This is a genomic window from Kitasatospora sp. NPDC057223, assembly GCF_042669755.1.
In the GTDB taxonomy this organism is placed as follows: Bacteria; Actinomycetota; Actinomycetes; order Streptomycetales; family Streptomycetaceae; genus Kitasatospora.
Genome location: NZ_JBHUWW010000037.1, coordinates 1 through 57518, shown reverse-complemented (window position 1 = coordinate 57518; position 57518 = coordinate 1). Strand labels below are relative to the sequence as shown.

The following is a 57518-nucleotide window of genomic DNA, read 5'->3' as shown; positions in this document are numbered from 1 at the left end:
AGGACCGGCACACCGCCGTCGAGCTTCTCCAGCACCGCCGCGCGCGGGGTGCCGTAACGGTTGCCGGCGAAGACGGCCCACTCCAGCAGTTCGCCGTTGGCGATCAGCTTGTCGAACTCGTCGTTGTCGACGAAGTAGTAGTGGATCCCGTTCTGCTCGCCGGGCCGCGGGTGCCGGGTGGTGACCGACACCGAGAGCCAGGCCTCGGGGTGCTTCTTCCTCATATGAGCGACGACCGTGCTCTTGCCGACCCCCGAGGGGCCGGAGAGCACGGTCAGCCGCGGACGCTCACTCATGCACCGATTATCCCGGATCGCGGAGGATCCGGAGACCACGGGGCACGGACGGTACGGACCGCCCCTCGGGGTTCAGGAGACGGCGCCGCCGAACTCCCGCTCCAGCGAGGCGATCTGGTTCGTGCCGAGGCCGCGAACGCGGCGGCTCTCGCTGATGCCGAGACGCTCCATGATCTGCTTTGCGCGAACCTTGCCGACACCCGGCAGGCTCTCCAGCAGTGCGGAGACCTTCATCTTGCCGATGACCTCGTTGTCGGCCTTGCCGGCCTTGATCACCTCGTGCAGCGAAGCACCGGAGTGCTTGAGCCGGTTCTTCACCTCGGCGCGCTCCCGCCGAGCCTCGGCGGCCTTGGCGAGCGCGGCGGTGCGCTGTTCAGGGGTAAGGGGCGGAAGAGCCACGCCGTTCACCTCAGGGTGTGGAAGGAAGGGATGAGCCATGACGGTGGTACGTTCCGGTCACCTGCCACAGGCGAACCCAAGGGCTCTGACCTGCGAGAGCGACGGTAATCGCCGCTCTGTGGTGACCTATCGCGGGACACTACCCGGATTGCGGCGCCACGTCAGGAAAAGAACACGAAAAGTCCTGGTCAGCAAAGGCCGACCAGGACTTTTCCGGGCAAAACCGCCGCGATTCCGGCCCCTGCCCACGCCAGTGTGACGGCGCTCACTTCTACGTGACGCGCCCACTCCCCGGTTCACACCGCTCCGCAGGCCGCCGATCAGCGCGTTCGAGGGCACCGGTCACCGGGCCGCCGGGCGCCCCGCCGCGGGCCGGCAGGCCGCTCTCACTTCACGGCGGCGGCGAACTCCTCGACGAAGCGGGCCGCCGCCTCCCGCAGTGCGGGGACGGACGGACCGTGCTTGAGGACGTCCCGGCTGACGCTCGGCACCACGTTGCGCACGGCCCCGCCGAAGACCCGCGGCAGGTCCGCCATGGTCGCGCCCTGGGCCCCGATGCCGGGGGCCAGCAGCGGCCCGTTGATCGCCAGGTCCACGCCCGCGTCGGCCAGCGTGGCACCGACCACCGCGCCGAAGGAGCCGAGCGGTTCGGCGCCCTGGTTCTCGGCCGTCAGGTGGCGCAGCACCGTGGCCGCGACCGTCTCGCCGCCGGCGCCGGTCGCGCGCTGCACCTCGGCGCCCTCCGGGTTGGAGGTCAGCGCGAGCGCGAACACCCCGGCGCCGTTCGCCCGCGCCAGGTCCAGCGCGGGGCGCAGCGAGCCGAAGCCCAGGTAGGGGCTGACCGTCACCGCGTCCGAGAACAGCGGGCTGGACGGCGACAGGAAGGCGTCGGCGTACGCGGCCATGGTGGAGCCGATGTCGCCGCGCTTGGCGTCCATCAGCACCAGCGCGCCGGCCGCGCGGGCGTCCGCGACGGACTGCTCCAGGACGGCGACGCCCCGGCTGCCGAAGCGCTCGAAGAAGGCGGCCTGCGGCTTGAGGACGGCGACCCGGTCGGCCAGGGCCTCGACCACCGTGCGGCTGAAGGTCTCCAGGCCCGCGATGTCGTCGCTCAGGCCCCAGGAGGCGAGCAGGGAGGCGTGCGGGTCGATGCCGACGCACAGCTGGCCGCGGGTGTCGAGCGCGTGGCGCAGGCGGGCTCCGAAGGGGGCGAGGGTCATGACGGCCTTTCAGCGGGAGGGGCGGGAGTGGGGATGGAGGTGGGGGTGGGGGTGGGGGCAGGATCGGAGGTGGGGCGGTGGGCGTGGCCCACCGCGTCGGTGAACCTGGCGAAGCCGCGGGCGGCCAGTTCGGCCCGCAGTTCGCCGAGGATCCGCAGCGGGGCGGCGGGGTCGTTGAACAGGGCGGTGCCGACGGCGAGGCCGCTCGCGCCCGCCAGGGTGAACTCCAGGGCGTCCCGGCCGGTGCGGATGCCTCCCATGCCGAGGATCGGCACCGGCGGGATCCGCCCGGCGGCCATCGCGGCGTGCACCTGGTAGACGCAGCGCACGGCGACCGGGCGGATCGCCGGGCCGGACAGCCCGCCGGTGGTACCGGAGAGGGCGGGGCGCATGGTGTCCAGGTCGATGGCCATCCCGAGGGTGGTGTTGATCATCGAGAGGCCGTCGGCGCCGGCCTGCACGCAGGCGGCGGCGATCTCGGTGATCGAGGTGACGTCGGGGGTGAGCTTGGCGTAGACGGGCAGCGCCGGGTCGGCGACCTCGCGGACGGCCCGCACCACGTCGTACGAGGTGGCCGGGTTGGCGGCGAAGAGCATGCCGCGGCCGGCCGCGTTGGGGCAGGACATGTTGAGTTCGATGCCGGTCACGCCCGGCCGGCCGGTCAGCCGGGCCGCGAGGTCCGCGAAGTCCTCCAGCCGCTCCCCCGCGACGGACACCAGGACGCGGGCGCCGCGCTCGGCGAGCCAGGGCAGCTCCTGTTCGACGAAGGCGTCGATGCCGGCGCCCTGCAGCCCGATGCCGTTGAGCATCCCGGAGGGCGTCTCGGCCATCCGGGGGGTGGCCCGGCCGGCCCGGGCGGTGGGCATGATCGTCTTGGTGGTGACGGTGCCCAGCGCGTCCAGCGGGACGAACCTGGCCAGCTCCCGCCCGTACCCGGCGCAGCCGGAGGCGGTGGTGAGCGGGTTCGGCAGGGTGAGGCCGCCGAGCGGGGCGCTGAGGTCGACGTCCGCGGGCTCCATCAGTGCTCTCCTGTCGCCGGGGCGCCGTGCAGGTCGGCGGGGACACTGCCGATGTCCTTCCAGCGGACCTTCGCGCCGTCGAACACCGGGCCGTCCGTGCAGGTGCGGACGAAACGGCTGACGCCGTCCTCGCCGACCACCGGCAGGACGCAGGTCATGCAGATCCCGGTGCCGCAGGCCATCGCCTCCTCGACCGCCGTCCAGCAGCGGACGCCGAGGCCCTGGGCGATGCCGGTGACGGCCCGGAGCATCGGCATCGGGCCGCAGGCGTGGACGACGCTCGCGTCGATCGCCCGGATCGCCTGCGCCAGCGGCCCGGTGACGGTGCCGGTGAGGCCGGCCGAGCCGTCCTCGGTGACCACCAGGACGTCCGGGGTGAGCGCCCTGGCCTGCTCGACGCCGAACAGCCGCCCGGCGGTGGCCGCGCCGAGGATGAAGCCGATCTGGCCGCCGCGCCGCTTGATCTCCTCGCCGAGCGCGATCAGCGGCGCGCCGCCGTAGCCGCCGCCCACCAGCAGGGCGCTGACCGGGCCCTCGGGCAGCGGGAAGGGCGTGCCGAGCGGCGCGATCAGGTCCAGGACGTCGCCGGGCCGGCTGCGGGCGAGCTCCCGGCTGCCCGCGCCGCGCTCGGCGATCACCAGCTCGACGGTCTCGGCGGCGGGGTCCGCCCGGTGGACGGCGAAGGCCCGGCGCAGCAGCAGCGCCGACTCCGGGCCGCCGACGGCCAGGGTCGCGAAGTGGCCCGGCCGGACCCGGGAGGCGACGCCGGGGGCGCGCAGCACCAGGCGGTGGTACGCACCCTCGGCGGTGCGGGAGAGCACCTCGGCGCGGGTCTTGAGCGGGTGGGCCATGCGGGACCTTTCGGCCACCCCGGGCAAAGGCCGGGGTGGCACGGTGTGGGCGGTGGGCCGGCGTCTGAACTCTCCCAAAAGCGGGCGGCCTCTGTCATTTCGTCCGCACACGGGTTCCCGCCGGCCGGCGGTCGGTCAGTTCGCCTTCGCGCTGCCGACGGCCTCGGCGAGGGACTCGAAGCCGCCGGCCCGCAGGCGGGCGGAGAGGCCCTTGTGCATGCGGCGCATCCAGAACGGGCCCTCGTAGATGAAGGCGCTGTAGCCCTGCACCAGGTCGGCCCCGTGCACGATGCGCTGCCAGGCGTCCTCGGCGGTCTCGATGCCGCCGACCGAGACGATGGTCAGCCGGCCCTCGGTACGGGCCCGCAGGCGCTGCAGGACCTCCAGCGAGCGGGCCTTCAGCGGAGCGCCGGAGAGGCCGCCAGGACCGATCGCCTCGACCTGCGCGGCGGGCGTGACCAGGCCGTCCCGGCCGATCGTGGTGTTGGTGGCGATGATGCCGTCGAGGCCGAGGTGCAGGGCCATGTCGGCGATCTCGTCGATGTCCTCGTCGGCCAGGTCGGGGGCGATCTTGACCAGCAGCGGCACATGGTGCGCGGTGGCCGCGTCGGCGGCCTTGCGGACGTCCCAGAGCAGCGGGCCGAGGTGCTGGACGGCCTGCAGGTTGCGCAGCCCGGGGGTGTTCGGCGAGCTGACGTTCACCACCAGGTAGTCGGCGTGCTTGGCCAGGCGCTCGGCGCTCTTGACGTAGTCGGCGGTCGCGTCGGCCTCCTCGACGACCTTGGTCTTGCCGATGTTGATGCCGATCACCGGCGTCGAGCTGGTGTGCGGGCGGGCCGCAAGGCGGGCCGCGACCCGGGCCGAGCCGTGGTTGTTGAAGCCCATCCGGTTGATCAGCGCACGGTCGTCGACCAGCCGGAACAGCCGCGGCGCCGGGTTGCCGGGCTGCGCCTCACCGGTGACGGTGCCGATCTCGACGTAGTCGAAGCCGAGCATCGACAGGCCGTCGATGCCGAGGCCGTCCTTGTCGAAGCCGGCCGCGAGGCCGAACGGGCCCGGCAGGTCGAGACCCAGCGCGGTGGTGCGCAGCGCGCGGTCGCGCGGGGCGAGCACCAGGCGCACCAGCTGCCGCAGGCCCGGGACGGAGGCCGCCAGCCGGATCCAGAAGAAGGCCAGGTGGTGGGCCTTCTCCGGGTCCATCTTCCGGAAGACGAGGTTGAACAGGGTCTTGTACAAGGTGCGTGCTCCTCCTGGCATGGAAGTGGGGGGCACCCGGCCTGCGGTGCCCCCCACTGCGGTGGTGCTACTTGCGGCCGGCGTTGATCAGCTCGGCGTGCTCCTGGAGCGACATGACCCCGACCTCGTCGCGCGTCAGCGCGTCGATGCCCTGGACGGCCGCGCCCATCGCCTGGACGGTGGTCAGGCACGGCACGCCGCGCGAGACGGCGGCGGTGCGGATCTCGTAGCCGTCGAGGCGGCCGCCGGTGCCGTACGGCGTGTTGATGATGAGGTCGACCTCACCGTCGTGGATCAGCTGGACGATGGTCCGCTCGCCGTTCGGGCCCTCGCCGTCGCTGTGCTTGCGCACCACGGTGGCGGGGATGCCGCCGCGCTGGAGCACCTCGGCGGTGCCGGAGGTGGCGAGCACCTCGAAGCCGAGCTCGACCAGCGCGCGGGCCGGGAAGACCAGGTTGCGCTTGTCGCGGTTGGCGACCGAGACGAAGACCTTGCCCTTGGTCGGCAGCGCGCCGTACGCGCCGGCCTGCGACTTGGCGTACGCCGTGCCGAAGACCTTGTCGATGCCCATGACCTCGCCGGTGGAGCGCATCTCCGGGCCGAGCACGGTGTCGACGCCGCGACCGTGCACGTCGCGGAAGCGGCTCCACGGCATCACGGCCTCCTTGACGGAGATCGGCGCGTCGGCGGGCAGCGTGCCGCCGTCGCCGTGGGCCGGGAGCATGCCCTCCGCGCGCAGCTCGGCGATGGTGGCGCCGAGCGAGATCCGGGCGGCGGCCTTGGCCAGCGGGACGGCCGTCGCCTTGGAGGTGAACGGCACCGTCCGGGAGGCGCGCGGGTTGGCCTCCAGGACGTACAGGATGTCGCCGGAGAGCGCGAACTGGATGTTGATCAGGCCGCGGACGCCGACGCCCTTGGCGATGCCCTCGGTGGAGGTCCGCAGGCGCTTGATGTCGTAGCCGCCGAGGGTGATCGGGGGCAGCGCGCAGGCGGAGTCGCCGGAGTGGATGCCGGCCTCCTCGATGTGCTCCATGACGCCGCCGAGGTACAGCTCGGTGCCGTCGTAGAGCGCGTCGACGTCGATCTCCACCGCGTCGTCGAGGAAGCGGTCGATGAGCACGGGGTGCTCGGAGATCAGGCCGGCGTGGCGCTCCAGGTAGGAGGCCAGCGAGGGCTCGTCGTAGACGATCTCCATGCCGCGGCCGCCGAGCACGTAGGACGGGCGGGCCAGCACGGGGTAGCCGATCTCGTCCGCGATGGCCTTGGCCTCCTCGAAGGAGAACGCGGTGCCGTGCTTGGGGGCCGGCAGGCCGGCCTCCTTGAGGACGCGGCCGAAGGCGCCGCGCTCCTCGGCGAGGTCGATCGCCTCGGGCTGGGTGCCGACGATCGGCACGCCGTTGTCCTTGAGCGCCTGGGCCAGGCCCAGCGGGGTCTGGCCGCCGAGCTGGACGATGACGCCGGCCAGCGGCCCGGCCTGCTGCTCGGCGTGGACGATCTCCAGCACGTCCTCCAGGGTGAGCGGCTCGAAGTAGAGCCGGTCGGAGGTGTCGTAGTCGGTGGAGACGGTCTCCGGGTTGCAGTTGACCATGACGGTCTCGTACCCGGCCTCGGAGAGCGCGAAGGAGGCGTGCACGCAGGAGTAGTCGAACTCGATGCCCTGGCCGATGCGGTTGGGGCCCGAGCCGAGGATGATCACGGCGGGCTTGGTGCGCGGCGCGACCTCGTTCTCCTCGTCGTACGTCGAGTAGAAGTACGGGGTCTTCGCGGCGAACTCGGCGGCGCAGGTGTCGACCGTCTTGTAGACCGGCCGGATGCCCAGCGCGTGCCGCACCTCGCGCACGACGTCCGCGCGCAGGCCGCGGATCTCGCCGACCTGGAGGTCGGAGAAGCCGTGCCGCTTGGCGTGGCGCAGCAGCTCGGGGGTGAGCTCGGGGGCCTCGGCCAGCTCGGCGGCGATCTCGTCCAGCAGGAAGAGCTGGTCGACGAACCACGGGTCGATCCTGGTGGCCTCGAACACCTCCTCCTGGGTGGCGCCGGCCCGGATGGCCTCCATGACGGTGTTGATCCGGCCGTCGGTCGGGACCTGGGCCTTCGTCAGCAGCTCCGCCTTGTCACCGGTCTCGCCCGCCCAGGAGAACTGCGAGCCCTTCTTCTCCAGCGAGCGCAGCGCCTTGTTCAGCGCCTCGGCGAAGTTGCGGCCCATGGCCATCGCCTCGCCGACGGACTTCATGGTGGTGGTCAGGGTGGCGTCGGCCGACGGGAACTTCTCGAAGGCGAAGCGCGGGACCTTCACCACGACGTAGTCGAGGGCCGGCTCGAAGGAGGCCGGGGTCTGCTCGGTGATGTCGTTGGGGATCTCGTCGAGCGTGTAGCCGACAGCCAGCTTGGCGGCGATCTTGGCGATCGGGAAGCCGGTGGCCTTCGACGCCAGGGCCGAGGAGCGGGAGACGCGCGGGTTCATCTCGATCACGATGATCCGGCCGTCGTCCGGGTTGATCGCGAACTGGATGTTGCAGCCGCCGGTGTCGACGCCGACCTCGCGGATGATCGCGATGCCGATGTCACGCAGCGTCTGGTACTCGCGGTCGGTGAGCGTCATGGAGGGCGCCACCGTGATGGAGTCGCCGGTGTGCACGCCCATCGGGTCGAAGTTCTCGATGGAGCAGACGACCACGACGTTGTCGTTGCGGTCGCGCATCAGCTCCAGCTCGTACTCCTTCCAGCCGAGGATGGACTCCTCCAGGAGCACCTCGGTGGTCGGGGAGAGCGCGAGGCCCTGGCCGGCGATCCGGCGCAGGTCCTCCTCGTCGTGGGCGAAGCCGGAGCCGGCGCCGCCCATGGTGAAGGAGGGGCGCACGACGACGGGGTAGCCGCCGAGGGTGTCGACGCCGGCGATGATCTCGTCCATCGTGTGGCAGATCACCGAGCGGGCGGACTCGCCGTGCCCGATCTTGGCGTGCACGGCCTCGACGACGCCCTTGAAGAGCTGGCGGTCCTCGCCCTTGTGGATCGCCTCGACGTTGGCGCCGATCAGCTCGACGCCGTACTTGGCGAGCGTGCCGTTCTCGTGCAGCGAGATCGCGGTGTTCAGCGCGGTCTGGCCGCCGAGGGTCGGCAGCAGGACGTCGGGGCGCTCCTTGGCGATGATCTTCTCGACGAACTCCGGGGTGATCGGCTCGACGTAGGTGGCGTCGGCGATCTCCGGGTCGGTCATGATCGTGGCCGGGTTGGAGTTGACCAGGATGACCCGCAGGCCCTCGGCCCGCAGCACGCGGCAGGCCTGGGTGCCGGAGTAGTCGAACTCGGCGGCCTGGCCGATGACGATCGGGCCGGAGCCGATCACCAGGACGGACTTGATGTCAGTGCGCTTCGGCACGGGTCAGCTCCCTGCGGTGGTACGGGCCGGGGCGCCGGCCATCAAGTCGACAAAGCGATCGAACAGGTACGCGGCGTCGTGCGGACCTGCGGCTGCCTCCGGGTGGTACTGCACCGAGAAAGCGGGGGTGTCCAGGCACTGCAGGCCCTCGACCACGTCGTCGTTGAGGCAGACGTGGGAGACCTCGGCGCGCCCGTACGGGGTGTCGCTGACCTTGTCCAGCGGCGCGTTCACGGCGAAGCCGTGGTTGTGCGCGGTGACCTCCACCTTGCCGGTGGTGCGGTCCTGGACGGGCTGGTTGATGCCGCGGTGGCCGTACTTCAGCTTGTAGGTGCCGAAGCCCAGCGCGCGGCCGAGGATCTGGTTGCCGAAGCAGATGCCGAACAGCGGGGTCTTCCGCTCCAGCACCCCCTGCATGACCGCGACCTGGTGGTCGGCGGTGGCGGGGTCGCCGGGGCCGTTGGAGAAGAACACGCCGTCCGGGTTCACCGCGTAGACGTCCTCGACGGTCGAGTTCGCGGGCAGCACGTGCACCTCGATGCCGCGCTCCGCCATCCGCTGCGGGGTCATCCCCTTGATGCCGAGGTCCACGGCGGCGACGGTGAAGCGCTTCTCACCGACGGCCGGGACGACGTACGGCTCGGTGGTGGCGACCTCGGCGCAGAGGTCGGCGCCCTTCATCTCGGGCGCCTGGACGACCCGGGCCAGCAGCGTGGCCTCGTCGGCGAGCGCCGGGCCGGAGAAGATGCCGACCCGCATCGCGCCGCGCTCGCGCAGGTGGCGGGTGAGGGCGCGGGTGTCGATCCCGCTGATGCCGACCACGCCCTGGCTGACCAGCTCGTCGTCCAGCGAGCGCCGCGAGCGCCAGTTGGACGGGACGCGGGCGGGGTCGCGCACGACGAACCCGGCGACCCAGATCTGCTTCGACTCCGGGTCCTCGTCGTTCACGCCGGTGTTGCCGACGTGCGGGAAGGTCATCACGACCACCTGGCGGTGGTACGAGGGGTCGGTCAGGGTCTCCTGGTAGCCGGACATGCCGGTGTTGAAGACCGCTTCGCCGAAGGTCTCGCCGACGGCGCCGTAGGCCTGGCCTCGGAACGTCCGGCCGTCCTCCAGGACGAGGACGGCGGGCACTCGCTCCCGCCTCAAGCGCAGCGTGGTGGGGGCAGGTGCGGTCATGGGGCGGCCTCTTCCGTCTTCTTCGTCTTCGTCGTACGTGTGGCGAGTTCGTTGACCGCCTCGACCCAGGCGGCGTGCTCGTCGGGGTGGTCGGCCCGGAAGCCGGAGTCCAGCGCGGTGCCCTCGTTCGTCCAGGTGACGACGAGCAGCCCGGCCGGTACCACCTTGCCGGCGATGCCGGAGTCCTTGCGGGCCCCGGTGAGGTTCCGCGCCGGGATCCACAGGTCGACGTCACCCGGGCGCAGCACCAGCAGGCCGTGCTCACCGAGGGTCAGGTCGGCGCGGCTGCGGGTGCCGAGGCCGTGCGCGACAACCCGGTCCAGCCAGTTCCCGGCGGTGGTGGTGCCGTGGTAGCGGCCGCTGGTCTCCAGGATGACCGGGCCCGCGGAGGCCGGCACGGCGGGCAGCGCCGCGAGGTCGGACTGCAGGGTCCGGCGCCAGTTCCAGCCCTGGCGCATCAGCCAGTAGACGAGCCCGATCAGGACCAGCAGGCCGACCGTCCAGCCGAGGTAGCCGGGCCAGTTGGTGACCTTGGCCTTCTCCTGGGCGAGCAGCGTGCCCTGGGCCAGGGTTGCGAGGTGCGAGGTGGCCGGGCCGCTCACGCGAGCCCGCCGCCCTCGACCAGCTCGCCCGCGAGGACGGTGGCGACACCGCGCAGGAAGGTGGCGTGCACCCGCCCCGGCAGGTCCAGGCCTCGGTAGGGGCTGTTGCGGCTGCGGGTGGCGAAGTCGTCCGGGTTCACGGTCCCACGGTACGCGGGATCGAAGAGCACCAGGTTGGCCGGCTCACCGACCGAGACGGGGCGGCCGTGGCCGCTCAGCCGGCCGATCCGCGCGGGGCGGTGCGACATCCGGTCGGCGACGCCCTCCCACTTCAGCAGGCCGGTGTCGACCATGGTCTGCTGGACGACCGACAGCGCGGTCTCCAGGCCGACCATGCCCATCGCGGCGACCGCCCACTCGCAGTCCTTGTCCTCGGCCGGGTGCGGCGCGTGGTCGGTGGCGACGGCGTCGATGGTGCCGTCGGCGAGCGCCTTGCGCAGCGCGAGCACGTCCGCCTCGGTGCGCAGCGGCGGGTTGACCTTGTACACCGGGTCGTAGCTGCGGACCAGCTCGTCGGTGAGCAGCAGGTGGTGCGGGGTGACCTCGGCGGTGACGTCCCAGCCCTTGGCCTTGGCCCAGCGGATGATCTCCACCGAGCCCGCCGTGGAGACGTGGCAGACGTGCAGGCGCGAGCCGACGTGCGCGGCGAGCAGCACGTCGCGGGCGATGATCGCCTCCTCGGCGACGGCCGGCCAGCCGCCGAGGCCGAGCTCGCCGGAGACCTGGCCCTCGTTCATCTGGGCGCCCTCGGTGAGCCTGGGCTCCTGGGCGTGCTGGGCGACGACGCCGTCGAAGGCCTTCACGTACTCCAGGGCGCGGCGCATGATGACAGCGTCGTCCACGCACTTGCCGTCGTCGGAGAAGACCCGGACGCTCGCCGCGGAGTCGTGCATCGCACCGAGCTCGGCGAGCTGCTTGCCCTCCAGGCCGACGGTGACGGCGCCGACCGGCTGCACGTCGCAGTAGCCGGAGGCCTGCCCGAGCCGCCAGACCTGCTCGACCACGCCGGCGGTGTCCGCGACGGGGAAGGTGTTGGCCATCGCGTGGACGGCGGTGAAGCCGCCCTTCGCCGCCGCCTGGGTGCCCGTCAGCACGGTCTCGGCGTCCTCGCGGCCGGGCTCGCGCAGGTGGGTGTGCAGGTCGACGAGGCCGGGCAGGACGACCAGGCCGTGGGCGTCGATGTCGATGTCGGTCTCGACGTCGAGGCCGGCGCCGATCGCCTTGATGACGCCGTCGGCGACGTGGATGTCCTGCGGGACGCTGCCGTCGAGGATCTGGGCGTTGCGGATCAGGTAGCTGACCATGGTGTCGGTTCCCTCGCTGGGCGCGCTCACAGGGCGGCCTCACTGGAGTCGGTGCGGACGGCCTCGGTGCGGGCCGCGTCGGTGCGGGCGGTGTCGGTGGCCCCGTCGGCGAAGACGGCACCGCCGAGCAGGAGGTAGAGGACGGCCATCCGGACGGAGACGCCGTTGGCGACCTGCTCGACCACGGTGCAGCGCGGGGAGTCGGCGACCTCGGCGGTGATCTCCATGCCGCGGACCATCGGGCCGGGGTGCATCACGATGGCGTGCTCGGGCAGCCGGGCGAGGCGGGCGCCGTCCAGGCCGTAGCGGCGGGAGTACTCGCGCTCGGTCGGGAAGAACGCGGCGTTCATCCGCTCGCGCTGGACCCGCAGCATCATCAGCGCGTCCGTCTTCGGCAGCACGCTCTCCAGGTCGTACGAGACGTCGCACGGCCAGTTCTCGATGCCGATCGGCACCAGCGTCGGCGGGGCGACGAAGGTGACGTGGGCCCCGAGGGTGGTCAGCAGGTGGACGTTGGAGCGGGCCACCCGGCTGTGCAGGATGTCGCCGACGATGGTGATCCGGCGGCCGGCCAGGTCGCGGCCGGAGCCGGCGTTGAGGTGGCGGCGCATGGTGAAGGCGTCGAGCAGGGCCTGGGTCGGGTGCTCGTGGGTGCCGTCACCGGCGTTGATGACGCTGCCGTGCAGCCAGTCGGACTGCGCGAGCCGAGCGGGCGCGCCGGAGGCGTGGTGGCGGATGACCACCGCGTCGGCGCCCATCGCCTGCAGCGTCAGCGCGGTGTCCTTGAGGCTCTCGCCCTTGGAGACGGACGAGCCCTTCGCGGAGAAGTTGATGACGTCGGCGGAGAGCCGCTTCTCGGCGACCTCGAAGGAGGTCTTGGTGCGGGTGGAGTCCTCGAAGAAGAGGTTGACGACGGTGCGGCCGCGCAGGGTGGGCAGCTTCTTGACGGCGCGTCCGGAGAGCTGGGCCATCTCCTCGGCGGTGTCGAGGATCAGCAGCGCGTCCTCACGGGAGAGGTCGGCGGCGGAGACGAGGTGGCGCTTCACGCGATTACTCCGGGAGGTGCTGGTCGGCGGACGTCTGGTCGGCGGACGTCTGGGCTGCGAGGGCCTGCGAGGAGCGGGCCGCGTAGTCGCGGTCCCCCACCAGCACGGCGTCCAGCCCGTCGGTGTCGGCGAGCCGCACCTGGACGGCCTCGCGCAGCGAGGTGGGCAGGTTCTTGCCCACGTAGTCGGCGCGGATCGGCAGCTCGCGGTGGCCCCGGTCGACCAGGACGGCCAGCTGGACGGCGCGGGGGCGGCCGATGTCGCCGAGCGCGTCGAGCGCGGCGCGGATGGTGCGGCCGGAGAAGAGCACGTCGTCGACCAGGATGACGAGCTTGCCGTCGATGCCGCCGGGCGGGATCTCGGTGTGCTCCAGGGCGCGGGCGGGCTTCAGCCGCAGGTCGTCCCGGTACATCGTGATGTCCAGGGTGCCGAGCGGGATCTCGCGCCCGGTGATCTGGGTGAGCTTCGCGTGCAGCCGGCGGGCGAGGTGGACACCGCGGGTGTGGATGCCGAGCAGGACGACGTCCTCGGCACCCTTGGCACGCTCCACGATCTCGTGGGCGATGCGGGTGACGACCCGGGCGATGTCGGTGCCGTCGAGCACCTGGTGCGGCGGGCGCGGAGCGGATGATGCGTCTTTTGCAGTGGTCATGCCGAAGCCGACCTCCTTCCCCGCCTCACAGGACGGGCCTTAAAGGATGTCTGGTAGCGGCTCCCCCGGCGCGGCGGAAGCCTCGGTCATCCTATCAGCGTGCAGTTCGGTCACTGACGGGGAGACTATCCGGGGGTGGTTCGTTCCGCTTTGTGACATCGCAGGTCAACCAGCCCGCACCGGCGCGGTTCATGCCGCCGACGCGGGCCATTCGCACGACTGCCCCATTCGGCTTGACGCAGCTACCTCACTCTACGTAACCTCACAGTGAGTTACGGGACGCACGTCGAACCCACCGGTAGGGCGTGTCGCACAGCCGTCGGCCTTACGGCCGTCAGCCGGTCGTGGCTCACCACTCAACGCGAGCAGTCTCGCGCGAAGCAATCTCGTCCGGGGAGATCAATGTCCAGCGACTACGCGAAGCAACTCGGGGGCAAGCTCCGAGCGATCCGCACCCAGCAGGGGCTCTCCCTGCACGGTGTCGAGGAGAAGTCCCAGGGGCGCTGGAAGGCAGTCGTCGTCGGCTCGTACGAGCGTGGCGACCGTGCGGTCACCGTGCAGCGGCTGGCCGAGCTGGCGGAGTTCTACGGTGTCCCGGTGCAGGAGCTGCTGCCCGGCGGTACGCCCGGCGGCGCGGCCGAGCCGCCGCCGCGCCTGGTGCTCGACCTGGAGCGGCTGACCCAGGTGCCGTCCGAGAAGGCCGGACCGCTGCAGCGCTACGCGGCGACCATCCAGAGCCAGCGCGGGGACTACAACGGCAAGGTGCTGTCGATCCGCCAGGACGACCTGCGCACGCTGGCCGTGATCTACGACCAGTCGCCGTCGATCCTCACCGAGCAGCTGATCTCCTGGGGCGTGCTGAACCCCGACGCGCGCCGTGCGGTGCGCGAGGAGGACGCGAGCTGACCGCTCCCCACCTGCAGAATCGTCACGGCGCGGCACCCTTGGTCTCCCAGGGTCCCGCGCCGTCGGCATGCCGGGCCGCCCTCGGAACCCCGGGGCTCAGCACACCGTGCCGAGGCTGAAGCCCGGCTGCGCGTCGATCCCCGACAGCAGCGCCCCGCCCGGCGCGGGCGTCCAGTCCTGTCCGCCGCTCCGCCAGGCCCAGGCCGCCTCCCGGTACTCCCCGCAGGCCGCCGCCGAACCCTGCGAGCCGTACAACAGCGCCGCCCCCGGCAGCTCCCGGGCGAGGCCCGCGCAGAGCACGGCGCAGACCAGGTCGAGATCCTCGTCGTTGATCCGCACCACCCCGTCCTCCCAGTGCAGGATGCGGGCCGCGGCCTCCAGCCGGCCGCCCGGCGCGTCGACCGTGCAGCGGAACTCGTACACCCCGAAGCCCGCACCGACCAGCATCCGGCGGAAGACCTCGGCGCCCCGCTGGTAGGCCTCGCGGACCGGTCCCGGACTCTCGCCGGCGCCCTGGCCGCCGCCGTGTCCGCCGGCCGGCCCGTCGTCGAGCAGCAGCTCGATGTGGCGCAGCGTCAGGCCGTTCTCCCGGGCGCGCACCAGGCGGGGGACGAAGTCGGCGGCGAGCTCCTCGCCCTGGTAGGGCAGCAGCTGGGCCTGGAGCGGCGGGTTGACCAGGTAGCGGTCCCGGGCGGCGGGCTCGGCCGGGTCGAGCCGGTGCAGCAGGCAGAAGTCCTCGAAGTCGGCGGGGTGGAACATCCGGGCCCGGACGACCTCGAAGGTGCGGTGGGCCTCGGCCAGCAGCGCGGCGGTGTCCGCGAGGTAGCCGTCGTAGTCGGCCGCGTCCGCGAGGCCCCAGGGGCGGGCGCGTTCGAAGTCCTCACGGCTGGTCAGGATGCCCGTGATGAAGGCCTGCTCACTGTGCCGGGCCTGCTCCCGCACGGCCTGCGGGCGGCGCCCCCAGCCCGGGGCCTGGCAGGAGGGGAGTGCGGGGCGGCGGGGGCGGCCGTTGCGGGGCATCGGGAGCTCCAGGGGGTGGGAGGCGGGTGCGGCGGGGGCGCCGTTGCTCCTGTTCCTCCCCACCCCCGGGAGTCACACACGCACGATGTGTCACAGCCCTGTAACCGCGCGTGAGGTGCGCGCCGCGCAGAGTGGCTAGGCCGGCCGCGGGGCGCGGGCGAGCTGGCGGGACTGCGCGACCAGGCGGCCGGACTCGTCCCACACCTCGGCGTCCTCCTCGAAGTAGCCGCCGGCCAGGTTGCGGGTGGCGTGGCTGACCCGCAGCCAGCCGGGGACGGGCCTGGCCCGCAGGTGGACGGTCAGTTCGATGGTCGGCGCCCAGCCGGGCAGGCCGAGGTCGAAGGTGACCGGCGGCAGCGCGTCGGCGACCAGCAGGAGCAGCAGCGGGTCGGGGTCACGGCCGTCGGCGAGCCGGAACCAGCCCTGGATGCGGCCGTTCCTCGACGGCTGCCCGAGGGCCCAGCCGACGGTGGACGGGTCGAGCCGCAGGTCGAAGCGCTCCAGCAGGGCGGCCTGCTCGATCAGTTCCTTGGGGGCGTGCTCCATGCCGATGCACTGCTCGGGCGGCGGCAGCTGCGGCGGCCGGGCACTGGTGTGCACCTCGCCCTCGGCGGCGGCCAGGTCGCCGTAACTGGCGAGGACGCGCAGCCGCTCGACGGGCCTGCCGTCCTCGCCGGTCTGGGTGAGGGAGGCGGTGCCGGTGGAGAGGCTGCGGCCGCGGCGGATCACCTCGGTGCTGACGGTGGCGGGGCCCGGGCGCGAGGCGGAGAGGTAGTAGCCGCTGATCGACATCGGGTCGGGGTGCCCGGGGTGCTCCAGCGAGAGCGCGTGGCCGGCCACCGCGAGCAGCAGCCCGCCGTTGACGCCGCCGCCGATCTGCCAGCCCGCCCCGAGTTCGCCGTCGTAGCGGCCGAGCCCGTCCGGGTGCGGGGTCAGGGCGATGCCCTGGTCGAACTCGCTGCGAATCGCCGTGGTCATGGGTGGTACGCCCTCCGCTGCCGGGTCGGTCGACATCCGTGTTACTTGCCAGTAGCAAGACCCTACTGCACCGGCGTGAACACGCGAAGGCCGCCGGACCCGTGTGGTCCGGCGGCCTTCGGAGGATGCTTCGCATCCGGCTGCGTCAGTCGCGGCGGATCGTGGGCTTGAGCTCCATGAACCGCGCCAGCAGGCCGTTGACGAAGGACGGGGAGTCGTCCGTGGAGAACTCCTTGGCGATCTCGACTGCCTCGTCCAGGACGACCGCGTCCGGGACGCCGTCCTCCCAGATCAGCTCGTAGGCGCCGAGCCGCAGGACGTTGCGGTCCACGATCGGCATCCGGTCGAGCGTCCAGCCCACCGCGTACGTGGCGATCAGCTCGTCGATGCGACGGGCGTGCTGGGCGTACCCCTCGATCAGCTGCATGGTGTACTCGCCGATCTGCGGGGTGCCCTCGTCCGGCTTGGGCTCCCGTGCACGGGCCACCCAGTCGGCGAGGACGCGCTGCGGGTCGACGTCCCGGTGGTCCGCCTCGAAGAGGATCTGGAAGGCTCGCGTACGGGCCTTACTGCGTGCGGCCGACACGGTTACTTGACCCGCCCGAGGTAGCTGCCGTCGCGGGTGTCGACCTTGATCTTCTCACCGGTGGTGAGGAAGAGCGGGACGGCGATCTCGGCGCCGGTCTCCAGCGTGGCCGGCTTGGAGCCACCGGTGGAGCGGTCGCCCTGGACGCCCGGCTCGGTGTGCGAGATGAGCAGCTCGACCGAGGCCGGCAGCTCGATGTACAGAGGAGCGCCCTCGTACATGGCGACGACGGCGTCGAAGCCCTCCAGCAGGTACTTGGAGGCGTCACCGACGACGGCGGGCTCGATGGTCACCTGGTCGTAGGTGTCCGTGTCCATGAACACGAAGTTCGAGCCGTCCTTGTACGAGAACTGCATGCCGCGCTTGTCGACGTTGGCGGTCTCGACCTTGGTGCCGGCGTTGAAGGTCTTGTCGACGACCTTGCCGCTCAGGACCTCCTTGAGCTTGGTGCGCACGAAGGCCGGGCCCTTGCCGGGCTTGACGTGCTGGAACTCTACGACGGACCAGAGCTTGCCACCGTCGAGCTTGAGGACCATGCCGTTCTTGAGATCGTTCGTGGAAGCCACGGGCGCACTTACTCCTGGATATAGCTGTCAAGGAACCAAGGGGACGCGACCCGGCCCCGGCCGCCGCAGGACAAGTGCGGCATCGGGACTACAGGGCGAGGAGCTCCTTGGTGGTGATGGTGAGCAGCTCGGGCCCGCCCTCTTCGAGGGGGCGCACCACGAGCGTGTCCTCGATCCGGACCCCGCCCCTGCCCGGGAGATGCACTCCTGGGCCGACGGTGACCGGCACGCGATTGTCCAGTTTACCCATGTCTGCGGGACCGAGACGCGGCGCCTCCCGGATCTCCAGGCCGATGCCGTGGCCGAGCGGGTGCGGAGAGGCCTCGGTGTGACCCGCGGCCTGCAGGATCTCGCGGGCCGCCGCGTCCGGCGCGCAGCTCTCGACACCCGGCCCGAGCGCCTCGCGGCCGGCCCGCTGGGCGCGGAACACCAGCCGGTGGAGCTCCACCTGCCAGGGCGCGGGGGACGCGCCGATCACGAACGTGCGGGCGGTGGAGACCCCGTAGCCGCGGTACTGGGCGCCGAGGACGACGGTCAGGAAGTCGCCCTCCTCGACCCGCCGGTCGGTGGGCTGGTGGCTCGCCTGCCCGGAGTGGCTGCCGGTGCCGACGGAGACCGGGAAGGCCGCCCGGTCGGCGCCGTGGTCGATCATGCGGCGCTCCAGCTCCATCGCCAGGTGCCGCTCGGTGCGCCCGACCAGGATCGATTCGAGCAGCTCGCTGAGCGCCTGGTCGGCGATCTCGGCCGCGATCCGCAGGTCGGCGATCTCGTGCTCGTCCTTGATCACCCGCATCCGCTCGACCACCCGGCGCGCGTCCGCCAGCCGCACGCCCTCGGCGACGGCCGCGACCGCGCGGTGGCGGCTGACGGTGAGGTCGTGCTCCTCCACCGCGAGGTCGCCGACCCGCAGCCGGGCGGCCGCCTCGGCGGCGGCGAGCGCGGTGTCCGCGCCGGCCGTCACCTGGAGCTGGGTGAGGTCCTCGCCGAGCAGGTGCTCGCCGGTGTCGTCCGGCGGCAGGTCGTCCGGCAGCGCGAGCAGGGCGCGCTCCCTGGTGAGCAGCAGCGTCGCCCCGCAGGGGGCGCAGCCGGTCAGGTAGCGGACGTTCGCCGGCCGGGTGATCAGAGCCGCGTCCGTCCCCGACGCGCTGCAGTGTTCCCTCAGACGCTCCCGCCGGCCCGCGTACGCATCAGACATGGGTCGAGCGTACGGAGCCCGGCGCCGGTTCGCCCGCCGAGCAGGCCGGACGGGCGGACGCGTCGGCTGTCCGGCCGGGCTTCGCGGGCCCGCTCAGCGGGGCGGCGGCCTGAGCGCGGGCGTCCGGTCAGGACGGCGACCAGCGCTGTTCGATCCTGCCGAGGCGCCAGTACGCGATCGCCGCCGCCCAGACGACCACGAAGAGTCCGACGATCACATAGCCCACGTTGTCGAGCGACAGGCCGGCGACGAAGCCGGACACCGGGTCGGTCAGGTCCAGCTTCTCGTGCAGGACGCTGACCAGCTCGATCGTGCCGATGATGAACGCCACCGCGATCGACAGGCCGGTGATGGTCAGGTTGTAGTACACCTTGCGCACCGGGTTGGAGAACGCCCACTGGTACGCGAAGTTCATGAACGTCCCGTCCAGCGTGTCGAACAGGCTCATCCCGGCCGCGAACAGCAGCGGCAGGCAGACGATCGCGTACCAGGGCAGCCCCGCGGCGGCGCCGCTGCCGGCCATCACCATCAGCGTCACCTCGGTCGCGGTGTCGAAGCCCAGGCCCAGCACCATCCCGACCGGGAACATCTGGCCGGGGCGGGTGATCGAACGGGTGGCCCGGTTCAGCACCCGGTTGAACAGGCCGCGCGCGTTGAGGTGCTCCTCCAGCTCCGCCTCGTCGTAGCGGCCCGCCCGCATCGCCCGGAAGACCCGCAGGATGCCGAACAGCGCGGCCAGGTTCAGCGCGCCGATCAGGTACAGGAACGCACCGGAGGCGCTCGTGCCGAGGACGCCCAGCCACTGGTGGGTCGGCGAGTCCTCGTCCATCAGCGTGTTCGCCAGCTGGGCGCCGCCCGCCACCAGCGCCGCCATCAGGACCACCATCGAGGAGTGCCCGAGGGCGAACCAGAAGCCCACCGACACCGGGCGCTTGCCGTCCGCCATCAGCTTGCGGGTGGTGTTGTCGATCACCGCGATGTGGTCGGCGTCGAAGGCGTGCCGCATGCCGAGCGTGTAGGCGGTGATGCCGAGGCCGACCCCGAACACCTGGGTGCCGACGGCGTACTCGTGCGGGGCAACCAGGAAGAACAGCGTCCCGAAGGCCGCCACGTGCATCGCCAGGATCACCGCCATCAGCCCGGCCGTACGGACGGTGTCCTCGCGTCGCCAGCGGAACGCCGGCAGCGCGGGCGCGGCCGCCACCGGGGCAGCTTCGATTTCGGGCAGGGTCATCTGCGGATCACGCTCCAGCACCTCGTGGATCACTTCGTGAGATGCCGTGGCCGGTCTCCTGGCTGACAGGGTCCGAACTCCTCCGCACGGGCCTTCCCAGGCGCCCGACGGCGCCCAGTGACCACCCGGCCCCGACGGGGCCGGGAGGGTGCGGAGACTCCCTGATCACAGTGGCGAGGGCCGCGCCGGTCTGGGACCTCTGAAGGTCCGTCACCGGCTTCCCGAACACCACGGCGGGCAACACCGTACGGGGCGTCAGGTGACGCTTGCAAGGCTGCGCACCTGCGCAGGTGTCCAGGATCACATGCCCTGGGCTGCGACAATGGCACGCATGCATCTCGTACCGGCCGAGCGCGCGGGCCACCGGACCATCGACGGACACCGGGTCTGCGAAGCCATCGCGGCGATCGGCGACACCGCTCACGTCCGCACCTGGGCCGACCGCTTCTCCCTGCTCGCCGACCCCGGGCGGCTGGCCCTGCTGCTCGCCCTGCACCGGGCCGGGCCGCTCGCCGTCAGCGACCTCGCCGTGGCCACCGGCATGCGCGACCCCGCCGTCTCGCAGGCCCTGCGGCTGCTGCGGACGGCCGGCGCGGTCGCCGGGGACAAGGACGGCCGGGTGGTGCGCTACCGGCTCGTCGACGAACAGCTCGGCGCGCTGCTGGCGCCCTGCACGGCGGCCGAGCACACCGAACCCGGCTCGGCCACCGGCTGAGCGCCCCCGCCGGGAGCGCCGCCCCCGTCAGGCCTGCTGGCAGCGCGGGCACCAGAACAGGTTGCGGGCCGCGTGCTGCTCGGTGCGGACGGCGGTGCCGCAGACCAGGCAGGGCATCGCGGCCCGCCGGTAGACGTACACCTCGCCGCCGTGGTCGTCCACCCGCGGCGGGCGGCCCATCGCCTCGGGGGTGTGCTCGGGGCGGACGGTGTCGATCCGGCCCGCGTCGACGCCCTCGTGCATCAGGGCGACCAGGTCGGCCCAGATCGCGTCCCACTCGGCGCGGGTGAGGTCGCGCCCCGCCCGGTGCGGGCTGATGCCGAGCCGGAAGAGCACCTCGGCGCGGTAGACGTTGCCGACGCCGGCCAGCACCTTCTGGTCCATCAGCAGCGCCGCGACGGTCGTGCGGCTGGCCGAGATCCGCCGCCAGGCGAGGCCCGCGTCGGCGTCCGCGCGCAGCGGGTCGGGGCCGAGACGGGCGTGCACGGCGGCCTTCCCCGCGGCGGTGAGCAGCTCGCAGGTGGTGGGGCCGCGCAGGTCGGCGTACGAGTCGTCGTTCTCCAGCCGCAGCCGGACGAGGCCCACGGGCGCGGGGGCCGGGCCCTCGGCGAACGTGAAGCCGCCGTACAGGCCGAGGTGGATGTGCAGCCAGGCGCCCTCCTCGAAGCCGAGGAACAGGTGCTTGCCGGTCGCCTCGGCCTCGGTCAGCAGCTGTCCGTCGATCAGCTCGGCGTCGGCGGCGAACCGCCCCTGCGGGCTGGAGACCCGGACGGGGCGTTTGCCGAAAGCGGTGAAGTTCTCGGCGGCCAGGCGGTGGATGATGTGGCCTTCGGGCACGGGCGCAGCTCCCCCGGTGGATCAGCAGGACGGGTCCAGTGTCCCAGCCGGCACTGACAGGGCGGGCGGTCCGGATCTAGTGCACGGGGTGGCCGAGCAGGCGGGCGAGGATGACCCGGTCCAGTGCGGCGGCGGTGGCGCCGACGTCCAGCTGGGAGTTGTCGATGATCGGCAGGCCCGAGTTGTACCAGCCGGCCATCCGCCCGTGGATCCGGGCCACCTCCTCGTCGCTGAGGCGCCGGTTGCCGCTGCGGCGGGCGTTGCGGGCGAGGACGGAGTCCAGGCCGGGGAGCAGGACGACGGGGATCATGCCGGGGCCGATGTGGCGCTTCCAGCCGCCGAGGCCGATGGCCGGCCGGTCGGGGAACACGGCGTCGTCGATGATGCAGGAGATGCCGTTGGCGAGGTAGTTGCGACACGCGAAGCCGCAGGTGCGCCGGGCCAGCCGGTACTGGGCCTCGGAGGCGTTGTTCCAGCCGGACTGCGGGTTGGCGAAGCCGGACTGCACCCACTCCCGCACGTCGTCCAGGCTGATGTGCGCGGTCGGGCTCGGGCGCCGCTCGGCCCAGTGCCGGGCGACGGTGGTCTTGCCGGCGCCGGCCGGGCCGATCAGCAGCACCGCGATCGGGCCGCCGGGGGCGTGCGGCTGCGGCGGGTGCGCCGGGAGCTGGACGGGCGAACCGGAGGGCAGCAGGAAGTGCCCGGTCGCGGCGGGCGGCGACGCGGCGGGCGCCGTCACGGCACCCGGCCGGTGCAGCGAGGGGCTGCCGTGCGGGTACGGGGGCGGCGACGCGGCGGGGCCGGGCGCGGCCACGGCGGGCGGCGCCGCGACGACGGCCGGGGCGGCCGGCGGGGCGGCGGCCGGTACCGGGGCGGGCACGACGACCGGGATGGCCACGGTCGCGGTCGGCACCGGTGCGGGCACGACGACCGGGATCGGCACGGTGGCGGGCGGTTCGGCGACCTGCGGCGCGGGTGCCGCGGCTGCGGACGGCCCGGGCGGGTCCACCGGGCGGGGTGGCAGCTGTGCTCCCCCTGCGTACTGCGTCACGGTCACCTCCCGACACCGTCTCCGACACCGGACACTACACGTCGGCCCGGCAGCGGGCACAGTCCGCCGCCGGGCCGTTGATCTTGCGTCAGCGTGTGGTGAGCTGCTCCGCGAGCGCGCGCAGGGCCAGCTCGTAGGAGCCGAGGCCGAAGCCCGCGATGGTGCCGGAGGCCACCGCCGCGATGACCGAGGTGTGCCGGAACTCCTCCCGCGCGTACGGGTTGGAGATGTGCACCTCGATGAGCGGCGCCGTCCGCTGGGCGGCGGCGTCGCGCATCGCGTACGAGTAGTGCGTGAAGGCACCGGGGTTGATCACCACCGGGGTCCGCTCGTCGGCCGCCCAGTGCAGCCACTCGATCATCTGCTGCTCGGAGTTGGTCTCCTTGACCTCGACCTCGAAGCCGAGCTCCTTGCCGAGCACGGTGCAGCGCTCGACCAGCCCGGCGTACGAGGTCGCCCCGTAGACGTCGGGCTCGCGGCTGCCGAGGCGGCCGAGGTTCGGGCCGTTCAGCACCAGCACCCGGGTCACGCCGAGACCTCCGCGTACGCGGCGGCCAGCAGCGACGGGTCGGGGCCCTCCAGGACGGAGGTCCTGGCGAGGCCGTCGAGGACGATGAAGCGCAGCAGGTCGCCGCGCGACTTCTTGTCGATCTTCATCGCGTCCAGCAGCTTCGGCCAGGCGTCGCCGCGGTAGGTCAGCGGCAGGCCGACCGAGGCGAGCACCGTGCGGTGCCGGTCGGCGGTCTCGTCGTCGAGCCGGCCGGCCAGCCGGCCGAGTTCGGCGGCGAAGACCATGCCGACGGAGACGGCCGCGCCGTGCCGCCACTTGTAGCGCTCGTTGCGCTCGATGGCGTGCGCGAGGGTGTGGCCGTAGTTGAGGATCTCGCGGCGGCCGGCCTCCTTGAGGTCGCCGGAGACCACATCGGCCTTGACCTGGATGGCCCGCCGGATGAGCTCCAGGGTGTGCGGCCCGGCCGGGGACTTGGCGCCCTCGGGGTCGGCCTCGACCAGGTCGAGGATCGCCGGGTCGGCGATGAAGCCGGCCTTGATGACCTCGGCCAGCCCGGAGACGTAGTCGTGCCTGGGCACGGTCTCCAGGGTGTCCAGGTCGGCGAGGACACCGGCCGGCGGGTGGAACGCCCCGACCATGTTCTTGCCCTCGGCGATGTTGATGCCGGTCTTGCCGCCGACGGCCGCGTCCACCATGCCGAGCAGCGTGGTGGGCATCGAGACCCAGCGCACCCCGCGCAGCCAGGTGGCGGCGACGAAGCCGGCCAGGTCGGTGGTGGCGCCGCCGCCGAGGCCGACGATCACGTCGCTGCGGGTGAAGCCGGTCTGCCCGAGCACCGACCAGCAGTACGCGGCGACCTCGGCGCTCTTGGCCTCCTCGGCGTTGGGCACCTGGAGCGCGATCGCCTCGTAGCCCTCGCCGGCGAGGTCCTCGCGGATCGCCTCGCCGGTGGCCTCCAGCGCCTCCGGGTGGATGATCGCGACGCGCCGCGCCCGGGTGCCGATCAGCTTGCTCAGCTCGCCGAGCAGCTGGTGCCCGATCAGCACGTCGTACGGGTCGTGGCCGGCGCTGCCACCGACGTGGATGGTCACGGTGTCAGTCATGCGCCCCTGCTCGTTCATTTCGGCTCTAGCTCCAGTGCTTCGAGTACGGCGTCGGCGACCTGCTCCGGGGAGCGCCCCTCGGTGCTGACGACGGCGGTCGCCACCTCCAGGTAGAGCGGCCGCCTGGCCTCCATCAGCTCCCGCCAGCGGGCCCGCGGGTTGACCGCGAGGAGGGGGCGGGGCGCGTCCAGGCCGACGCGCTTCACGGCGTCTCCGAGGGGGACCTCCAGGAACACCACCGGGAGGTCGGCCAGGACGGCGCGGGTGGCGTCGGCCAGCACCGCGCCGCCGCCGAGCGCGAGCACGCCGGGGTGCCCCTCGGCGGCCTCGCGGACGGCCCGGACCTCCAGCTCGCGGAAGTGCGGCTCGCCCTCGTCGATGAAGATCTCCGAGATCGGCTTGCCGGCCCGCTGCTCGACGTCGGCGTCCGTGTCCCGGAAGCCGACGCCGAGCCGCTCGGCCAGCTCGCGCCCGACCGTGGTCTTGCCGGATCCGGGCGGGCCGACCAGCACCACGACGGGTGCGGTCATCGGACGATCAGGTTGTCGAGGTAGCCCTGCACGTTGCGGCGGGTCTCGGAGACGTTGTCCCCGCCGAACTTCTCGCTCACCGCGTCCGCGAGGACGAGCGCCACCATGGCCTCGGCGACGATGCCCGCCGCCGGCACGGCACACACGTCGGAGCGCTGGTGGTGCGCCTTGGCGGGCTCGCCGGTCCGCACGTCCAGCGTCTGGAGCGCCCGCGGCACGGTCGCGATCGGCTTCATCGCGGCACGCACCCGCAGCAGCTCGCCCGTCGACAGGCCGCCCTCGGTGCCGCCGGAGCGGCCGGTGACGCGCTTCACGCCCTCCGGCGTCGGGATGATCTCGTCGTGCGCCTGCGAGCCGGGGATCCGCGCCAGGTCGAAGCCGTCGCCGACCTCGACGCCCTTGATGGCCTGGATGCCCATCAGCGCCGCGGCGAGCCGCGCGTCCAGGCGACGGTCCCAGTGCACGTGCGAGCCGAGGCCCGGCGGCAGGCCGTAGGCCAGCACCTCGACGACGCCGCCGAGCGTGTCGCCGTCCTTGTGCGCCTGGTCGATCTCGGCGACCATCCGCTTCGAGGCGTCGGCGTCCAGGCAGCGCACCGGGTCCTCGTCGAGGCGGGCCTCGTCGGAGGGCAGCGGCAGCACGCCGGCCGGGGCCTTGGCCGCGGCCAGCTCGACCACGTGCGAGACCAGCTCGATGCCGCAGGTCTCCTTCAGGTAGGAGCGGGCGACCGCGCCGAGCGCGACGCGGGCCGCCGTCTCCCGGGCGCTCGCGCGCTCCAGGATCGGCCGGGCCTCGTCGATCGAGTACTTCTGCATGCCCGCCAGGTCGGCGTGGCCGGGCCGGGGGCGGGTCAGCGCCTCGTTGCGGCCCAGGCCCGCGAGGATCTCGGGGTCGACCGGGTCGGCCGACATGACCTGCTCCCACTTGGGCCACTCGGTGTTGCCGACCATGACGGCCACCGGGCTGCCCATGGTCAGGCCGTGCCGGACGCCACCGAGGAACGTCACCTCGTCCTGCTCGAACTTCATCCGGGCGCCGCGGCCGTAGCCGAGCCGGCGGCGGGCCAGCGCGTCGGCCACCATCGCCGTGGTCACCGGCACGCCGGCGGGCAGGCCCTCCAGCGTCGCCACGAGTGCGGGGCCGTGCGACTCCCCCGCCGTCAGCCAGCGCAACGTACCCAACGGAGCTCCTTCGTCAGCGGACCGGCCGCAGCGTTCACCGCGCGGACCGACCGGGCGTTCGTACCGCAGGCACCTGGTCGGACCGGTCCCGCGCTCTCCCCCGGATCCTTTCATGCCGAGGCCGCCGTCAGGCGCACGGTCCGGGTGACGGACAGCCGTCATCGCCAATGTCGATGGGACGGGGCGGCGGTCAGCCCGCCGCGAGGGCCGCCTCGCCCGCCGCGCGCATCGCGGCGAGCGGGCCGACGGGGGCACCGGTGAACCGCTCGCACTGCAGGACGGCCTGGTGGACGAGCAGGTCGAGCCCGCCCAGTACGGTGGCGCCGCGCTCGGCGCAGGCCGCGACCAGTTCGGTCGGCCACGGGTGGTAGAGCACGTCGAACAGCGCGCCCGGCTCGGCGGCCAGCCCGGCGGCGAACGCGTCGGTGGCGCCCGCCGGGGTGGTGGAGATGGTGAGCGGGCGCTCCAGCGCCTCGGCGCCGCGCTCCCAGTCGGCGGTCCGCAGGTCCAGGCCCAGCCGCTCGCCGAGCGCCGCCATCTCGCGGGCCCGCTCCGGGCTGCGGACGTAGACCGTCACCTCGCCCTCGCAGATCTGGGCGAGGGCCGCCAGCGCGGACGAGGCGGTCGCACCGGCGCCGAGCACGGCGGCGGCCGGGACGCTGTCGATGCCGCGCTCGCGCAGGGCGTTCACCAGGCCGGGGACGTCCGTGTTGTCACCGGTGCGACGCCCGTCCGCCGTGAACACCACGGTGTTGACGGCGTCCACCGCCAGCGCGGTCTCGCTCACCTCGTCGAGCAGCGGCATGATCGCCCGCTTCAGCGGCATGGTGAGCGAGAGCCCCGCCCACTCGGCCTCGTCCAGTCCGGCGACGAAGCCGGGCAGCCCGGCCTCGTCCACCTCGAAGCGGCCGTAGCTCCATTGCTCCAGTCCGAGCGCCGCGAAGGCGGCCCGGTGCAGTGCGGGTGAGAGCGAGTGCGCGATCGGCGAGCCGAGTACGGCGGCCCTGTGCTTGTTCGTCACGTTCCTTCGTCCTGCTCGTGGCGGCCGGCCCTACTTGGTGGTGCAGTGCCCGCGTGCCTTGTCGAAGCCCTGGCCGGCGTCGGTGCAGTACTTCTCCACGTTGACCAGGTGCTCGGCGTAGGTGTCCGCGAAGCGGGTCTCGGTGGGCGACATGGCGATGAAGAACAGCCACTTGCCCTCCGCCGGGTTGAGCACGGCCTTGATCGCGTCCTCGCCGGGGTTGGCGATCGGCGTCGGCGGCAGGCCCGCGTTCAGGTAGGTGTTGTACTTGTTGGACGCGTCGTCCATTTCCTTCTTGGTCAGTTCCTTGCGCCCGAGCGAGTACTGCAGCGTGGTGTCCATCCCGAGCCGGTGCTGGGTCTGGGCCTGGTCGGCCAGCCGGTTCTGGATGGTGCGGGCCATCTTGGCGAAGTCCGCCGAGTTGTTGCCCTCCTTCTGCAGGATGCTCGCCTCGATGACGACCTCGTACGCGTTCTTGAGGCCGATCTTCTGCGCCGCCGCGTCCAGGTTCAGGCTCTGGTACTCCTCGCCGGCCTTCGCGACCATCTGCTTGAGCAGGTCGACCGGCTTCATGCCCTCGCCGACCGCGTAGCGGGCCGGCCAGAGGAAGCCCTCGGGGTTGCCGTTGGCGTACGCGGGCAGGCCGAGGTCGGCGATCTGGGCCTTGGCGACGCCGGCCGTGGTGCCCTTCGGCTGCTTCAGCTTGTCGTCGATCTTGGCGTAGATCTCGGCGGCGCTGAGACCCTCCTGAAGGATCAGCGTGTCACCGCCGGCCGAGTCGACCAGGATCTTCATCGCCGCCTCGGCGGACATCTCCCGGTGCAGCGTGTAGAAGCCGGGCTGGATGCCCTTCGCCTTGACCGGGTCCTTGTCGGTCGCGGCGGTGAAGGCGTCGACGCTCTTCACCACGCCCGCCGTCTTCAGGGCCAGGCCCATCTGGCCGAGCGAGCCGGGCTTGATCTCCACGTTGACCGTGCCGGTGCCCTCGCCCTTGTAGTCCGGCGGCGGCCCGAAGTGGCTCTGGTAGAAGCCGTAGCCCCAGTAGCCGCCCCCGGCGACGCCGCCGAGCATCACCAGTGCCACCAGCAGGCAGGCACCGCCGTTGCGCCGGCCGGACTTCTTGCCCTTCTCCTTGCGCTTGCGCTGGCCCTCGCGGGAGTCGTCCTCCTCGCCGAGGAATCCGGCCTCGCCGTCCTCCTCGTGGCCCTGCGCGTAGCCCTCGTCCTCGTAGCCGTCCCAGTCGTCCTGGGCGGGCTCGGGCTCGGCCTCGGCGGGTGCGGCGGCGGCGGCCTCCAGCGCGGCGGCCTCGGCCTCCCAGTCGATGCCGTCCGGACCGGGGCCGGCCGGCGCGGGCACCTGGGGCTCCTGCGGCCGGGCCTGCGGGACGGGCCGCTGCGCCTGGGCCTGCGGCTGGGCCTGGGGCTGGGCGTACTGCTGCGGGTTCGGCTGCGGCTGCCCGTACTGCTGCGGCTGCTGCTGGCCCTGGACGTACCCGCCCTGCTGCTGCCCCTGCTGCGGGTAGCCCTGCTGGCCGTACTGCGCCTGCTGGGGCTGCTGCGGCTGGGGCTGCTGGCCCTGGACGTACCCGCCCTGGCCGTACTGCGCCTGCTGGGGCTGCTGCGGCGGGGTGTTGTACTGCGGGTAGCCCTGCTGGCCGTACTGCTGCGGCTGCTGCTGGCCCTGGACGTACCCGCCCTGCTGCTGCCCCTGCTGCGGGTAGCCCTGCTGGCCGTACTGCGCCTGCTGCTGGCCCTGGCCGTACGGGTCGGGCTGCTGAAGCGGGTCGGGCTGCTGCCAGCCGCCGTCCTGCTGACCGGGGACCGGCTGCTGCTGCTGACCGCCGTACGCCGGGTCACCGGGGCGCCACGGTTCAGAGCCCTGGGAGCCGTAGCCCCGCCCCAGATCAGTCATCGATCCCCTTATGCCGACGGAGACGACCGACGGATCCGACCGGCCGTCCGGGACGGCGTCCCGGCAAATACTCGAACCGGCGTGCTAGCCGCAACGCCTGAAGGGAGACGTTACCGTACCGCAGGCGACCGATCGGCGGGGTGGCGGCCTGCTCAGCGCTTCCCGGTGCTCGGCGGGGCGGTCGGCGAGGCACTGCCCTGCGCGGCCCGGATCGCATTGAACTCCGCGACGTTGCGGCCGTGTTGCTCCAGACTGTCGGTGAAGCGGGTGTCGCCCGGCTTGACCGTGACGAAGTAGAGCCAGTCCCCCTGGGCCGGCTCCATGGCCGCCCGGAGCGCCTGCCGGCCGGGGTTGGAGATCGGCGTCGGCGGCAGGCCCGGGTGCAGGTAGGTGTTGTAGGGGGAGTCGAGCCGGGTGTCCGTGACCGTGGTGTCGAGCGTGCTGCGGCCGAGTGCGTAGTTGATGGTCGAGTCGAGCTGGAGCGGCATCTTCTGGGCCAGCCGGTTGTAGATCACCCTGGCGACCCGGGCCATGTCCTCGGAGTTGTCGGCCTCGCCCTGGACGAGGCTGGCGACGGTCAGCACCCCGTACGGCGTCTGGCCCAGGTTGGTGGCGACGGTCTCGATGTCGTCGCTCGCGAAGTCCTTGCCGGCCTGCTCGACCATCTCCTTGAGCAGGTCGGTCGCGGTGGTCTCACCGGTGACGCTGTAGGTGGCGGGGAAGAGGTACCCCTCGGGGCTGCCCTTGGCGAACTCCGGCAGGCCCAGCTCGCCGGCCTGGTCCTGCGCGGTCTGCTGGGCGGTGCCCTTCGGCAGCTTCAGCTTGTCGTCGATCGCCGCGTACACCTGGCTGCCGCGCCAGCCCTCCGGAATGGTCAGGCCGTTCGCGTTCGCCGGGTCGACCAGGACGGCCAGCGCCGAGGCGGCCGACATCTTCAGGTGCAGGGTGTACGTGCCGGGCTGGATCCGCCCGGCCGCCGTGTTGCCGGCGGCGGCGCCGGTGAACGCCCGGGAGCTGGCCACCACCCCCTTGCGCACCAGCGAGTTGGCGATCTGGCTCAGACCGGCCCCCTGCGGGACGGAGATCTCGACCAGGTCGGTGCCGCTGCCCGCGTAGTCGGCGGCGGGCGGCGTGCTCTGGCCCTGCCACCAGGAGTAGCCGGCCAGCGCGGCGCCGCCGAACACGGCGACCAGCGCCAGCGCCGTCAGCCCGCAGGCGAGCCCGGTCCGGATCCTGTCCGGGTCCGGGGGCTCGTGGGCGGGGCCCTGGCCGGGCGGACGGCCCTCGGGTTCGGTCGGCGGTGCGCCCAGGTGCCCGGGGGTCAGCCCGGGGGTGAACTCCTGGTCGGTCATGGCGGCTGCCCCTCGGCTGTCCCGGCGGTGCCCGCCCAGGCCCGGACGGGCCCGGACGCGCGGGGAAAGGATCGAGGGGCCCGTGCGGACGCGTCCGCACGGGCCCCTCGTCAGGGACGCTAGACCAAACCGATCAGATGACCGGTTCGACGCTCTCACCGGGCGGCCTGCCGCTCACCCGTTCGGCCTCAAGGGCGCTCTGCAGGATCACCACGGCGGCCGCCTGGTCGACGACCGAGCGGCCCTTCTTCGCCTTCACGCCGGAGGCGCGCAGCCCGTGGGTCGCGGTGACCGTGGACATCCGCTCGTCGACCAGCCGGACGGGCACCGGCGCGAGCTTCACCGCCAACTGCCCGGCGTACAGCCGGACCTTGGCCGCCGCCGGGCCCTCCTTGCCGCTGAGCGAGCGGGGCAGGCCGACGATCACCTCCACCGCGTCGTACTCCTCCACGATGGCGGCGATCCGCCCCTGCGAGCGGCCCCCGGCCGGAACGGTCTCCACCGGTGTGGCGATCATCCCGTCGGGGTCGCAGGACGCGACCCCGATCCGGGCGTCGCCGACGTCGACGGCGATCCGCCGGCCCCGGCGCCAGGCCGGCCGCTCGTCCAGAGGCTGCTCGGTCATCAGGAGGCGCGCTCCGCGACCAGGCCGCGCACCGCGGCGATGGCCTCGTCCACGGCGGCCGGGTTGGTGCCGCCGCCCTGGGCGACGTCGTCCTTGCCGCCACCGCCGCCGCCGAGGGTCTTGGCGGCGACCCGGACGAGCTCACCGGCCTTGACGCCGCGGGCGCGGGCGTCCTCGTTGGTGGCGATCACCGTCAGCGGGCGGTCGTTCGCCACCGTGAAGGCGGCGACCACGGCCGGGCGCGAGCCGAGCCGGGCCCGGACGTCCAGGACGAGCTTGCGCAGGTCGTCGGCGCCGGTGCCGTCGGCGACCCGGGCGGCCACCACCGAGACGCCGTTCACGTCCTGGGCGGCCGAGGCCAGGCCCGCGGCCGCGGCGAGGACCTTCTCGGCGCGGAAGCGCTCGATCTCCTTCTCCGCGTCCTTGAGCTTGGCGAGCATCCCGGAGATCTTCTCCGGCAGCTCCTCCGGGCGGCCCTTGACCAGCTCGGTGAGCTGCGAGACCACGGTGTGCTCCCGGGCCAGGAACTTGTACGCGTCGACGCCGACCAGCGCCTCGACGCGGCGCACGCCGGCGCCGATCGAGGACTCGCCGAGCAGCTTCACCAGGCCGAGCTGGGCGGTGTTGCCGACGTGCGTACCGCCGCACAGCTCCTTGGAGAAGTCGCCGATGGTGACGACGCGCACGGCGTCGCCGTACTTCTCGCCGAACATCGCGATGGCACCGGACTTGCGGGCCTGGTCCATCGTCATGACCTCGGCCGTGACGTCCAGCTCGCGGACCAGCACCTCGTTGATCTTCTGCTCGACGTCCACCAGCACGCTGCCGGGCACGGCCGCGGGCGAGCCGAAGTCGAAGCGGAAGCGGCCCGGGGCGTTCTCCGAACCGGCCTGGGCGGCCGTCGGGCCGAGCGCGTCGCGCAGCGCCTGGTGGGTCAGGTGGGTCGCGGAGTGGGCGCGGGCGATGGCCCGGCGGCGCTCCAGGTCGATCTGGGTGAAGGCGGACGCGCCGACCAGCACCTCGCCGACCACGACCCGGCCCTTGTGCACCGTCACGCCGGGCACCGGCGCCTGGACGTCGCGGATCTCGACGACCGCGCCGGAGTCCAGCCGGATCCGCCCGTGGTCGGCGAGCTGGCCGCCGCCCTCGGCGTAGAACGGCGTACGGTCCAGGACGAGCTCGATGTCGTCGCCCTCGTGCGCGGCCGGGGCCGGCACCCCGTCGACCAGCAGGCCGACCACGGTGGCCTCGCCGTGCGACTCGGTGTAACCCGTGAAGACGGTGGCACCCGCCTTGTCGGCGACCGCACGGTAGCCGGAGACGTCCGCGTGACCGTGCTTCTTCGCGCGGGCGTCCGCCTTGGCGCGGTCCCGCTGCTCCTTCATCAGGCTGCGGAACCCCTCCTCGTCCACCGAGAGGCCCTGCTCGGCGGCCATCTCCAGGGTGAGGTCGATCGGGAAGCCGTAGGTGTCGTGCAGCTGGAACGCCTTGTCACCGGCGATCACGGTCGAGCCGGTCGACTTGGTGTCGGCGACGGCCGTGTCCAGGATCGTGGTGCCGCTGCGCAGCGTCTGGAGGAAGGAGGCCTCCTCCGCGACGATGACGGCCTCGACCCGCTTGCGCTCCTCGAACAGCTCCGGGTACTGCGGGCCCATCGCGTCGATCGTCACGTCGGTGAGCGACTTGGCGACCGGCTCGGTGGCGCCCAGCAGGCGCATGTTGCGGATCGCCCGGCGCAGGATGCGGCGCAGCACGTAGCCGCGGCCCTCGTTGCCCGGGGTCACGCCGTCGGCGACCAGCATCACCGAGGTGCGGATGTGGTCGGCGACCACGCGCAGCGAGACGTCGGTCTTCTCGCCGGCGCCGTAGCGGTGGCCGGTCAGCTCGGCGGCGCGGCCGAGGATCATGCGGGTGGTGTCGATCTCGAAGAGGTTGTCGACACCCTGCAGGATGGTCGCCAGCCGCTCCAGGCCGAGGCCGGTGTCGATGTTCTGGTTCGGCAGGTCGCCCAGGATCGGGAAGTCGTCCTTGCCGGTGCCGGCGCCGCGCTCGAACTGCATGAAGACCAGGTTCCAGATCTCCATGTAGCGCTCGCCGTTGACGGCCGGGCCGCCCTCCTCGCCGTAGGCGGGGCCGCGGTCGTAGTTGATCTCCGAGCACGGGCCGCAGGGGCCGGGGACGCCCATCGACCAGAAGTTGTCGGCCTTGCCCAGGCGCTGGATGCGCTCGGACGGCACGCCGATCTTGTCGCGCCAGATCTTCTCGGCCTCGTCGTCGTCCTGGTAGACGGTGATCCAGAGCTTCTCGGGCTCCAGGCCGTACCCGCCCTCGGCGACGGAGGTGGTCAGCAGGTCCCACGCGTAGCTGATCGCCCCCTCCTTGAAGTAGTCGCCGAAGGAGAAGTTGCCGCACATCTGGAAGAACGTGCCGTGGCGGGTGGTCTTGCCGACCTCTTCGATGTCCGGCGTCCGGACGCACTTCTGCACGCTGGTCGCGCGGGTGAAGGTGGGCTTGACCTCGCCCAGGAAGTACGGCTTGAAGGGCACCATGCCGGCGTTGACCAGCAGCAGGGTGGGGTCGTCGGCGACCAGGGACGCCGACGGAACGACGGTGTGTCCGCGCTCCTCGAAGAAGCGCAGCCAGCGGCGGCGGATCTCAGCCGACTCCATTATTGGTCCTTCCGGTTCGGGGTGCCGCCCCGCCGCGAAAGCGGCGCGCGGGGCGTTGGTTCGATGGCTCGGGGGGTGGTGCGGGCACTGCTGGGCGAAGGCAGGGCGGCGGCCGGGCTGCCGGGCGCCGCCGAGATAGCTCGGTACTGCGGCTCGGCGCGTGGCGCCCGCCGGCGCGGCTCCAGCACGGCGGTGCCGTCCAGCCCGAGATCCCCGCGCAGCTGCTCCTCGCGCTCGGCCATGCCCGCGCGGACGTCCCCGGCGAAGCGCTTCGCCGCGTCACCCAGGTGCAGCGCGCCGCGGGCGGCGGTGCCGGAGAGACTGTCGGGGGTGAGCCCGCGCACGGCCTCGTTGGCCTTGTTCATGGCCCAGACGGTGGCGCCGGCGCCGACCGCCATCCAGAAGATGCGTCGCACCATGCCGTCAGCCCCTCACCGCGCGCCGGACCTTGGCCAGCAGGCCGCCGCGGGGGGCGGTGGCCGCCCGCACCTCGGCCCGCACCAGCCGGGCCAGCGCCTCGCGCTCGCTCTGCTGCGGGAGGGCGGCCGTGCCGTTCTGCTTGCTGACGGCCTTGCGGACGCCGTAGCTGAACGCGGCGACCTTGACCAGCGGGCCGCCGAGCGTGGCGGCGACGGTGGAGGACAGCGCGTTGGCGTTCGCGGCGGCGTCCTGCACGTTGGCCGTGATCTCGTCGACCCGCTCCAGCTGCTGGTTGGCGCTGCGGACGGCGGTGCCGGCGTCGACCAGCAGCGGCACGGCCTGCTCGGTGACGGCGGAGACCAGCACGGTGGCCTCCTTCAGCACGCGGGAGAGCCGGACCAGGACGACCGCGAGCAGCGTGACCAGGACGGCCCAGAACACGGCGACCAGCAGGCCGGCCAGCTCTCCCACGGACACCTTGCGCGCTCCCTCGCCCTACTGCTTCCCCACGGCATAGCCCTCAGAGGGGAACCCTATCGCGATCGTCGGCGGTTTCCGGACCGGGTTACCGGGCGGGGCGCGTCCCGGCGGGCCCCGGAGCGGGCCCTCCCGGCAGCGGGGCGCCGGGGGCCGGCATCCCGGCCGGGGCGTCCGCGCCGGGCCGCCCCGGCACGACCGCTCGGATGTGCGAGCGGGGCGCGTAACCCACCCGCCGGTCACCTCGTTGGGCCATCGGTCCGGCCGGAACGGCGGACCGGCGCGGACGCCCGACCGGAGGGCGTGCGGCTCACAGACGCGGGGAGCAGCGGATTGTCCAGGGAGTCAGCGCCCACGGGGCGGCAGGACACGGCGCCAGGCCGCCTCCCGGCCGAGGTCACCAGCTTCGTCGGCCGCCGGGAGGAGCTCGCCGCGCTGGCGGTGCTGCTGGCCGGGGCCCGGCTGGTGACGGTCACCGGGCCGGGCGGGGTCGGCAAGAGCCGGCTGGCCGTCCAGGCGGCGGCCCGGGCCGCCGGGGAGTTCCCGGACGGGGTCTGGCTGGTGGAGGTCGCCGCGGTCCAGGACGCGCTGCTGCTCGGCCACGCCGTCCTGGAGGCACTGCGGCTGACCGACTCGACGGCCCGTCCGCCGCTCGACGTGCTGGTCGAGCAGTTGGCCGACCGGCACCTGCTGCTGGTGCTGGACGGCTGCGAACACCTGGTGGCCGCGTGCGCGGAGCTGACCGACACGCTGCTGCGGGCGGTGCCGGGGCTGCGGGTGCTGGCGACCAGCCGGGAGTCGCTGCAGTCGGCCGGCGAACACCTGCTGCCGGTCGCGCCGCTGCCGGTGGAGCCCGCCGCCGGCCTGCGCCCCGACTCGGTGGTGCTGTTCGCGGACCGGGCCCGGGCGGTGCTGCCGGGATTCGTCCTCGGCGGGTCGAACGAGGCCGAGATCACCCAGCTCTGCCGTCGGCTGGACGGCATCCCGCTGGCGGTGGAGCTGGCGGCCGGGCGGCTGCGGGCGCTGTCGGTGGAGCAGATCACCGCCCGGCTGGACGACCGCTTCCGGCTGCTGACCGGCGGGGCGCGCAACGCGCCGGCGCGCCATCAGACCCTGCGGACGACCATCGGCTGGAGTCACGAGCTCTGCACGGTGCAGGAACGTTTACTCTGGGCCCGCCTCTCGGTCTTCGCCGGCAGCTTCGAGCTGGAGGCGGCCGAGTACGTCTGCGCCGGTGACGGCATCGAGGCCGACGACATCCTGGACGTCGTCGCCGACCTCGTCGCCAAGTCCGTGGTCCTCCGGGAGGACGGCCCGTTCGGCGTCCGCTACCGGATGCTCGACACCCTGCGCGAGTACGGCGCCCAGTGGCTGCGCGCCACCGGCGACGAGCAGCGGCTGCTGCGCCGGCACCGCGACTGGTACCTGGGGGTGGCGTCCTGGGGCGAGGTGGAGTGGTTCGGCCCCCGGCAGGCGGAGACCGCCGAGCGCACCCGGCTCGCCCACTCCAACCTCCGGGCGGCGCTGGAGTTCTGCCTGGCCGAGCCCGGGGAGGAGCAGCTCGCCCTACTGCTGGCCGGCACGCTCTGGTTCTACTGGGTCGGCTCCGGCCACCTCGGCGAGGGGCGGCACTGGCTGGACCGCGCGCTCGCCCTGGCGCCGGAGCCCACCGAGGCCCGCGCGAAGGCGCTCTGGGTGACCGGCTACATGGCCACCCTCCAGGGCGACCTGCACCGGGCCCGGCCCGCGCTGGAGGAGTGCCGCCGCCAGGCCGTGGAGACCGGCGACGACCGCGCCCTCGCGTACGCCGTGCACCGGCAGGGCTGCGCCGCGCTGATCGGCGACGAGCCCGGCCGCGCGGCCGAGCTGTTCGAGGAGGCGCTCTGGCTCTACAACACGCTCGGGGAGCTGAACAGCAACGTCCTGATGGCGATGTTCGAGCTCGGTATCGCCCATCTCTTCCAGGGCGACACCGAGACCGGCGAGCTGTGGATCGGCCGGGTCCGCGAGCTGTGCGAGGAGCACGGCGAGCAGTGGGCGTACGCGTACGGGCTCTACGCGATGGCGTACTCGCAGTGGCTGGCCGGCGACGTCCGGCTCGCCCGGGCGTACGCGCGCGAGTGCGTGCGGCTGAACTTCCTGTTCCGCGACCTGCTCGGGATCGTGCTGGGGATGGAGGTGATCGCGCTGCTGGAGACGGAGCCGGAGGGGCCCGGCGAGGACTGCGACCTGCTGGAGGCCCGGGTGCTGCAGGGCGCGGCGCACCGGATCTGGCAGGGCGTGGGCAAGCCGTTCTTCGGCTCGCACACGTTCAACGGGGCGCACGCGGAGTGCGAGGCGCGGGCCCGCGCGGGGCTGACCGAGCAGGAGTTCGCGGAGGCCTTCGAGCGCGGTGCGGGCCTCGACCTGGCGGCGGCGGTCTGCCGGGCGATCGGCGGGGACGAGCACCCCGACGGGTCCGGGCAGCCGCCCGGCCACCGGCCGAGCCCGTGCGCGCCGGCCGCCGCGCCGGCCTGCAACCCGTAGTGCCCGGAGCCGGTGGCAGCCGCTCCCGCCACGGCTGTCCGGGCGGGAACGGGACGAGCCCCCGTCGCCTCGAAAGGCGGCGGGGGCTCGCTCCGGCCGGCTGCACGGGGCAGCCGGCTCTCGCGGGTCAGCGCGAGTAGTACTCGACGACCAGCTGCTCGTCGCAGATCACGGGGACCTCACGACGCTGCGGGGCACGGTCCAGGCGGAACGCCAGGGCCTTCAGGTTGACCTCGAGGTACTTCGGGGTCTGGCCCTCGCCCGCGTAGCCACCCTCACGGGCGACCTGGAACGGGACCTTCTCCTTGCTACGGTCGCGAACAGTCACGACGTAGCCCGGCTTCAGCTGGTACGACGGCTTGTTGACCTTGCCGCCGTTGACCTCGATGTGGCCGTGGACGACCATCTGACGGGCCTGGTAGATGGTGCGGGCGATACCCGAACGCATCACCAGCGAGTCGAGGCGCACCTCCAGGTCGGCGACGAGCGCCTCACCGGTCTTGCCCTCGGCCTTCTTCGCGCGGTCGAACGCGCGGGCCATCTGCTTCTCGCTCAGGTCGTACTGGGCGCGCAGACGCTGCTTCTCGAGCAGACGGACCTTGTAGTCCGAGTTCTGCTTGCGGCCACGGCCGTGCTGGCCGGGCGGGTACGGGCGGGCCTCGAAGTACTTGACGGACTTCGGGGTCAGCGGAATGCCCAGGGCACGGGCAATCTTGATCTTGGGGCGCTTCTGGTTCGCCATGAACCAAACCTTCCTTGCTTTCGACTACGGCTTCACCAGGTGTTGACGGAGGTCGCTCCTCGCGACCCGGAGAAAAACCACCCCGGGGGATGATCAGCCGCTCTCCGGAGCCGGGCACGGAAGTGCTTGCACACGAGTGGCCCACCGACCGCTGAGGTGGTGGGCTGCCCGCGACACCGAAACGGTGCGCGACGCTCCTGGAGGCTCCCTGAGGAGCCTCGGGCCGGTGCCCCGCTGGTGTGGCCGGTCAGATCAGGGAGACCCTGCTGCCGTCCCGGGGACATGGCACTCCGAGCGAGTATACCCGTGGATCACCCGCCCTTGTGCCCACCGCCCTGCCCGCCACCCTCCGGGGCGCCCCGCAGGCGGCCCCTGGTCCACTCGACGACGTCCGCGTAGCGGGCCTCGCCGCCGTGCCGGGTCGGCCGGTAGTAGTCCCGGCCGTGCACGGTGTCCGGCGCGTACTGCTGGGCGGCGATCGCGCCCGGCAGGTCGTGCGGGTACTGGTACCCCTGGCCGTGGCCGAGCTTGCCGGCGCCGCCGTAGTGCGCGTCCCGCAGGTGCGGCGGCACGGCGCCGGCCAGGCCCTGGCGGACGTCGGCCAGGGCCGCGTCGATGGCCAGGTACGCCGCGTTGGACTTCGGCGCCAGGGCGAGCGCGATGGCGGCCTGGGACAGGATGATCCGCGCCTCCGGGAAGCCGATCAGCGCCACCGCCTGGGCGGCCGCCACGGCCGTCTGCAGGGCCGTCGGGTCGGCGAGGCCGATGTCCTCGCTGGCGGAGATCATCAGCCGCCGGGCGATGAAGCGCGGGTCCTCCCCCGCCTCGATCATCCGGGCCAGGTAGTGCAGGGTCGCGTCGACGTCACTGCCCCGGATCGACTTGATCAGCGCGCTCGCGACGTCGTAGTGCTGGTCGCCGTCCTTGTCGTAGCGGACGGCGGCCTGGTTCACCGCCGTCTCGGTGGTCGCCAGGGTGATCTCGCCCTCGCCCTTCTCCAGCGCCGCCCCGGCCGCCGCCTCCAGCGTGGTCAGCGCCCGCCGGGCGTCGCCGCCGGCCAGCCGGACGAGGTGGTCCTCGGCCTCCGCGGTCAGCGCGACCGCGCCGCCGAGCCCCCGCTCGTCGGCCACCGCGCGGTGCAGCAGGGCGCGGACGTCCTCGTCGGTGAGCGACTCCAGGGTGAGCAGCAGCGAGCGGGAGAGCAGCGGGGAGATCACCGAGAAGTACGGGTTCTCGGTGGTGGCGGCGATCAGGGTGACCCAGCGGTTCTCGACGGCCGGGAGCAGCGAGTCCTGCTGGGCCTTGGAGAAGCGGTGGATCTCGTCCAGGAAGAGCACCGTCTCCCGGCCGCTCATGCCGACCGCCCGGCGGGCGCCCTCGATGACGGCGCGGACCTCCTTGACGCCCGCGGTGATCGCGGACAGCTCCACGAAGCGGCCCTCGACGGCCTGGCTGATCACGTGCGCCAGGGTGGTCTTGCCGGTGCCGGGCGGCCCCCAGAGGATCACCGAGCTGGTCGCGGCCGGCCCGTGCGAGCCGGTGACCAGGCGGCGCAGCGGTGAGCCGTCCTTGAGCAACTGGCGCTGGCCGGCCACCTCGTCCAGGGTGCGCGGACGCATCCGTACGGCGAGCGGGGCCCGCCCCGGCTCCTTGGCCTGGCGTTCCTCGGCGGCTGCGGTGAAGAGGTCCGGTTCGTCCACACCGGCAGCCTATGCGAGGCGGCGGACACTCCTACGCCCGCTTGCCGCCGGGGCCGCCCTCCAGCGCCGCCGCGTGGTCGGGCACGTACTTCTGCAGGTCGCGCGGGGGCCGCTGGTAGCCCCGGGAGGGCGGGCGGGGCGGCAGCTCGACCCGGGGCAGTGCCACCTCGCGGTACGGGACGGTGGACAGCAGGTGGGCGACCATGTTGATCCGGGCCCGGCGCTTGTCCTCGCTCTCGACCACGTTCCAGGGGGATTCCGGGGTGTCGGTGTAGACGAACATCTCGTCCTTGGCGCGCGAGTAGTCCTCCCAGCGGGTGATCGACTCGGTGTCCATCGGGGAGAGCTTCCAGCGCCGCATCGGGTCCTCCAGCCGGGCCCGGAAGCGGCGCTCCTGCTCGGTGTCGCTGACCGAGAACCAGTACTTGCGCAGCAGGATGCCGGACTCGATCAGCATCCGTTCGAAGGTGGGGCACTGGTGCAGGAACCGCCAGTACTCCTCCTGGGTGCAGAAGCCCATGACCTTCTCCACGCCGGCCCGGTTGTACCAGCTGCGGTCGAAGAGCACGATCTCGCCGGCGGCCGGCAGGTGCTCGACGTAACGCTGGAAGTACCACTGCGTGCGCTGGCGCTCGGTCGGGGTGGGGAGGGCCGCGACCCGGGCGATGCGGGGGTTCAGGTACTCCGTCACCCTCTTGATGGCCCCGCCCTTGCCGGCCGCGTCCCGCCCCTCGAACACGACCACCAGCCGGGCGCCCTCGGTGCGGACCCACTCCTGGAGCTTCACCAGCTCGTTCTGCAGGCGCAGGAGTTCGCGCTCGTACGGCTCCTTCGCGAGACGCGGCTGCTTGGCCCTGCCCTTGCCGCCGCCTTCGCCCCTGCCCTTGGCTGCCACCCGGTGTCCTCCGTCCGGCTCGTACTGATGAGCACTCACGCTAGGACGGATCGCGGGCGGGCGCAGGTCGTGGCCCGGCGGGGGCCTGGCGCCGGCAGCCGCTCCCCACCGGCCGCCAACGCCGGCCCACCCCCTGGTGTACGCGGTGCACACTCCCCCTGCACCCCGCGCGACCGTGCCGGCGGCCCCTGATCCCCCGGCGCCGCCGACCCCCCTCTCCGGCTGGTCAACCTTGGACCAGACCTGCCTGACGGGTCCAATTCCCGGTTCCATAACCTGACGGTATGGATATCGACACCCGGCTGCTGCGCTCGTTCGCGGCCGTCTGCGAAGAGGGGCAGCTCACCGCCGCGGCCGACCGGCTGCGGGTGTCCCAGCCCGCCCTGACCAAGCAGATCCGGCTGTTGGAGGAGCGCCTGGGCGTGGACCTGTTCCGGCGCTCGCGCAGCGGCATGACGCCGACCCCGGCCGGCAACGCGCTGGCCGCCCACGCGGCCGAGCTGCTGGTCTCCTGGGAGGGCGCGGTCCGCGCCACCCGGGACGCGGCGGCCCAGGGCGCGGCCAGCCTGCGGGTGGGCTTCGAGGGCGGCACGATCAACCTGGTCGGGCGGCGCACCGTGACGGACTTCACCCGGCGGATGCCCGGCTGGCAGATCGAGATCCGGCAGAACAGCTGGTTCGACCCGGCGGCCGGCCTCACCGCCGGCGAGATCGACCTCGCCCTGTGGCACGCACCGCACTGGATGGCGGAGCGGTACGACGTGAGCCTGCTCGGCACGGACGAGCGCTGCGTCGCGCTGTCGGTGGGGCACCGCCTCGCGGGCCGCCCGGTGATCGACTTCACGGAACTGCTGGACGAGCCGTTCGTGGCGATGCCGGCCGAGGCCGGTCACTGGCGGGACTACTGGCTCGCGACGGCGGAGCGCCAGGGCAGCCCGGTACGGATCGGCGCGGTCGCGCACAACGCGGACGAGTGGATGGCCGCGGTGGCCTGCGGCCAGGGCATCGGCATCTCGCCGCAGACCATCAGCCGGCTGAGCACCCGGCCCGGTGTGGTGTTCCGCACCGTCCGGGGGCTCAGCCCGAGCCAGGTCGGGCTGTACTGGCCGCGCGAGCGGCCGTGCACCCCGGCGATGACGGCGTTCGTCCGCAGCTGCCGGGCGACCGTCGAGTTCGGCCCCCGGGGCGCGCTGGGCCCGGTCTGACCGACAGGGCCTCGCGCTCCTCGCTCAGAGCCCGTCGAACGGGGCCGGGTAGCGGCAGTGCCCGCGCGGCGCACCGGCGTACCCGGGCAGCGCGAGCGTCTGGAAGTACGCGGCCGGCACCTCGAACGGGCCGGTCACCTCGTGCTCGGCGGCCGGCTCGAAGCCGAACCTGCCGTAGTAGTCCGGGTCGCCGAGGACGACGACCAGCCGCTCCCCCGCCTCCTCGGCCGCCGACAGCGCGGCCCGGACGACCAGTTCGCCGACGCCCTTGCGCTGCCACTCGGGGGCCACCGCGACCGGCGCGAGCGCGAGGCCCTGCCCGTCGCCGATCCGAAGCCGGGTCAGCAGCGCGTGTCCGACCACGAGTCCGGCGCCGGTGACGGCCACCACGGACAGTCCGGGGAGCCAGGCCGGGTCCCGGCGCAGCGCGTCCACCAGATCGGCCTCGTCGGGGCCGGGAAAGGCCGCCATGTGCACCCGCCGGGTGGCCGGGGCGTCCTCGGGGGTCTCAACTCTCGTACGCAGGGCCATCCCTGCTCCTTCGCTGTCGCACGCCATTGTGGACCGGCCCCGGCCCGGACGCGTCGCCGCGTGTCCGTGCCGGGGCCGTGAAGGTATATCAGACCGAACGTCAGGCCTGCTGCTCGGTCTCGCCCTTGGGCTTGGCCTCCTCGCGGACCTTGGGCTGTGCGTCCACGCCCGCCTCGCGGCGCTGCGCCACGGTGATCGGCGTGGGGGCGCCGGTCAGCGGGTCACCGCCGGTGGACGTCTTCGGGAACGCGATGACGTCCCGGATCGTGTCGTACCCGCCGAGCAGCGTGACGATGCGGTCCAGGCCGAAGGCGACCCCGCCGTGCGGCGGCGGGCCGTAGTTGAAGGCGTCCAGCAGGAAGCCGAACTGCGAGGCGGCCTCCTCCTCGCTGAGGCCGATCGCGTCGAACGCCCGCTTCTGCACGTCGCGCTGGTGGATACGGATCGAACCGCCGCCCAGCTCCGAGCCGTTGAGCACCAGGTCGTACGCGTTGGAGAGCGCCGCGCCCGGGTCGGTGTCGAAGGTCGCCAGCGACTCGGCGGTCGGGGCGGTGAAGGGGTGGTGGACGGCGTGCCAGCCCTGGAACTCGCCCTTGTCGTCCTCGATCGGCTCGAACATCGGGAAGTCGACGACCCAGAGGAAGGCCCACTGCGACTCGTCGATCAGCTCGCAGCGGCGGCCGATCTCCAGCCGGGCGGCGCCCAGCAGCTCCTGGGACGGGGTCTTCCTGCCGGCCGCGAAGAAGATCGCGTCGCCGTTCTTCGCACCGGCGGCGGCGGCGAGGCCGGCCAGGTGCTCCGCGTTCAGGTTCTTGGCGACCGGGCCGCGCAGCTCGCCGGTCTCGGCGTCGATGACGACGTAGGCGAGGCCGCGGGCGCCGCGCGCCTTGGCCCAGTCCTGCCAGGCGTCGAGCTGCTTGCGGGGCTGCGAGGCGCCGCCGGGCATGACGACCGCGCCGACGTACGGGGCCTGGAAGACCCGGAACTCGGTGCCCTTGAAGTACTCGGTGAGGTCGGTGAGTTCCTGGCCGAAGCGGACGTCCGGCTTGTCGGAGCCGTAGCGGTTCATGGCGTCCGCGTAGGTGATCCGGGGCAGCGGGTTCGGCAGCTCGTAGCCGTGCACGTCACGCCAGACGGCGCCGACGACCTGCTCGCCGAGGGCCAGGATGTCCTCCTGGTCGACGAACGAGGCCTCGATGTCCAGCTGGGTGAACTCCGGCTGCCGGTCGGCGCGGAAGTCCTCGTCGCGGAAGCAGCGGGCGATCTGGTAGTACCGCTCCATGCCGGCCACCATCAGCAGCTGCTTGAACAGCTGCGGCGACTGCGGCAGGGCGTACCAGTGGCCCGGCTGCAGGCGGACCGGGACGAGGAAGTCGCGGGCGCCCTCGGGGGTGGAGCGGGTGAGGTACGGCGTCTCGATGTCGAGGTAGTCGTTGTCCTCCATCACCCGGCGGATGATGTTGTTCACCCTGGAGCGCAGCCGCAGCGCGCGGGCCGGGCCCTCGCGGCGCAGGTCGAGGTAGCGGTACCGCAGGCGGACCTCCTCGTTGACCGTGCCCGGCTCGTACTCGGCGACCGGGAAGGGCAGCGGGGCGGCCTCGGAGAGCACCTCGATGGCGCTGACCACGACCTCGACGGCGCCGGTGGGGATCTCGGCGTTCTCGTTGCCCTCGGGGCGGACCCGGACGTCGCCGGTGACCTTGACGCAGTACTCGGCACGCAGGCCGTGCACGGAGTCGAGATCGCGGACCACGATCTGCACGGTGCCGGAGGCGTCGCGCAGGTCGATGAAGGCGACGCCGCCGTGGTCGCGGCGGCGGGCGACCCAGCCGGCCAGGGTGATGGTGGTGCCGGCGTGCTCCGCGCGGAGCGTGCCCGCGTCGTGCGTGCGGATCACTGCTGCTTCTCCTTCAGGGTGGTGACGAGTGCGTCCAGGGCGACGGGGTTCTGCTCGCCGGTGGTCATGTCCTTGAGCTGGACGACGCCCTCGGCGAGGTCGCGGTCGCCCGCGACCAGGGCCCAGCGGGCACCCGAGCGGTCGGCGGACTTCATGGCGTTCTTGATGCCCTTGACGCCGAACGCCAGGTCGGTGGCGACGCCGGCCCGGCGCAGCTCGGTCACCTTGGCGAACAGGACGTTCTTGGCCTCCTCGCCGAGCGCGACGGCGTAGACGGAGGTGGTGGCGGGCAGGTCGAGGGCGATGCCCTCGGCCTCCAGCGCCAGGTAGGTGCGGTCCACGCCGAGGCCCCAGCCGACGGACGGCAGCGCGGGGCCGCCGAGCATCTCGGAGAGGCCGTCGTAGCGGCCGCCGCCGCCGATCGCGGACTGCGCGCCGAGGCCGTTGTGCACGAACTCGAAGGTGGTGCGGGTGTAGTAGTCGAGGCCGCGGACCAGCTTGGGGTCGTCGGTGAAGGCCACGCCGGCGGCGGTGAGCAGCTCGCGCACCTGCTCGTCGTAGGCCTTGCAGTCCTCGCAGAGGTAGTCGCGCAGCTTGGGCGCGTCGGCCAGCTGGAGCTGCACGCTCTCGCGCTTGTCGTCCAGGACGCGCAGCGGGTTGATCCCGGCGCGGCGGCGGGTGTCCTCGTCGAGGTCCAGGCCGGCCAGGAACTCGACCAGGGCGGCGCGGTACACCGGGCGGCACTGCTTGTCGCCGAGGCTGTTGATCAGCAGCGTGTACTCGCGCAGGCCCAGCGAGCGGAAGGCGTCGTCGGCGAGGATGATCACCTCGGCGTCCAGCGCCGGGTCCTCGGTGCCGATCGCCTCGGCGCCGACCTGCGCGAACTGGCGGTAGCGGCCCTTCTGGGCCCGCTCGTAGCGGTAGAAGGAGCCGGAGTACCAGAGCTTGACCGGCAGGTTGCCGAGCTTGTGCAGGTTGGCCTGGAGGGTGGCCCGGACGACCGAGGCGGTGCCCTCGGGGCGCAGTGCGAGCTCGTCGCCGCCCTTGGTGGTGAGGGTGTACATCTCCTTGGAGACGATGTCGGTGGACTCGCCGACGCCGCGCGAGAAGAGCTTGACGTCCTCGAAGACGGGCGTCTCGATGTAGCCGTAGCCGGCCCGGCGCAGCGGCGCGGAGAGGCGCTCGCGGATCGCCAGGTAGGTCGCGGAGCTCGGCGGGAGCAGGTCGTAGGTGCCCTTGGGGGCGGTGAAGGTGCTCAACTTCTCTTCCGTCACATTCCTCGTCGCGGGAAGCCGGGCGCGCCCTGCGCACCGGCCGCCTGCTGGAGGTAGGGGTTGGTGGCGCGCTCGCGGCCGATGGTGGTCTGGGTGCCGTGGCCGGAGAGCACCACGGTGGCGTCGTCGAGGGGCAGGCAGACCCGGGCCAGCGACTGCATGATCGCTTCGCTGTCGCCGCCCGGGAGGTCCGTGCGCCCGATGGAGCCGGCGAAGAGCAGGTCGCCCGAGAACAGCACCGGAGGGAGCTCCGCCGCTGCCGGCGTCCTGAAGGTCACCGACCCCCTGGTATGGCCGGGCGCGTGGTCGACGGTGAGCTGGAGACCGGCCAGGCCGAGCACGCTGCCGTCCTTGAGCTCGTGCACCTCGTCGGGCTCGCCGACGGTGATGGAGCCCATCAGCTGCTGTCCGAGCGAGCGGCCGAGTGCGCGCTCCGGGTCCGCCAGCATGTAGCGGTCCTCGGGGTGGATCCAGGCCGGGACGCCGCGCGCGCCGCAGATCGGCATCACGGAGGCCACGTGGTCGATGTGCCCGTGGGTGAGGACGACCGCGACCGGCTTGAGCCGGTGCTCGCGGATGAGGTCCTCGACGCCCTGGGTCGCTTCGTGGCCCGGGTCGACGATGACGCACTCCTCGCCGGGGGCGGGAGCGACCAGGTAGCAGTTGGTGCCCCAGGCGCCCGCGGGGAATCCGGCGATGAACACGCGAGTCCTCTGTGGTCGGTCGTCGATCGGGTGGCGGTTGCGGACGAGTCCTGATGCAGCCTACCGGCGCCGCGGCACCGGTTGCGAACCAGATAGCGGCGTCGGCGCCCCGCTTCACCCCGCTCTTACGTGCGGGGTCCTTACACTTGGCCGCCAATGGGTGCGATGATCCGCAGGCAGCATCCCCCAACGTCCAGCGCATCGCATATGTAGGAGACACGGCCGGTGGTCACCAGCGAACAGCGGCGGCGGCAGCTCGCCCGCGAGAAGTACGAGCGTCAGGCCGAGCGCCGGGCAGAGGCCCAGCAGCGCTCCCGGCGCCGCAACACCATCCTCGGCGCCGCGCTCGCGGTCGTCGTGCTCGCGGGCGGCGGTGCCCTGATCGGCGGCGTTTTCGACTCGGGCGACAAGAAGGACACCGGCGCGCAGGCCGCGCCGACGGCGGCCGACCCGACCGCGGCGGCGACGACCCCGGCGGTCCGCAAGGCCGTGGACGGCTGCACGACGCCGGCCGACGGCAAGCCGAACGGCAAGCAGTGGCAGGCCGAGCCGGCCCTGACGGTCGACGCCAAGGCCGCGTACACCGCGACCCTGGACACCAACTGCGGCAAGGTGACGATCGCGTTGGACGCCGCCAAGGCGCCGCACACCGTCAACTCCTTCGCCTTCCTGTCCGGCGAGCAGTACTTCGACCACGTGAAGTGCCACCGGCTCACCACCGACGGCATCTTCGTGCTCCAGTGCGGCGACCCGACCGGCACCGGTTCGGGCGGCCCCGGCTACAAGTTCGCGGACGAGAACCTGACCGGGGCGACGTACCCGGCGGGCACCGTGGCGATGGCGAACGCCGGCGCGGGCACCAACGGCAGCCAGTTCTTCCTGGTCTACAAGGACACCCAGCTCGGCCCGAACTACACCCCGTTCGGGAAGATCACCGGTGGCCTGGACGTCCTGGAGAAGATCGCCGCCGGCGGCACCCTGGACGGCGGCGCGGACGGCGCGCCGATGGCCGACGTCACGCTGAACTCGGTGGTCACCGCGAAGGGTTGATCCACCACGTCGCCGGCCGGCGCCCGGTCCGAATTCACCCGGGCGGGGATGCGGACAGCACCTGCCCCGGTCGCCTATGTTGGCGTTGTGTAGGGTGCCCAGACCCGTCGGCCGTCATCCTCGGCATCAGCAGTACGACGGGCGGGACGGCGGACTCATCGGTCCGCCGCAATCAACTGTGGACGACGGACGCGTGCCGCCCCGGCGCGGGCGCGACGTCATGTGGAGGACGCGCTATGAGCAGCGACCCGTGGGGCCGTGTCGACGAGCAGGGAACCGTCTATGTGAGGACGGCGGACGGCGAACGCGTCGTCGGTTCCTGGCAGGCCGGCTCCCCCGAGGAGGCCCTCGCCTACTTCGAGCGCAAGTACCAGGGCATCGCCGTGGAGATCGGCCTGCTGGAGAAGCGGGTACGGACCACCGACCTGGCCGCCAAGGACGCCCAGGCGGCCCTGGAGCACCTGCGGGCGCAGGTCGTCGAGGCGCACGCGGTCGGCGACCTGGACGCGCTGGCCAAGCGCCTGGACGCGCTGGGCGCCGACATCGAGTCCCGCCGCGAGGAGCGCAAGGTCGCCCGCGCCAAGGCGCAGGACGAGACCCGGACGGCCAAGGACAAGCTGGTCGCCGAGGCCGAGCAGCTCGCCGAGTCCACCCAGTGGCGGGAGGCCGGCGACCGGCTGCGCGCCCTGGTGGACACCTGGAAGGCGCTGCCGCGCCTCGACCGCAAGAGCGACGACGAGCTGTGGCACCGCTTCTCGCACGCCCGCTCGGTCTTCTCCAAGCACCGCAAGGCGCACTTCGCGACCCTGGACGCCGAGCGCGACCAGGCCCGCGCGGCCAAGGAGAAGCTGGTCGCCGAGGCCGAGGCGCTGTCGGGTTCCACCGAGTGGGGCGACACCGCCGCCGCCTACCGGGACCTGATGACCCGCTGGAAGTCCGCGGGGCGCGCCCAGCGTGACATCGAGGACGAGCTGTGGGCGCGGTTCCGCGGCGCGCAGGACGTCTTCTTCCAGGCCCGCTCCGCCGTGTTCAGCGAGCGCGACGCCGAGCAGGTCGAGAACCAGAAGCTCAAGGAGGTGCTGGCGGCCGAGGCCGAGGCCATCCTGCCGATCGGCGACCTCAGGGCGGCCAAGGCGGCGCTGCGCGACATCAGCGAGCGCTGGGAGGCGATCGGCCACGTGCCGCGTGACGCCCGGCCGAAGCTGGACGGGCGGCTCGGCACGGTCGAGCGGGCGATCCGCGAGGCCGAGGAGGCCGAGTGGCAGCGCTCCAACCCGGAGGCCCGCGCGCGGGCGGCCGGCATGGCCGGTCTGCTGCAGGGCAAGGCCGACAAGCTGAACGCGGACCTGGAGAAGGCCCGCGCGGCCGGCAACGCCTCCCGGGTGGCCAAGCTGGAGGGCGAGCTGGCGGGTCTGCAGACCCTGCTGGAGCAGGCCCGGAAGAGCCTGGAGGAGTTCAGCGGCTGATCCTCTGCCGCTGACGGCCTGAAGGGCCCCACCGCCGCGGCGGTGGGGCCCTTCACGCGCGTGCCGCTACTTGTTGCGGGCCGAGGTCACCCGGTAGACGTCGTAGACGCCCTCGACGCCGCGGACGGCCTTGAGCACGTGCCCCAGGTGCTTGGGGTCGCCCATCTCGAACGTGAAGCGGCTCATCGCCACCCGGTCACGGGAGGTCTGCACCGCCGCCGACAGGATGTTGACGTGCTGGTCGGACAGCACCCTGGTGACGTCCGAGAGCAGCCGGGAGCGGTCCAGCGCCTCGACCTGGATGGCCACCAGGAAGACCGAGGACTGGGTGGCCGCCCACTCGACCTCGATCATCCGCTCGGGCTGCTGGTTCAGCGACTCCACGTTGACGCAGTCCGCGCGGTGCACGGAGACGCCGTTGCCACGGGTCACGAAGCCGACGATCGGGTCGCCGGGCACCGGGGTGCAGCAGCGCGAGAGCTTGACCCAGAGGTCCTCGACGCCCTTGACGATGATGCCCGGGTCACCCTTGGCCCGGCGGCGCGCGGTGCGGCCGCCGTCGTGCGTCGGGGTCGCCGTCTCGGCGAGGTCCTCGGTGGCCCCCTCCTCGCCGCCGAGCGCCTGCACCAGCTTCTGGACGATGTTCTGGGCCGAGACGTGGCCCTCGCCGATCGCCGCGTACAACGAGGAGATGTCGGGGTAGCGCATCTCGTGCGCCAGCGTGACCAGCGAGTCCCCGGTGAGGATCCGCTGGATCGGCAGCCCCTGCTTGCGCATCGCGCGGGCGATGGAGTCCTTGCCCTGTTCGATGGCCTCCTCGCGGCGCTCCTTGGAGAACCACGCCTTGATCTTGTTCCGGGCCCGCGGGGACTTGACGAAGCCCAGCCAGTCCCGGGACGGTCCGGCGTTCTCCGCCTTGGAGGTGAACACCTCGACGGTGTCACCGTTCTCCAGGGTGGATTCCAGCGGCACCAGGCGGCCGTTGACCCGGGCTCCTATGCAGCGGTACCCGACCTCGGTGTGCACCGCGAAGGCGAAGTCCACCGGGGTCGCGGCCGCCGGCAGTGCTATCACGTCGCCCTTGGGCGTGAAGACGAAGACCTCGTTGTTGGAGAGGTCGAAGCGCAGCGACTCCAGGAACTCGCTCGGGTCCTCGGTCTCCTTCTGCCAGTCCAGCAGCTGCCGCAGCCAGGCCATCTCGTTGACGGCCCCGGCCTTGTCGTCCTTGCGGACCTGCGAGGGCGTGTCGGTACGGACCTTGGACGCGCCGGCCACCGCGCGCTGCTTGTACTTCCAGTGCGCCGCGATGCCGTACTCGGCCCGGCGGTGCATGTCGAAGGTGCGGATCTGCAGCTCGACCGGCTTGCCGCCGGGGCCGATCACCGTGGTGTGCAGCGACTGGTACATGTTGAACTTGGGCATCGCGATGTAGTCCTTGAACCGCCCCGGCACCGGGTTCCACCGCGCGTGGATGGTGCCCAGCGCCGCGTAGCAGTCGCGGACGGTGTCGACCAGGACCCGGATGCCCACCAGGTCGTAGATCTCGGCGAAGTCGCGGCCCCGCACGATCATCTTCTGGTAGACCGAGTAGTAGTGCTTCGGCCGGCCGGTGACGGAGGCGGTGATCCGCGCGCCGCGCAGGTCGCCCTGCACCTGGTCGATGACGGTGGCCAGGTACTCGTCCCGCTTGGGGGCGCGCTCGGCGACCAGGCGCACGATCTCGTCGTACATCTTGGGGTAGAGGATCGCGAAGGCGAGGTCCTCCAGCTCCCACTTGATGGTGTTCATGCCCAGGCGGTGCGCCAGCGGAGCGTAGATCTCCAGCGTCTCGCGGGCCTTCGCCTCCTGCTTCTCCCGCTTGAGGTAGCGCATGGTGCGCATGTTGTGCAGGCGGTCGGCGAGCTTGATCACCAGGACCCGCGGGTCCTTGGCCATCGCCACGACCATCTTGCGGACGGTCTCGGCCTGCGCGGCCTCGCCGAACTTCACCCGGTCGAGCTTGGTCACGCCGTCGACCAGCAGCGCCACCGAGTCGCCGAAGTCCTTGCGCAGGGTCTCCAGGCCGTAGTCGGTGTCCTCCACCGTGTCGTGCAGCAGGCCGGCCATCAGCGTCGCGGCGTCCATCCCCAGCTCGGCCAGGATGGTGGAGACGGCCAGCGGGTGGGTGATGTACGGGTCGCCGCTCTTGCGCTTCTGCCCGCGGTGCCACTTCTCGGCCACCGCGTACGCGCGCTCGATGTCGCGCAGCAGGGCCGGGTCGGCCTTCGGGTCGTTCGCCCTGATGCTCCGGAACAGCGGCTCCAGCACCGGGTTGAGCACGGTGCTGCGCTGCCCGCCGAGCCTGGCCAGCCGGGCCCGCATGCCGCTCGCGGACGTCGGGCGGTGCGCGGGCGCCACCGCCCGCGAGGAGGCCGGGGCCGGGCGCGCCGCAGTGGCCCCCGCAGGCTCGGGCTCGCTGCCGGGGGCGGCCGGTGCGGCCGTGGGCACAACCTCGTCGGGCAAGGACACTCCTCGTGGCGCGGGGCCTACCCCTCGCGCAAGCGACAGGGGATGAACCTTCATGGTACCGAGCCCGGCGGGCCGGCGTTCCGCCGCGTCCCCGGCCGCAGCCGCCGCGGACGCGCCGAGGGCGGTGGCCGCTGTCTGCGGCCACCGCCCTCACCTGCCTGTACGCGAGCCCGTCAGACCTCGACGAGCGTCTCCAGCGGAGCCCCGCCGAGGTGCGTCGACAGCCGCCCGCGGCCGTCCAGGAAGCTCAGCTCCATCAGGACGACCACTCCGGCCAGCACCGCACCGGCCCGCTGGACGAGGTCCAGCGAGGCCGCGATGGTGCCGCCGGTCGCCAGCACGTCGTCGACCACCAGCACCCGCTCACCCGGGGTGAAGGCGTCGCACTGCACCTCCAGCGTCGCCGACCCGTACTCCAGGTCGTACGACTGCGCGTGGACGTCACCGGGCAGCTTGCCCTGCTTGCGGATCGGCACGAAGCCGAGCCCGGCCGCGAAGGCCGCCGGGGCCGCCAGCACGAAGCCGCGCGCCTCCAGACCCACCACCTTGGTCGCCCCGAGCGCCTTCGCGCGGTCCGCCAGCGCCCGGGTGAGGACCGCGAAGGCCTCGGCGTCGGCGAGCAGCGGCGCGATGTCCTTGAACAGCACGCCGGGCTTCGGGTAGTCCGGTACGTCCCGGATCCTGCTCTTCAACAGGTCGGCCAGGTCGTCGGAGGGGGAGGTCACGAGAGGTCCTTACTGGTGGGAGGGGTCAGCGCTTGCCGGACGGACGGCCCTTGGCACGGGGCTTGCCCGGTGCCTGCGCACGCTGACCGACCATACCCGCAGGCAGGTCCTCGTCCGCGAACTCCTCGCCCGCCGGAGCCGCGGCGGCGGCCTCGGCCGCCGCCTTCGCCTCGGAGGCGCGGCGCTGGGCCACCCGCTTCGCGAGGGCCTTCATCTCGGGCTGCTCCTCCTTGAGCTGCGCGAGCAGCGGGGTGGCGACGCAGATCGAGGAGTAGGCACCGGCCGCGAGGCCGATGAACAGCGCGAGCGAGATGTCGTTCAGCGTGCCGGCGCCCAGCAGGCCGCCGCCGATGAACAGCAGCGCGGCAACCGGCAGCAGGGCGACCACGGTGGTGTTGATGGACCGCACCAGCGTCTGGTTGAGGCCCGCGTTGGCCGCCTCGCTGTAGGTGAGCTTGCTCTGCTTGGTGAGCCCCTTGGTGTTCTCCTTCACGGTGTCGAAGACGACGACCGTGTCGTAGAGCGAGTAACCGAGGATGGTCAGGAAGCCGATCACCGTACCGGGCGTGACCTCCAGGCCCACCAGCGCGTAGACGCCGATGGTGATCAGGAGGTCGTGGATGAGGGCGACCAGGGCGGCCACCGCCATCCGCCACTCGAAGGCGATGGCCATGTAGATGGTGACCAGCACCATGAAGATGACCAGGCCGAGCAGCGCCTTCTGGGAGATCTGCTCACCCCAGCTGGGGCCGATCACCTGGCTGTCGATGTCCTGCACGGGGACACCCAGCTCCTTGGCGAGGCCGGACCGGATGGTGTCCGGGCTCTGCTCCACCTCCGAGCTGATCTGGATCCGGACCTTGCCCTTGTCGGTCGACTGCACCAGGGCGGTCGAACCGTGCGTGACGTCGTTGATGGCGGTCTGCGCCTGGGCGACGGTCAGGCCGGACTTCTGGACGGTGTAGACCGAGCCGCCCTTGAACTCGATGCCCAGGTGCAGGCCCATGGCCAGGCCGATGGCCGCGACGAGCACGATGACGCCGGAGATGCTGTACCAGAGCTTGCGGCGCCCGACGAAGTCGAAGCTGACCTCGCCCTGGTAGAGCCGGTGGCCCAGATTGGAGAAGCGTGACATGACGTCAGGCCTCCTTCGTGGCGGCGGGAGAGGAGGTCCGGCGACGGGTGCCGCGGATCGGCGGGCGGGCGCCCAGGCGCTTCGGGTCCAGGCCGGACCACGGGTGGCCGTCCGAGAAGAACTTCTTCCGGGCGAGCAGCGTGATCATCGGCTTGGTGAACAGGAAGATCACCACGACGTCGAGCGCGGTGGTCAGGCCGAGGGTGAAGGCGAAGCCCTGCACCTTGCCGACCGAGACCAGGTAGAGGACCGCGGCGCAGAGGAACGACACGAAGTCCGACACCAGGATGGTGCGCCGGGCGCGCGGCCAGGCGCGCTGGACGGCCGGGCGCAGCGGCGCGCCGTCGCGGACCTCGTCGCGGATGCGCTCGAAGTACACGATGAAGGAGTCCGCGGTGATACCGATCGCGACGATCGCACCGCAGACGGCCGGGAGGTTCAGCGCGAAGCCGATCCCGGCGCCCAGCAGGCTCATGATCGAGTAGGTCAGCGCGGCCGAGACCAGCAGACCGGCGATCGAGACCAGGCCGAGGCCGCGGTAGTAGACCAGCGAGTAGAGGATCACCAGGATCATGCCGATCAGGCCGGCGATCAGGCCCGCCTTCAGCTGGTCCGAGCCGAGCGACGGCGAGACCGTGACGACGTCGCTCTTGTCGAAGCTGAGCGGCAGCGCGCCGAAGTTCAGCACGTTCGCCAGGTCCTGGGCCTCCTTCTGCGAGAAGGTGCCCGAGATGACGGCCGAACCGCCGGGGATCGTCTCCTTGACCTCCGGGTGGGAGACCACGCCGCCGTCCAGGACGACCGCGAACTGGTTGGCCGGCTGGGTCTGGGTGGCGAGCTGGGCGGTGGTGGTGGCGAACGCCTTCGCGCCGTTGTCGTTGAACTGCAGCTGGACCTGCCAGCCGCTGGCGGTCTGGGTGTCGATGGTGGCCTGGGCCTTGGAGATGTCCGAGCCGTTCACGCCGACCGGGCCGAGCGCGAGCTTGTTGTAGTAGCCCTGCTCCGGGTCGGTGGTGCAGGCGACCGTCGGCTTGGTGGTGTCGGGGCTCTGGTAGTCCTTGCGCTGCGCGCTGTCGGAGCAGTCCAGCGCGGCGAACTGCTCCGCGAGCTCCGGCGGGACGGTGCCCTGGGTGAGCGCTGCGGAGAGCTCCGCGGCGGACGGCGCGGTGGCGGCCGCACTGGGCGAGGCCGCCGGGTCGGTGGCCGCCGCCGAGGCGGAGGCGGTCGGCGAGGCGTCGGCCGTCAGGGCCTCACCGAGGGCGCGGCCGGCCTTGCTGGCGCTCGCACTCGCGGTGGCACCGGCAGTGGCGGAGGCGGCCGCGGTGGCGCTGGGCGACGCGGCCTTGGCGTCGGCGGCCGGGGTGGCGCTGCCGCTCGCGCTCGGGCTCGCGGTCGGCGCCGTGGCCTGCACGCCACTGGGAGCAATGGCCAGGACCGGGCGGAAGTAGAGCTTCGCAGTCGTACCGACCTGGTCGGCCGCAGACTCCTTGTCCCCGCCCTTGGGGATGTTGACGACAATGTTCTTGTCGCCCTCGGTCTGCACCTCGGCCTCGGAGACACCCATCGCGTTGACACGCTTCTGGATGATCGCGACAGCGATGTTCATATTGGACTTGTTGATCGCCTTGGGGTCGTCCGACTTGGCGGTCAGCGTGATGCTGGTGCCGCCGGCGAGGTCGATCCCGAGGCGGGGCTTGGTGTTGCCCGTCCCGAACATGAGGGCGACCAGTCCGACGGTGACCGCCAGGATGAGGGCCAGGGCCCGTCCCGGGTAACCGTCGCGCGGGCGCGACTTGGGTGTTGCCACCTTGCTCGTTTCTCCCTGTCCATGCCGCCGCCCGCCGGGCCCCCGTCCGGCATGGGGCGGGACGGGGGAAGACGTGGCGGAGCGACGGCCCTGAGGTCCTGTGGGCTCGCGGCACGGTGCCGCGGACGGGCGGGCTGGGCCCGGCCGTGTACTACTTGCTCGCGGGAGCCCCGCCCTCGGCGTCGTCCTTCTCCGAGACGTCCTTCGTGAGGGAGAGCGGCTGGTCGCCGTCCTCCGCCGCGTCGACCTCGTCGGCGGACTCGGCCGACTCGGCGAGTTCGTCCTCGTCGGGGCGGCCGTTGATGATCGCGTCGTACTCCTGCGGGTCCAGAACCGCAGCGATCGCGCCCTTGGTGAAGTGGGTGACCACGCCCGGGGCGATCTCGATCTCGACGGTCTCGGCGTTGACCGCCTTCACCTGGCCGTACAGGCCGCCGATCGTGCGCACTCCGGCTCCCGGCTCCAGCGACGTCTGCATGGACTGCTGCTGCTGCTGGCGCTTCTTCTGCGACCGGAACATCAGGACGATCGCAATAATCGGGAGGAGAAGGATGATGAGGTTCACTGCAGCCAGGGTCCTTTACGGGCCACCGCCGGGCGGCCTGTGGTGATGGTCGGCCCGTCAGGTGAGAGGGGCGGTCCGGCGGAGTCTAGGCGACCCGCACTGATCGGACAACGCCAAGCATCGCATCCTGCCGCCGAAAGTGGCGAGCCCCTGCCTGGACGGATTGCTCACGACTCTTCGGCCGCCGCCCCGCCGGCCGGGAACAGCTCCGACTGGGCGGGCACCCCGGTGCGCGCGGCCGCCGAGTGGGCGGGCGGGGTCAGCCCGAGGTGCTGCCAGGCGGCGGCGGTCGCGATCCGGCCACGGGGGGTGCGGGCCAGCAGGCCCTCGCGGACGAGGAACGGCTCGGCGACCTCCTCGACGGTCTCGGCCTCCTCCCCCACCGCGACGGCGAGTGTCGACAAACCGACCGGCCCGCCGCCGAACAGCCGCAGCAGGGCGTCCAGCACCGCGCGGTCGAGACGGTCCAGCCCGCGGGCGTCCACCTCGTAGACCTTCAGCGCCTGGGCGGCGATCTCCCGGTCGACCACCCCGTCGTGCCGCACCTGCGCGTAGTCCCGGACCCGGCGCAGCAGCCGGTTGGCGATCCGGGGCGTGCCCCGGGAGCGGCCGGCGATCTCGGCGGCGCCGGCCGGGTCGATCGCGACGTCCAGCAGGGCGGCCGAGCGGTGCACGACGCGCTCCAGCTCGGCGGGGGCGTAGAACTCCATGTGCCCGGTGAAGCCGAAGCGGTCGCGCAGCGGCGGGGGCAGCAGGCCGGCCCTGGTGGTCGCCCCGACCAGGGTGAACGGCGGCAGCTCCAGCGGGATGGCGGTGGCGCCGGGGCCCTTGCCGACGATCACGTCGACCCGGTAGTCCTCCATCGCCATGTAGAGCATCTCCTCGGCGGGCCGGGACATCCGGTGGATCTCGTCGAGGAAGAGCACCTCGCCCTCGGTGAGCGAGGAGAGGATCGCCGCGAGGTCTCCGGCGTGCTGGATGGCCGGCCCCGAGGTGATCCGGATCGGGGCGTTCAACTCGGCCGCGATGATCATGGACAGGGTGGTCTTGCCGAGCCCGGGCGGCCCGCTGAGCAGCACGTGGTCCGGCGCGGCGCCGCGCTTGCGGGCGGCCTGCAGCACCAGCGACAGCTGCTCGCGGACCCGCTCCTGCCCGATGAACTCGTCCAGCAACTTGGGGCGCAGCGCCGCCTCGACCGCCTGGTCCTCACCGTCGGCGCCGGCCCTGACCAGCCGGTCTGCCGGTTCGAAGTCGTACGGGCTCATCGGGGCGGGCTCCACTCGGGGGTAGTCGGCCATGCTCGGCGGGGGTGGTTCAGCGGGTGCGGTTGAGGGTGCGCAGGGCTGCCTTGAGCAGGGCGCCGATGTCCGGTACGGACTGCGCCTCGGCCTCGGGGGTGACGGCGCCCACCGCGTCCTCCGCCTCGCGCGGGGCGTAGCCGAGACCGACGAGCGCGGCGTGCAGCTGCTCGCTCCAGGGTGCCGGGCCGACGGCGAGCGGCTTCTGCGCGGGGACGCTGCCCTGCGGGGCGCCGAGCTTGTCCTTGTACTCCAGGAGCAGCTTCTGCGCTCCGCGCTTGCCGATGCCCGGCACGGCCATCAGCGCCTTCTCGTCGCCGCCCGCGACGGCGATGCGCAGCGCGTCCGGGCTGTGCACGCCGAGCATCGCCTGGGCGAGCCGGGGGCCGACGCCGCTGGCGCTCTGGAGGAGTTCGAAGGTGGCGCGCTCGTCCTCGTCGACAAAACCGTAAAGCGTCAGGGAGTCCTCGCGGACGACCAGTGAGGTGGAGAGCCGGGCCGGCTCGCCGAGGCGCAGCGCGGCGAGCGTGGCCGGGGTGCACTGGAGGGCGAGGCCGACACCGCCGACCTCGACGACCGCGGTGGAGGCGGTGAGGGCCGTGACCGGGCCCTGGACGAACGCGATCACCGGCGGTACTCCTGACGGGCGGCGGGACGGGCAGTGGGACGGGCGGTACCGGCGGCCTGGCGGGCGGCCGCCTGGGCGGCCACCGCCTCGGCCAGCGCGGCCTGCGCCCTGGTGGTGGTGGCGACGGCGGCGGCGATCCGCCCGGCGGCGGCGCCGCGCCAGATGTGGCAGATGGCGAGGGCGAGGGCGTCGGCGGCGTCGGCGGGCTTCGGCGGGGCGTCCAGCCGCAGCAGGCGGGTGACCATCGAGGTGACCTGGGCCTTGTCGGCCCGGCCCGAGCCGGTGACGGCCGCCTTGACCTCACTGGGGGTGTGCAGCGTGACGGGGATGCCGCGTCTGGTCGCGCAGAGCATCGCGACGGCGCTGGCCTGGGCGGTGCCCATCACGGTGCGGACGTTGTGCTGGGCGAAGACCCGCTCGACGGCGACCATGTCGGGCCGGTGTTCGTCCAGCCAGGCTTCCAGGCCCTGCTCGATGAGGAGCAGCCGGGGCCCGATCTCGGCGTCGGCCGGGGTGCGCACCACGCCGACGCCGGCCATCCGCAGCGGGCGGCCGGGCTCGCCGTCGACCACCCCCACGCCGCATCTGGTCAGCCCGGGGTCCACACCGAGTACCCGCACCCTGCACCTGCCTCTCGTCCGATCCCCGAAGGCTATCGGGCGGGTCCGACAAGCGGACCGACGACACCGGCCCGGGGGGGGGGGGGGCCGCCCGGGCGGGGGGGGTGGCGGGTGAAACGGCGGGGTGCGCGGGCCCCCCCCCCGCGCGGGATTTGAGGATTTGGGAAAAAGAAT

Annotated in this window: 52 protein-coding genes and 1 riboswitch (1 of these 53 running past the window's edge); of the genes, 6 read left to right on the top strand and 46 right to left on the bottom strand. The window is 72.7% G+C overall.

The genetic code is table 11. The annotated features are described in order from the left end of the window. The 12 genes from gmk to pyrR all read right to left on the bottom strand — a co-directional run. Positions 1–296 carry the 5' portion of a guanylate kinase gene (gmk, locus tag ACFUK0_RS16065; RefSeq protein WP_380250436.1) on the bottom strand. The gene continues 262 nt to the left of window position 1, outside the view, so only the first 296 of its 558 coding nucleotides appear in the window; it begins with the start codon at positions 294–296; its stop codon lies beyond the left edge, outside the window. A 72-nt stretch (positions 297–368) separates the two neighbouring features. After that, a complete protein-coding gene (mihF, locus tag ACFUK0_RS16060) occupies positions 369–695 on the bottom strand; it encodes an integration host factor, actinobacterial type (RefSeq protein WP_073921446.1) in 327 nt (108 codons plus the stop codon). Between the two features lie 386 nt (positions 696–1081). Next, a complete protein-coding gene (pyrF, locus tag ACFUK0_RS16055) occupies positions 1082–1915 on the bottom strand; it encodes an orotidine-5'-phosphate decarboxylase (protein ID WP_380250433.1) in 834 nt (277 codons plus the stop codon). Beyond that, positions 1912–2934 (bottom strand): dihydroorotate dehydrogenase, encoded by a 1023-nt coding sequence (locus ACFUK0_RS16050; protein WP_380250431.1) that lies wholly within the window; start codon positions 2932–2934, stop codon positions 1912–1914. Before ACFUK0_RS16050 ends, pyrF begins: the two co-directional genes overlap by 4 nt. After that, on the bottom strand, positions 2934–3785 hold the full coding sequence (locus tag ACFUK0_RS16045; protein WP_380250429.1) for a dihydroorotate dehydrogenase electron transfer subunit: 852 nt from the start codon (positions 3783–3785) through the stop codon (positions 2934–2936). Before ACFUK0_RS16045 ends, ACFUK0_RS16050 begins: the two co-directional genes overlap by 1 nt. Positions 3786–3920: 135 nt before the next feature. After that, on the bottom strand, positions 3921–5021 hold the full coding sequence (locus tag ACFUK0_RS16040) for a quinone-dependent dihydroorotate dehydrogenase (protein ID WP_380250427.1): 1101 nt from the start codon (positions 5019–5021) through the stop codon (positions 3921–3923). A gap of 67 nt (positions 5022–5088) precedes the next feature. After that, a complete protein-coding gene (gene carB, locus ACFUK0_RS16035) occupies positions 5089–8397 on the bottom strand; it encodes a carbamoyl-phosphate synthase large subunit (RefSeq protein ID WP_380250425.1) in 3309 nt (1102 codons plus the stop codon). 3 nt (positions 8398–8400) lie between these two features. Next, on the bottom strand, positions 8401–9576 hold the full coding sequence (gene carA, locus ACFUK0_RS16030; RefSeq protein WP_380250423.1) for a glutamine-hydrolyzing carbamoyl-phosphate synthase small subunit: 1176 nt from the start codon (positions 9574–9576) through the stop codon (positions 8401–8403). After that, the gene (locus tag ACFUK0_RS16025; protein WP_380250421.1) at positions 9573–10178 is read right to left on the bottom strand and encodes a hypothetical protein; all 606 of its coding nucleotides are present in this window, start codon (positions 10176–10178) and stop codon (positions 9573–9575) included. Before ACFUK0_RS16025 ends, carA begins: the two co-directional genes overlap by 4 nt. After that, positions 10175–11482, bottom strand: a complete 1308-nt coding sequence (locus ACFUK0_RS16020) for a dihydroorotase (protein WP_380250446.1) — start codon at positions 11480–11482, stop codon at positions 10175–10177. Before ACFUK0_RS16020 ends, ACFUK0_RS16025 begins: the two co-directional genes overlap by 4 nt. 26 nt (positions 11483–11508) lie before the next feature. Continuing rightward, a complete protein-coding gene (locus ACFUK0_RS16015; protein ID WP_380250419.1) occupies positions 11509–12528 on the bottom strand; it encodes an aspartate carbamoyltransferase catalytic subunit in 1020 nt (339 codons plus the stop codon). A 4-nt stretch (positions 12529–12532) separates the two neighbouring features. Further along, a complete protein-coding gene (gene pyrR, locus ACFUK0_RS16010) occupies positions 12533–13180 on the bottom strand; it encodes a bifunctional pyr operon transcriptional regulator/uracil phosphoribosyltransferase PyrR (RefSeq protein ID WP_380250417.1) in 648 nt (215 codons plus the stop codon). Positions 13181–13582: 402 nt separating this feature from the next. Between pyrR and ACFUK0_RS16005 the strand changes: the two genes are divergently transcribed. Continuing rightward, positions 13583–14086: a transcriptional regulator gene (locus ACFUK0_RS16005; protein WP_030056198.1), complete on the top strand. Its 504-nt coding sequence runs from the start codon at positions 13583–13585 to the stop codon at positions 14084–14086. 96 nt (positions 14087–14182) lie between these two features. On the opposite strand, the gene ACFUK0_RS16000 is transcribed toward ACFUK0_RS16005, so the two are convergent. From ACFUK0_RS16000 to ACFUK0_RS15975, 6 genes are all read right to left on the bottom strand, one after another. Then, a complete protein-coding gene (locus ACFUK0_RS16000; RefSeq protein ID WP_380250415.1) occupies positions 14183–15106 on the bottom strand; it encodes a hypothetical protein in 924 nt (307 codons plus the stop codon). A 135-nt stretch (positions 15107–15241) separates the two neighbouring features. Next, entirely contained in the window at positions 15242–16084 is an 843-nt protein-coding gene (locus tag ACFUK0_RS15995) for a thioesterase family protein (protein ID WP_380250413.1), read from the bottom strand. 145 nt (positions 16085–16229) lie between these two features. Next, positions 16230–16670 carry a transcription antitermination factor NusB gene (nusB, locus tag ACFUK0_RS15990; protein WP_380250411.1) on the bottom strand — a complete coding sequence of 147 codons (441 nt, stop codon included), beginning with the start codon at positions 16668–16670 and terminating at the stop codon, positions 16230–16232. Positions 16671–16672: 2 nt separating this feature from the next. Beyond that, positions 16673–17236, bottom strand: a complete 564-nt coding sequence (efp, locus tag ACFUK0_RS15985) for an elongation factor P (RefSeq protein WP_380250409.1) — start codon at positions 17234–17236, stop codon at positions 16673–16675. A gap of 88 nt (positions 17237–17324) precedes the next feature. Beyond that, the gene (locus ACFUK0_RS15980) at positions 17325–18431 is read right to left on the bottom strand and encodes a M24 family metallopeptidase (RefSeq protein ID WP_380250407.1); all 1107 of its coding nucleotides are present in this window, start codon (positions 18429–18431) and stop codon (positions 17325–17327) included. A gap of 127 nt (positions 18432–18558) precedes the next feature. Then, positions 18559–19665 (bottom strand): HoxN/HupN/NixA family nickel/cobalt transporter, encoded by a 1107-nt coding sequence (locus ACFUK0_RS15975; protein ID WP_380250405.1) that lies wholly within the window; start codon positions 19663–19665, stop codon positions 18559–18561. Between the two features lie 30 nt (positions 19666–19695). After that, a riboswitch (cobalamin riboswitch) is annotated at positions 19696–19913 on the bottom strand. 83 nt (positions 19914–19996) lie between these two features. Between ACFUK0_RS15975 and ACFUK0_RS15970 the strand changes: the two genes are divergently transcribed. Continuing rightward, entirely contained in the window at positions 19997–20380 is a 384-nt protein-coding gene (locus ACFUK0_RS15970) for an ArsR/SmtB family transcription factor (RefSeq protein ID WP_380250403.1), read from the top strand. Positions 20381–20407: 27 nt separating this feature from the next. Here the strand turns inward: ACFUK0_RS15970 and ACFUK0_RS15965 are convergent, their stop codons facing one another. The 13 genes from ACFUK0_RS15965 to ACFUK0_RS15905 all read right to left on the bottom strand — a co-directional run bounded on the left by ACFUK0_RS15965 (position 20408) and on the right by ACFUK0_RS15905 (position 34068). Then, a complete protein-coding gene (locus tag ACFUK0_RS15965; RefSeq protein ID WP_380250401.1) occupies positions 20408–21217 on the bottom strand; it encodes an Fpg/Nei family DNA glycosylase in 810 nt (269 codons plus the stop codon). A 76-nt stretch (positions 21218–21293) separates the two neighbouring features. Then, the gene (locus ACFUK0_RS15960) at positions 21294–22268 is read right to left on the bottom strand and encodes an AAA family ATPase (RefSeq protein ID WP_380250399.1); all 975 of its coding nucleotides are present in this window, start codon (positions 22266–22268) and stop codon (positions 21294–21296) included. A gap of 88 nt (positions 22269–22356) precedes the next feature. Continuing rightward, on the bottom strand, positions 22357–22797 hold the full coding sequence (gene aroQ / locus ACFUK0_RS15955; RefSeq protein WP_380250397.1) for a type II 3-dehydroquinate dehydratase: 441 nt from the start codon (positions 22795–22797) through the stop codon (positions 22357–22359). Next, the gene (aroB, locus tag ACFUK0_RS15950) at positions 22794–23882 is read right to left on the bottom strand and encodes a 3-dehydroquinate synthase (RefSeq protein WP_380250395.1); all 1089 of its coding nucleotides are present in this window, start codon (positions 23880–23882) and stop codon (positions 22794–22796) included. Before aroB ends, aroQ begins: the two co-directional genes overlap by 4 nt. A gap of 14 nt (positions 23883–23896) precedes the next feature. Beyond that, positions 23897–24412 carry a shikimate kinase gene (locus ACFUK0_RS15945; protein ID WP_380250393.1) on the bottom strand — a complete coding sequence of 172 codons (516 nt, stop codon included), beginning with the start codon at positions 24410–24412 and terminating at the stop codon, positions 23897–23899. Next, entirely contained in the window at positions 24409–25593 is a 1185-nt protein-coding gene (aroC, locus tag ACFUK0_RS15940) for a chorismate synthase (RefSeq protein WP_380250391.1), read from the bottom strand. Before aroC ends, ACFUK0_RS15945 begins: the two co-directional genes overlap by 4 nt. A 190-nt stretch (positions 25594–25783) precedes the next feature. Further along, on the bottom strand, positions 25784–26614 hold the full coding sequence (locus ACFUK0_RS15935; RefSeq protein ID WP_380250389.1) for a shikimate dehydrogenase: 831 nt from the start codon (positions 26612–26614) through the stop codon (positions 25784–25786). 30 nt (positions 26615–26644) lie between these two features. Further along, positions 26645–28525 (bottom strand): endolytic transglycosylase MltG, encoded by a 1881-nt coding sequence (mltG, locus tag ACFUK0_RS15930; RefSeq protein WP_380250387.1) that lies wholly within the window; start codon positions 28523–28525, stop codon positions 26645–26647. A 152-nt stretch (positions 28526–28677) separates the two neighbouring features. Continuing rightward, positions 28678–29877 carry an endolytic transglycosylase MltG gene (gene mltG, locus ACFUK0_RS15925; RefSeq protein ID WP_380250385.1) on the bottom strand — a complete coding sequence of 400 codons (1200 nt, stop codon included), beginning with the start codon at positions 29875–29877 and terminating at the stop codon, positions 28678–28680. Between the two features lie 133 nt (positions 29878–30010). Further along, positions 30011–30502 (bottom strand): Holliday junction resolvase RuvX, encoded by a 492-nt coding sequence (ruvX, locus tag ACFUK0_RS15920; RefSeq protein WP_380250383.1) that lies wholly within the window; start codon positions 30500–30502, stop codon positions 30011–30013. Next, positions 30502–33171, bottom strand: a complete 2670-nt coding sequence (gene alaS / locus ACFUK0_RS15915; protein WP_380250381.1) for an alanine--tRNA ligase — start codon at positions 33169–33171, stop codon at positions 30502–30504. The genes ruvX and alaS overlap by 1 nt, the downstream gene beginning before the upstream one ends. Beyond that, positions 33171–33590, bottom strand: coding sequence for a DUF6167 family protein (locus ACFUK0_RS15910; RefSeq protein ID WP_380250379.1), 420 nt, complete (start codon positions 33588–33590; stop codon positions 33171–33173). Before ACFUK0_RS15910 ends, alaS begins: the two co-directional genes overlap by 1 nt. A gap of 4 nt (positions 33591–33594) precedes the next feature. After that, positions 33595–34068 carry a DUF948 domain-containing protein gene (locus ACFUK0_RS15905; protein WP_380250377.1) on the bottom strand — a complete coding sequence of 158 codons (474 nt, stop codon included), beginning with the start codon at positions 34066–34068 and terminating at the stop codon, positions 33595–33597. 333 nt (positions 34069–34401) lie between these two features. Here ACFUK0_RS15905 and ACFUK0_RS15900 point away from each other — a divergent pair, with 333 nt between their 5' ends. Continuing rightward, entirely contained in the window at positions 34402–36594 is a 2193-nt protein-coding gene (locus tag ACFUK0_RS15900; protein ID WP_380250375.1) for an ATP-binding protein, read from the top strand. Between the two features lie 127 nt (positions 36595–36721). Here ACFUK0_RS15900 and rpsD read toward each other — a convergent pair whose 3' ends face one another. From rpsD to ppk2, 3 genes are all read right to left on the bottom strand, one after another. Beyond that, the gene (gene rpsD / locus ACFUK0_RS15895) at positions 36722–37336 is read right to left on the bottom strand and encodes a 30S ribosomal protein S4 (RefSeq protein WP_266318921.1); all 615 of its coding nucleotides are present in this window, start codon (positions 37334–37336) and stop codon (positions 36722–36724) included. 311 nt (positions 37337–37647) lie between these two features. Then, positions 37648–39036, bottom strand: coding sequence for a replication-associated recombination protein A (locus ACFUK0_RS15890; protein WP_380250373.1), 1389 nt, complete (start codon positions 39034–39036; stop codon positions 37648–37650). Positions 39037–39067: 31 nt separating this feature from the next. Beyond that, positions 39068–39931 carry a polyphosphate kinase 2 gene (gene ppk2 / locus ACFUK0_RS15885; RefSeq protein ID WP_380250444.1) on the bottom strand — a complete coding sequence of 288 codons (864 nt, stop codon included), beginning with the start codon at positions 39929–39931 and terminating at the stop codon, positions 39068–39070. A gap of 284 nt (positions 39932–40215) precedes the next feature. Between ppk2 and ACFUK0_RS15880 the strand changes: the two genes are divergently transcribed. Continuing rightward, positions 40216–41136, top strand: a complete 921-nt coding sequence (locus tag ACFUK0_RS15880) for a LysR family transcriptional regulator (protein WP_380250371.1) — start codon at positions 40216–40218, stop codon at positions 41134–41136. A gap of 24 nt (positions 41137–41160) precedes the next feature. Here the strand turns inward: ACFUK0_RS15880 and ACFUK0_RS15875 are convergent, their stop codons facing one another. The 4 genes from ACFUK0_RS15875 to ACFUK0_RS15860 all read right to left on the bottom strand — a co-directional run bounded on the left by ACFUK0_RS15875 (position 41161) and on the right by ACFUK0_RS15860 (position 45542). Then, entirely contained in the window at positions 41161–41667 is a 507-nt protein-coding gene (locus tag ACFUK0_RS15875; protein WP_380250369.1) for a GNAT family N-acetyltransferase, read from the bottom strand. A 100-nt stretch (positions 41668–41767) separates the two neighbouring features. Then, on the bottom strand, positions 41768–43564 hold the full coding sequence (gene aspS / locus ACFUK0_RS15870; protein WP_380250367.1) for an aspartate--tRNA ligase: 1797 nt from the start codon (positions 43562–43564) through the stop codon (positions 41768–41770). After that, complete coding sequence (hisS, locus tag ACFUK0_RS15865) at positions 43561–44823, bottom strand: histidine--tRNA ligase (RefSeq protein WP_380250365.1); 1263 nt, start codon at positions 44821–44823, stop codon at positions 43561–43563. Before hisS ends, aspS begins: the two co-directional genes overlap by 4 nt. An 11-nt stretch (positions 44824–44834) precedes the next feature. Further along, positions 44835–45542 (bottom strand): MBL fold metallo-hydrolase, encoded by a 708-nt coding sequence (locus ACFUK0_RS15860; protein WP_380250363.1) that lies wholly within the window; start codon positions 45540–45542, stop codon positions 44835–44837. A gap of 225 nt (positions 45543–45767) precedes the next feature. Here ACFUK0_RS15860 and ACFUK0_RS15855 point away from each other — a divergent pair, with 225 nt between their 5' ends. After that, entirely contained in the window at positions 45768–46592 is an 825-nt protein-coding gene (locus ACFUK0_RS15855; RefSeq protein ID WP_380250361.1) for a peptidylprolyl isomerase, read from the top strand. Positions 46593–46828: 236 nt separating this feature from the next. Then, entirely contained in the window at positions 46829–48058 is a 1230-nt protein-coding gene (locus ACFUK0_RS15850) for a DUF349 domain-containing protein (RefSeq protein ID WP_380250360.1), read from the top strand. Between the two features lie 66 nt (positions 48059–48124). On the opposite strand, the gene ACFUK0_RS15845 is transcribed toward ACFUK0_RS15850, so the two are convergent. The 8 genes from ACFUK0_RS15845 to ruvC form a co-directional block, all read right to left on the bottom strand. Beyond that, a complete protein-coding gene (locus tag ACFUK0_RS15845) occupies positions 48125–50620 on the bottom strand; it encodes a RelA/SpoT family protein (protein WP_380250358.1) in 2496 nt (831 codons plus the stop codon). Between the two features lie 119 nt (positions 50621–50739). Continuing rightward, the gene (locus ACFUK0_RS15840) at positions 50740–51291 is read right to left on the bottom strand and encodes an adenine phosphoribosyltransferase (RefSeq protein WP_380250356.1); all 552 of its coding nucleotides are present in this window, start codon (positions 51289–51291) and stop codon (positions 50740–50742) included. A gap of 25 nt (positions 51292–51316) precedes the next feature. Continuing rightward, complete coding sequence (gene secF, locus ACFUK0_RS15835) at positions 51317–52426, bottom strand: protein translocase subunit SecF (protein ID WP_380250354.1); 1110 nt, start codon at positions 52424–52426, stop codon at positions 51317–51319. A 4-nt stretch (positions 52427–52430) separates the two neighbouring features. Then, a complete protein-coding gene (gene secD / locus ACFUK0_RS15830; RefSeq protein WP_380250352.1) occupies positions 52431–54233 on the bottom strand; it encodes a protein translocase subunit SecD in 1803 nt (600 codons plus the stop codon). A 151-nt stretch (positions 54234–54384) separates the two neighbouring features. Beyond that, positions 54385–54798 carry a preprotein translocase subunit YajC gene (gene yajC / locus ACFUK0_RS15825; protein WP_380250350.1) on the bottom strand — a complete coding sequence of 138 codons (414 nt, stop codon included), beginning with the start codon at positions 54796–54798 and terminating at the stop codon, positions 54385–54387. A 167-nt stretch (positions 54799–54965) separates the two neighbouring features. Further along, on the bottom strand, positions 54966–56063 hold the full coding sequence (gene ruvB, locus ACFUK0_RS15820; RefSeq protein ID WP_380250442.1) for a Holliday junction branch migration DNA helicase RuvB: 1098 nt from the start codon (positions 56061–56063) through the stop codon (positions 54966–54968). Positions 56064–56112: 49 nt separating this feature from the next. Continuing rightward, on the bottom strand, positions 56113–56724 hold the full coding sequence (gene ruvA / locus ACFUK0_RS15815) for a Holliday junction branch migration protein RuvA (RefSeq protein ID WP_380250348.1): 612 nt from the start codon (positions 56722–56724) through the stop codon (positions 56113–56115). Beyond that, positions 56721–57344 carry a crossover junction endodeoxyribonuclease RuvC gene (gene ruvC / locus ACFUK0_RS15810; protein WP_380250346.1) on the bottom strand — a complete coding sequence of 208 codons (624 nt, stop codon included), beginning with the start codon at positions 57342–57344 and terminating at the stop codon, positions 56721–56723. Before ruvC ends, ruvA begins: the two co-directional genes overlap by 4 nt. Positions 57345–57518 lie beyond the last annotated feature (174 nt).

Excerpts from the sequence above, each read along its gene's own strand:
- ACFUK0_RS15980 (WP_380250407.1), bottom strand. The coding sequence starts at position 18,431 with ATGTCTGATGCGTACGCGGGCCGGCGGGAGCGTCTGAGGGAACACTGC.
- ACFUK0_RS15970 (WP_380250403.1), top strand. The coding sequence starts at position 19,997 with ATGCATCTCGTACCGGCCGAGCGCGCGGGCCACCGGACCATCGACGGA.
- alaS (WP_380250381.1), bottom strand. The coding sequence starts at position 33,171 with ATGGAGTCGGCTGAGATCCGCCGCCGCTGGCTGCGCTTCTTCGAGGAG.
- ACFUK0_RS15880 (WP_380250371.1), top strand. The coding sequence starts at position 40,216 with ATGGATATCGACACCCGGCTGCTGCGCTCGTTCGCGGCCGTCTGCGAA.
- mltG (WP_380250387.1), bottom strand. The coding sequence starts at position 28,525 with ATGACTGATCTGGGGCGGGGCTACGGCTCCCAGGGCTCTGAACCGTGG.
- ACFUK0_RS16050 (WP_380250431.1), bottom strand. The coding sequence starts at position 2,934 with ATGGAGCCCGCGGACGTCGACCTCAGCGCCCCGCTCGGCGGCCTCACC.
- ACFUK0_RS16020 (WP_380250446.1), bottom strand. The coding sequence starts at position 11,482 with ATGGTCAGCTACCTGATCCGCAACGCCCAGATCCTCGACGGCAGCGTC.
- ACFUK0_RS15910 (WP_380250379.1), bottom strand. The coding sequence starts at position 33,590 with ATGGTGCGACGCATCTTCTGGATGGCGGTCGGCGCCGGCGCCACCGTC.
- ACFUK0_RS16000 (WP_380250415.1), bottom strand. The coding sequence starts at position 15,106 with ATGCCCCGCAACGGCCGCCCCCGCCGCCCCGCACTCCCCTCCTGCCAG.
- ACFUK0_RS15995 (WP_380250413.1), bottom strand. The coding sequence starts at position 16,084 with ATGACCACGGCGATTCGCAGCGAGTTCGACCAGGGCATCGCCCTGACC.
- ruvX (WP_380250383.1), bottom strand. The coding sequence starts at position 30,502 with ATGACCGAGCAGCCTCTGGACGAGCGGCCGGCCTGGCGCCGGGGCCGG.
- aroB (WP_380250395.1), bottom strand. The coding sequence starts at position 23,882 with ATGACTGACACCGTGACCATCCACGTCGGTGGCAGCGCCGGCCACGAC.
- ACFUK0_RS16005 (WP_030056198.1), top strand. The coding sequence starts at position 13,583 with ATGTCCAGCGACTACGCGAAGCAACTCGGGGGCAAGCTCCGAGCGATC.
- pyrR (WP_380250417.1), bottom strand. The coding sequence starts at position 13,180 with ATGACCACTGCAAAAGACGCATCATCCGCTCCGCGCCCGCCGCACCAG.
- rpsD (WP_266318921.1), bottom strand. The coding sequence starts at position 37,336 with ATGGCGAACCAGAAGCGCCCCAAGATCAAGATTGCCCGTGCCCTGGGC.
- ACFUK0_RS15945 (WP_380250393.1), bottom strand. The coding sequence starts at position 24,412 with ATGACCGCACCCGTCGTGGTGCTGGTCGGCCCGCCCGGATCCGGCAAG.
- ACFUK0_RS15975 (WP_380250405.1), bottom strand. The coding sequence starts at position 19,665 with ATGACCCTGCCCGAAATCGAAGCTGCCCCGGTGGCGGCCGCGCCCGCG.
- pyrF (WP_380250433.1), bottom strand. The coding sequence starts at position 1,915 with ATGACCCTCGCCCCCTTCGGAGCCCGCCTGCGCCACGCGCTCGACACC.
- mltG (WP_380250385.1), bottom strand. The coding sequence starts at position 29,877 with ATGACCGACCAGGAGTTCACCCCCGGGCTGACCCCCGGGCACCTGGGC.
- secF (WP_380250354.1), bottom strand. The coding sequence starts at position 52,426 with ATGTCACGCTTCTCCAATCTGGGCCACCGGCTCTACCAGGGCGAGGTC.
- ACFUK0_RS16045 (WP_380250429.1), bottom strand. The coding sequence starts at position 3,785 with ATGGCCCACCCGCTCAAGACCCGCGCCGAGGTGCTCTCCCGCACCGCC.
- ACFUK0_RS15850 (WP_380250360.1), top strand. The coding sequence starts at position 46,829 with ATGAGCAGCGACCCGTGGGGCCGTGTCGACGAGCAGGGAACCGTCTAT.
- ACFUK0_RS15845 (WP_380250358.1), bottom strand. The coding sequence starts at position 50,620 with ATGAAGGTTCATCCCCTGTCGCTTGCGCGAGGGGTAGGCCCCGCGCCA.
- carA (WP_380250423.1), bottom strand. The coding sequence starts at position 9,576 with ATGACCGCACCTGCCCCCACCACGCTGCGCTTGAGGCGGGAGCGAGTG.
- ruvB (WP_380250442.1), bottom strand. The coding sequence starts at position 56,063 with ATGAGCCCGTACGACTTCGAACCGGCAGACCGGCTGGTCAGGGCCGGC.
- ACFUK0_RS15875 (WP_380250369.1), bottom strand. The coding sequence starts at position 41,667 with ATGGCCCTGCGTACGAGAGTTGAGACCCCCGAGGACGCCCCGGCCACC.